Source organism: Amycolatopsis sp. CA-126428 (genome assembly GCF_002904335.1).
Lineage (GTDB): Bacteria > Actinomycetota > Actinomycetes > Mycobacteriales > Pseudonocardiaceae > Amycolatopsis.
The window spans coordinates 1-52,711 of record NZ_PPHF01000064.1 but is presented as its reverse complement, the minus strand read 5'-3'; the positions used below and the strand labels follow the sequence as shown (position 1 = coordinate 52,711).

Annotated in this window: 35 protein-coding genes and 1 pseudogene; 12 read left to right on the top strand and 24 right to left on the bottom strand. The window is 67.8% G+C overall.

Going from position 1 to position 52,711, the window contains the following annotated elements:
• Positions 1-222: 222 nt before the first annotated feature.
• Positions 223-963 carry a GAF and ANTAR domain-containing protein gene (locus C2L58_RS16770; protein ID WP_103338511.1) on the top strand — a complete coding sequence of 247 codons (741 nt, stop codon included), beginning with the start codon at positions 223-225 and terminating at the stop codon, positions 961-963.
• 163 nt (positions 964-1,126) lie between these two features.
• Positions 1,127-1,456, top strand: coding sequence for an STAS domain-containing protein (locus C2L58_RS16765; protein WP_103338518.1), 330 nt, complete (start codon positions 1,127-1,129; stop codon positions 1,454-1,456).
• A gap of 243 nt (positions 1,457-1,699) precedes the next feature.
• Here C2L58_RS16765 and C2L58_RS16760 read toward each other — a convergent pair whose 3' ends face one another.
• The gene (locus C2L58_RS16760) at positions 1,700-4,504 is read right to left on the bottom strand and encodes a glycoside hydrolase family 2 TIM barrel-domain containing protein (protein WP_233225765.1); all 2,805 of its coding nucleotides are present in this window, start codon (positions 4,502-4,504) and stop codon (positions 1,700-1,702) included.
• Between the two features lie 295 nt (positions 4,505-4,799).
• Here C2L58_RS16760 and C2L58_RS16755 point away from each other — a divergent pair, with 295 nt between their 5' ends.
• Together C2L58_RS16755 and C2L58_RS16750 are read left to right on the top strand one after the other, a co-directional pair.
• Entirely contained in the window at positions 4,800-5,855 is a 1,056-nt protein-coding gene (locus tag C2L58_RS16755; RefSeq protein ID WP_103338510.1) for a glycoside hydrolase family 5 protein, read from the top strand.
• A gap of 118 nt (positions 5,856-5,973) precedes the next feature.
• Positions 5,974-6,993 carry a LacI family DNA-binding transcriptional regulator gene (locus C2L58_RS16750; protein WP_103338509.1) on the top strand — a complete coding sequence of 340 codons (1,020 nt, stop codon included), beginning with the start codon at positions 5,974-5,976 and terminating at the stop codon, positions 6,991-6,993.
• A gap of 37 nt (positions 6,994-7,030) precedes the next feature.
• On the opposite strand, the gene C2L58_RS16745 is transcribed toward C2L58_RS16750, so the two are convergent.
• From C2L58_RS16745 to C2L58_RS16730, 4 genes are all read right to left on the bottom strand, one after another.
• Positions 7,031-8,266, bottom strand: coding sequence for an SGNH/GDSL hydrolase family protein (locus C2L58_RS16745; RefSeq protein WP_103338516.1), 1,236 nt, complete (start codon positions 8,264-8,266; stop codon positions 7,031-7,033).
• A gap of 163 nt (positions 8,267-8,429) precedes the next feature.
• Positions 8,430-10,838 carry a glycosyl hydrolase family 95 catalytic domain-containing protein gene (locus tag C2L58_RS16740; protein WP_103338508.1) on the bottom strand — a complete coding sequence of 803 codons (2,409 nt, stop codon included), beginning with the start codon at positions 10,836-10,838 and terminating at the stop codon, positions 8,430-8,432.
• Entirely contained in the window at positions 10,828-13,635 is a 2,808-nt protein-coding gene (locus C2L58_RS16735) for a hypothetical protein (RefSeq protein WP_103338507.1), read from the bottom strand. Before C2L58_RS16735 ends, C2L58_RS16740 begins: the two co-directional genes overlap by 11 nt.
• A 232-nt stretch (positions 13,636-13,867) precedes the next feature.
• Positions 13,868-15,475, bottom strand: coding sequence for a GH39 family glycosyl hydrolase (locus tag C2L58_RS16730; RefSeq protein ID WP_103338506.1), 1,608 nt, complete (start codon positions 15,473-15,475; stop codon positions 13,868-13,870).
• 173 nt (positions 15,476-15,648) lie between these two features.
• Between C2L58_RS16730 and C2L58_RS16725 the strand changes: the two genes are divergently transcribed.
• The 3 genes from C2L58_RS16725 (at position 15,649) to C2L58_RS16715 (ending at position 18,678) form a co-directional block, all read left to right on the top strand.
• Positions 15,649-16,803: a Gfo/Idh/MocA family protein gene (locus tag C2L58_RS16725; protein ID WP_103338505.1), complete on the top strand. Its 1,155-nt coding sequence runs from the start codon at positions 15,649-15,651 to the stop codon at positions 16,801-16,803.
• A gap of 127 nt (positions 16,804-16,930) precedes the next feature.
• Positions 16,931-17,938 carry a hydroxyacid dehydrogenase gene (locus tag C2L58_RS16720; protein ID WP_103338504.1) on the top strand — a complete coding sequence of 336 codons (1,008 nt, stop codon included), beginning with the start codon at positions 16,931-16,933 and terminating at the stop codon, positions 17,936-17,938.
• Positions 17,939-17,982: 44 nt separating this feature from the next.
• Positions 17,983-18,678: a ThuA domain-containing protein gene (locus tag C2L58_RS16715; protein WP_103338503.1), complete on the top strand. Its 696-nt coding sequence runs from the start codon at positions 17,983-17,985 to the stop codon at positions 18,676-18,678.
• On the opposite strand, the gene C2L58_RS16710 is transcribed toward C2L58_RS16715, so the two are convergent.
• The 4 genes from C2L58_RS16710 to C2L58_RS16695 all read right to left on the bottom strand — a co-directional run bounded on the left by C2L58_RS16710 (position 18,661) and on the right by C2L58_RS16695 (position 23,474).
• Positions 18,661-19,740, bottom strand: coding sequence for a LacI family DNA-binding transcriptional regulator (locus C2L58_RS16710; RefSeq protein ID WP_103338502.1), 1,080 nt, complete (start codon positions 19,738-19,740; stop codon positions 18,661-18,663). The two genes, C2L58_RS16715 and C2L58_RS16710, sit on opposite strands and share 18 nt — an antisense overlap.
• A gap of 118 nt (positions 19,741-19,858) precedes the next feature.
• Complete coding sequence (locus C2L58_RS16705) at positions 19,859-21,496, bottom strand: glycoside hydrolase family 43 protein (protein WP_158264132.1); 1,638 nt, start codon at positions 21,494-21,496, stop codon at positions 19,859-19,861.
• Positions 21,493-22,434 (bottom strand): carbohydrate ABC transporter permease, encoded by a 942-nt coding sequence (locus tag C2L58_RS16700; protein WP_199191301.1) that lies wholly within the window; start codon positions 22,432-22,434, stop codon positions 21,493-21,495. The genes C2L58_RS16705 and C2L58_RS16700 overlap by 4 nt, the downstream gene beginning before the upstream one ends.
• A complete protein-coding gene (locus C2L58_RS16695; protein WP_199191300.1) occupies positions 22,434-23,474 on the bottom strand; it encodes a carbohydrate ABC transporter permease in 1,041 nt (346 codons plus the stop codon). The genes C2L58_RS16700 and C2L58_RS16695 overlap by 1 nt, the downstream gene beginning before the upstream one ends.
• A 206-nt stretch (positions 23,475-23,680) precedes the next feature.
• Here C2L58_RS16695 and C2L58_RS16690 point away from each other — a divergent pair, with 206 nt between their 5' ends.
• Entirely contained in the window at positions 23,681-25,003 is a 1,323-nt protein-coding gene (locus C2L58_RS16690) for an ABC transporter substrate-binding protein (protein WP_103338501.1), read from the top strand.
• 93 nt (positions 25,004-25,096) lie between these two features.
• Here C2L58_RS16690 and C2L58_RS16685 read toward each other — a convergent pair whose 3' ends face one another.
• The 9 genes from C2L58_RS16685 to C2L58_RS16645 all read right to left on the bottom strand — a co-directional run bounded on the left by C2L58_RS16685 (position 25,097) and on the right by C2L58_RS16645 (position 36,048).
• Positions 25,097-25,951 carry a fumarylacetoacetate hydrolase family protein gene (locus C2L58_RS16685; protein ID WP_103338500.1) on the bottom strand — a complete coding sequence of 285 codons (855 nt, stop codon included), beginning with the start codon at positions 25,949-25,951 and terminating at the stop codon, positions 25,097-25,099.
• A gap of 1 nt (position 25,952) precedes the next feature.
• Positions 25,953-26,891 carry a VOC family protein gene (locus tag C2L58_RS16680; RefSeq protein ID WP_103338499.1) on the bottom strand — a complete coding sequence of 313 codons (939 nt, stop codon included), beginning with the start codon at positions 26,889-26,891 and terminating at the stop codon, positions 25,953-25,955.
• A gap of 41 nt (positions 26,892-26,932) precedes the next feature.
• Positions 26,933-28,528, bottom strand: a complete 1,596-nt coding sequence (locus tag C2L58_RS16675) for a bifunctional 3-(3-hydroxy-phenyl)propionate/3-hydroxycinnamic acid hydroxylase (RefSeq protein WP_103338498.1) — start codon at positions 28,526-28,528, stop codon at positions 26,933-26,935.
• 53 nt (positions 28,529-28,581) lie between these two features.
• A complete protein-coding gene (locus C2L58_RS16670; RefSeq protein WP_103338497.1) occupies positions 28,582-29,016 on the bottom strand; it encodes a DUF6069 family protein in 435 nt (144 codons plus the stop codon).
• A gap of 44 nt (positions 29,017-29,060) precedes the next feature.
• On the bottom strand, positions 29,061-30,494 hold the full coding sequence (locus C2L58_RS16665; protein ID WP_103338496.1) for an aldehyde dehydrogenase family protein: 1,434 nt from the start codon (positions 30,492-30,494) through the stop codon (positions 29,061-29,063).
• Positions 30,495-30,496: 2 nt separating this feature from the next.
• Positions 30,497-32,077 carry an MFS transporter gene (locus tag C2L58_RS16660; protein ID WP_199191299.1) on the bottom strand — a complete coding sequence of 527 codons (1,581 nt, stop codon included), beginning with the start codon at positions 32,075-32,077 and terminating at the stop codon, positions 30,497-30,499.
• Between the two features lie 37 nt (positions 32,078-32,114).
• Positions 32,115-33,710, bottom strand: a complete 1,596-nt coding sequence (locus C2L58_RS16655; RefSeq protein ID WP_103338495.1) for a carotenoid oxygenase family protein — start codon at positions 33,708-33,710, stop codon at positions 32,115-32,117.
• Between the two features lie 169 nt (positions 33,711-33,879).
• Complete coding sequence (locus C2L58_RS16650; protein WP_103338494.1) at positions 33,880-35,184, bottom strand: PucR family transcriptional regulator; 1,305 nt, start codon at positions 35,182-35,184, stop codon at positions 33,880-33,882.
• A gap of 114 nt (positions 35,185-35,298) precedes the next feature.
• Entirely contained in the window at positions 35,299-36,048 is a 750-nt protein-coding gene (locus C2L58_RS16645; protein WP_199191298.1) for an IclR family transcriptional regulator, read from the bottom strand.
• 124 nt (positions 36,049-36,172) lie between these two features.
• Here C2L58_RS16645 and C2L58_RS16640 point away from each other — a divergent pair, with 124 nt between their 5' ends.
• From C2L58_RS16640 to C2L58_RS16630, 3 genes are all read left to right on the top strand, one after another.
• A complete protein-coding gene (locus C2L58_RS16640; RefSeq protein ID WP_103338492.1) occupies positions 36,173-37,294 on the top strand; it encodes a cupin domain-containing protein in 1,122 nt (373 codons plus the stop codon).
• A gap of 97 nt (positions 37,295-37,391) precedes the next feature.
• Positions 37,392-38,066 carry a maleylpyruvate isomerase family mycothiol-dependent enzyme gene (locus C2L58_RS16635; protein ID WP_103338491.1) on the top strand — a complete coding sequence of 225 codons (675 nt, stop codon included), beginning with the start codon at positions 37,392-37,394 and terminating at the stop codon, positions 38,064-38,066.
• Positions 38,067-39,457: 1,391 nt separating this feature from the next.
• Positions 39,458-40,432 (top strand): acetylxylan esterase, encoded by a 975-nt coding sequence (locus C2L58_RS16630; RefSeq protein ID WP_103338490.1) that lies wholly within the window; start codon positions 39,458-39,460, stop codon positions 40,430-40,432.
• A 26-nt stretch (positions 40,433-40,458) separates the two neighbouring features.
• Here the strand turns inward: C2L58_RS16630 and C2L58_RS16625 are convergent, their stop codons facing one another.
• The 5 genes from C2L58_RS16625 to C2L58_RS16605 form a co-directional block, all read right to left on the bottom strand.
• Positions 40,459-42,018 (bottom strand): glycoside hydrolase family 43 protein, encoded by a 1,560-nt coding sequence (locus tag C2L58_RS16625; protein ID WP_199191297.1) that lies wholly within the window; start codon positions 42,016-42,018, stop codon positions 40,459-40,461.
• Positions 42,019-42,464: 446 nt separating this feature from the next.
• On the bottom strand, positions 42,465-44,096 hold the full coding sequence (locus C2L58_RS16620; protein ID WP_158264131.1) for an RICIN domain-containing protein: 1,632 nt from the start codon (positions 44,094-44,096) through the stop codon (positions 42,465-42,467).
• Between the two features lie 130 nt (positions 44,097-44,226).
• Positions 44,227-44,988 carry a heparin lyase I family protein gene (locus C2L58_RS16615; protein WP_158264130.1) on the bottom strand — a complete coding sequence of 254 codons (762 nt, stop codon included), beginning with the start codon at positions 44,986-44,988 and terminating at the stop codon, positions 44,227-44,229.
• A gap of 245 nt (positions 44,989-45,233) precedes the next feature.
• A complete protein-coding gene (locus tag C2L58_RS16610; RefSeq protein WP_146073609.1) occupies positions 45,234-47,435 on the bottom strand; it encodes an immunoglobulin-like domain-containing protein in 2,202 nt (733 codons plus the stop codon).
• A 148-nt stretch (positions 47,436-47,583) separates the two neighbouring features.
• On the bottom strand, positions 47,584-48,624 hold the full coding sequence (locus C2L58_RS16605) for a LacI family DNA-binding transcriptional regulator (protein ID WP_233225764.1): 1,041 nt from the start codon (positions 48,622-48,624) through the stop codon (positions 47,584-47,586).
• 438 nt (positions 48,625-49,062) lie between these two features.
• Here C2L58_RS16605 and C2L58_RS16600 point away from each other — a divergent pair, with 438 nt between their 5' ends.
• On the top strand, positions 49,063-51,516 hold the full coding sequence (locus tag C2L58_RS16600; protein WP_103338484.1) for a glycosyl hydrolase family 95 catalytic domain-containing protein: 2,454 nt from the start codon (positions 49,063-49,065) through the stop codon (positions 51,514-51,516).
• Here C2L58_RS16600 and C2L58_RS16595 read toward each other — a convergent pair.
• Positions 51,484-52,314 (bottom strand): annotated as a pseudogene (locus tag C2L58_RS16595) (IS5 family transposase). The gene C2L58_RS16600 and the pseudogene C2L58_RS16595 overlap by 33 nt on opposite strands.
• Between the last annotated feature and the right edge of the window lie 397 nt (positions 52,315-52,711).

Sequence of the window (52,711 nt, the reverse complement as noted above, 5' to 3'; positions counted from 1 at the left end):
CTATCTACACGACCGCGTCAGCGGCCTGAGAAACCGTCAGCCCCGGTGTCAACCGAAGTCTGGGCAGACCCTCCCGCCAAGCTCTGGGGGCGTCTGGCTGGCCCTGCACAACCCCCACGACAGTCCTGAGCCTGTCTGGCGAGCCGGCCTCCCTCGCGACACCTCAGCCTGCCGTGCTGGGTAGTGTTCGTGGGGCAGTCGCTGAGGTGGAAGAGGGCGCAGATGGGCGAGCAGCTGCTGGATGAGCAAGACGCCGTGCAGCGGGTCGACGAGGTCACCAGCGCCCTCGAACAGCTCACCGGCACCATGGAGCAAGCAGAAGAACTGGCCGTCCTCTTGCAGCGGGTGTGCCGGCAGGCCATCCACGCCATCCCGGAGGCCGGCATGGCCAGCGTCACGCTCCTGCGCGACGACACTCCCTACACCGCGACCTCCACCGCGGACGCTGCCCGGGGCATCGACCAAGCCCAGTACGACGCCGGTGAGGGCCCGGGTCTCGAAGCCGCCCGGAGCGGGCACGTCCAGCGGGTCAACGTGACCGAAGTCGCCCAGCGGTGGCCCGAGTTCACCGCGGCGGCCGACGCAGTCACCGTGGGCAGCTGCCTGTCCGCACCCCTGTTCATCGACCAGCGCTACCAAGGGTCGCTGAACCTCTACGGCACCGGCAACGAAGGGTTCGGCACCCTCGACGCCGCCCTGCTCGAGCTTTACACCACCGCCGCTGAAGCCGGTCTACGCAGCGCACACCGCTTCCAGGCGGCGCAGGCGACTATCGACCAGCTGAAGACCGCCCTGGACTCGCGCGCGGTGATCGACCAGGCCAAAGGCATCCTCATGGCCCTGCACCGAATCAGCGCCGACAAGGCGTTCGACCTGCTGGTTGAACGGTCGCAGCAGCAGAACGTCAAACTGCGCAACGTCGCCGAACGGTTCGTCACCAACCTCGTCGACAACGAAAGCTGACAACTTCATACCCAGTTGAGCTGGTTGATCTCGCCGGTGCGGGTAGTCCGGGTGGTAACGCGCGGCGAATCCACAGCGAGGAATAGTCGAGCAGCGGATGTACCTGGGATGCCCGCGCGGCGGGATGTCTCCGATCGAGCCGCTCGGAGAGGGGAACGGGTCGATGAGCGCCACCACCGAACCACATGACAGCAGCACCGGACTCGAGCTCACCGCCGACGTGATCACGGTGAAAGCGTCCAGCGTCCTCGACGCCGGCAGCGTCGCCCAACTCAGCACGGCCGCCTCAATCGCGTCCCCCGGCGCTGCCCTCGTGGTCGACCTGACGGCTGTCAGCCAGCTGAGCCTCGAAGCCGCGGCCGCGCTGATGACCTTGACCCGTCGCTGCCAGGGCGACGGCCGCACCGTGCGGATCTTGACCTCCGCGGCCGCACGCCGGAGGTTTGCCCGGCTCGGCCTGGACGTCGTCCTCCCCCTCCATCCACCCGCTTGACCACGCTGTGGGGCAGCTGAGGTGGCGCAGACCACCCGACACCGCGACCAGCCGGGGTCTGCTCCGTGGAAGCCTCGCTCTCGACGGTGCCTCCCCTCGCCCATGAGGCCGACCAGTTGGTCTGCTGCTGTCACTCGGCACCTGCCCAGGCCGGAAGATCGGCTTCGGCGTCGCGAGGCCACGCCGCGCCACACCCGCGGTGCCCTTAGTCGCCGGTTTCCTCGATCACCACGCCGGATCCGCTCAATCGCTGAATCGGAAATACAGAGTGCGGCGATAGTCACCGACGGCAACAGCGGACTGACTCTCCGGGCCCAGCTGAGCAGCGGTGTGGAACTTGTTGCCGGAGGCCGGGATCGCGTCCAAGAAGGAAATACCGCCGGCGGGATACGGAACGGTGGCACTCATGGGGTTGACACCGACCGCGGGGGTGAAAAGACGCAGGAAAAGGCCCTCCTCCTCGGCGACCATGGTGATTGTCGCCTGGGTGGTCCTCAGCGCTGCCCAGTAGGTGTTGGCGTGGTACCCCTTGAACTCCGGGTACTGCCAGCCGCGAGCGCCGGTGGCCGTGTCGTTGTAAGCCTTGGTCCAGACGCCGGGGTTCACGCCGCGCATGCGGTTGCGGTAGACGCGGTAGGGACCGTCGCCCAGCCAGGTCAGACCACGGACGTTCGCCTCGGGGAAGTCGAAGTTCACCCCGACGAAGTCGTGCGGGCCGGTGCGGTGGTAGTGGTAGCCGAGCTGGAGCCAGCCACTCGCGTCCAGGCGCCAGCGCACCGACCTGAGGTCGCCGGTGTAGCTGGCCTCCACGACGTAGCCGGTGCCGTCGCGGAACCGGGTGAGCCCGACGAACGTGGCACTCCCCGCGGCAAGCGCAGGCCCGTTGCGCAACGGCACTGTCCGGCCGGCCAGCATCACACTGGATAGCAGGCCGCTGTTCTTGCTGATCGTGACCCGGGTGGAACCGGCGGTCATGGTGACGTCGGTGCCCGACTCGGTACTGGTGACCCGCCCGTAGCCCGGCACCACCAGCTTGCTCGCGTGGTCCGCGGCCTTCTTGATGGGCCAGGTCCGGTCGAGGATCTCGCGGCCGCTCGGATCTGTGGCGCTCAATCGCAGCGCGTCCGCCTCGGCCCAATCGCCGGGCAGTGCGAGCCGCAGGGTTCCGGTGGCGCCTGGAGCGGCGTCGGGGCCGGCCAGCGTGCCCGACGCGCGGACCTTCGAGGCCGGCGATGCGCTTCCCGGCGCAGCGAAGATCAGAAGTTGCCAGGTGAACCGACACCGGTTGAGACTGGTGAAGTCGTAACGGTTGACGACTTCGACCGTTCGGTCGAAGTCTGCCGGGAAGGTGGTGGCGTAGTACTCGGGTACGGCGAGCTGCACCGGTGACCAAATGTCCTTGATCGTGAAGAAGCTGGCTTCCTTTTCCCGAAATGGGCCGAGGATGCCGTCGGGCGCGGCGTTGCCCGCCGTATCGATGACTCCGCCTAGGTCATCCCGGACGACGCCCTCGTCGACGAACGCCCACAAGAACCCTCCCGCCGAACGCGGCGCTGTGCCCAGCAATTTCCAGTAGTCGTTCAGCCCGGCCCCCCCACCACCGTCGTAGAGACCGTGCAGGAACTCGGTCGGCATGAAGATGGCCGATCCCGCCAAGATCGATCGGGTGCTGTCATAGGTCTCGTAGTGATCGGTGTTGATGCCGCCGAAGTTCGCCCACGGGTGCAGCACTGTTCGGCGCTGCGGGTCGAACCGAGCGAAATCGTCGTCCAGCGCGGTGTTCCAGCCGCCTTCGTTGCCGTTGTCCCAGAACAGGATCGACGGGTGGTTCACGTCGCGGGTGACCATCGACGCCAGCAACGGCGCGCCGGGCACCTCGTCGTAGGCCTTTTGCCAGCCGGCGAGCTCGTCCAGGACGTAAAGGCCCAGCTCGTCGCAGAGGTCGAGGAAGAACGTGTCCGGCGGATAGTGCGACATCCGCACGGCGTTCATGTTCATCTCCTTCATCAGGAGGATGTCGGCCCGGGCGAGGCGCGGGCTCGACGCGCGGCCCGTGGTGGGCCAGATCGTGTGCCGATTCGCACCCTTCAGAATGATCTTCCGGCCGTTGAGGTAAACCCCGTCGCCGATGCGCACCTCGATGGTGCGAAACCCGAACCGTTCGGAGACTCCGTGCAACGCGCTACCGGAACCGTCGACGAGGCGAAAGACGACCCGGTAGAGGTTCGGGGTCTCCGCGGTCCACAGGTGCGGCTCGGGCACGGCGGTGCGCAAGGTGACGACGGAGGCACCCGCCGCGGCCGAGACCGAAAATTCCGGGCTCGCCTGCGTGCCGTCGAGCTTTTCGAGTCGGCCGACGACACGTCCGGCGGCGGTGATCCCGGCGAGGTGGACATCGGCGGTGAAGGAACCGTCCGCCCGGGCATCGACGGCGATCCGCTCGATGTGGGCCGCGGGCAACGCTTGCAGGAAGACCGGCCGGAAGATGCCGCTGAAGTTCCAGAAGTCCCCTCGCCGCTCGGCGTTGTTGATCGATTCGTCGGCCGACTCCCGGCTGACGGTCGCCTCGAGCAGGTTGGCCCGGCCGAACAGCAGCAGCGACGTGACGTCGTACCGGAAGCGGTAGAAGCCGCCTTGGTGCCGCGAGCCCACCGAGCTGCCGTTGATCCGCACTTCGGTGTCGGTCATGGCACCTTCGAAGACCAGAAAGACCTGCCGGCCGCGCCACTCCGCCGGCGGCGTGAAGCGGTAACGGTAGAGCCCGCGCTCCTCCGGCTCCAGGTTCCAGCCGTAGTTGTAGGTGCCGTATCCTTGACATTCCCAGTTCGACGGGGTCGGGATGGTGCCCCAGACACCGCTGCGGCGCCCGCGCGTGCACTGGAACTCCCAGTCGACCGTGTGATCGGCGTCTATGCCGGTCAGGTACATGGTCTCCGTCGCCGGGGTGAGCCGTGCCGCGGCCGCCGGCGGCCCGCTGATTCCGCCCATCGCCGAAAGGCCCGCCAAGCCGACGCCCGCGCTCAGGAACTCGCGACGATTAGTCCTCATAATTCCTCCACAATGGACGGATGGGACCGGTACGCCATGAGCCAGTGCGATCTTAGAGGCTGTCGACGTTGACTTAACTGGTTCAGTGTGTCTGACTGAACACCGAACGCAAGGTGCACAGCAACGCTAAGCCGAGCCAGTGGCGCCGTCAAGGTGTTGTTACGAAGGACCTTCTGTCGCTTCAAGTAGGGACGCGCGCGTCACGCGGCAACCTGTCGCGCGCACATGCTCGGCTGTACTCGCCTACGTTCACTTATCCGGTTAAGTACATCGGACCGACAAGGAGGTCGGGTCCATGAGCAAGGTCAAAACAAGAGTCGGCGCGATCGTGGTCACCCTGCTCACGCTGTTGTCCGCGGTCGCCGGGACGGCCGGAGGACAGACGGGTTCGACCGAGGCGCTGAGCCGCCTGCGAGGCGTCAACCGGTCCGGCACCGAGTTCATGTGCGTGCAGAACCGCGGGATCTTCGACGGGCCGTCCGATGCGGCTTCGGTGACTGCCATCCAGAGCTGGCACACGAACGTGGTGAGGGTGCCGCTCAACGAGGACTGCTGGCTCGGCCTCAACGGAGTCAACAGCGCCTACAGCGGCGAGAACTACCGCTCGGCGATCGCAAACTACGTCTCCTTGCTGCGCAGCAAGGGGCAAAGCGTGATACTCGAGCTCCACTGGAGCGACGGCGTCTACACCGGGGGCGGATCCAGCTGTTCGACCTACGCGGCGAACTGCCAGAAGCCGATGCCGAACAGCACGCACACGCCCGATTTCTGGAGGTCGGTCGCCGCCCGGTTCAAGTCGGCTTCGGGCGTAATCTTCGACTTGTTCAACGAGCCGTTCCCCAACTCGGTCGTCAGTGACTACACCCAGGCGTGGAAGTGCTGGCGTGACGGCGGTTCGGCCTGCCCCGGCTTCTCGTACCCGGTGGCCGGCATGGCCTCGTTGGTCCAGGCCGTCCGCTCGACCGGGGCCGGTAACTTCGTCATGGTCGGGGGCCTCAGCTACGCGAACGATCTCTCCCAGTGGCTCACCTACCGGCCGGCCGACTCGATGGGCAACCTCGGCGCCTCCTGGCATTCCTACAACTTCAACTACTGCGTGACGGCCGCCTGCTGGAACGCCCAAATCGCGCCCGTCGCGGCCAAGGTGCCGCTGGTGGTCGGCGAACTCGGGGAAAACGACTGCGGTCACGGCTACATCGACACCCTCATCAACTGGCTCGACAGCCGGTCCATCAGCTACCTGGCGTGGACCTGGAACACTTGGGACTGCCGGTCGGGCCCCGCCCTGATCACCAGCTACAACGGCACACCCACCGCCTACGGTGCCGGCTTCCGCGCCCATCTCGGCTGAGCGCAGCCGGCTCGGCGCACGGCGTCCGGTCTCCGTACCGGCCGCCGTGCGCCGAGGTCGTGAACGATGGAGCGTTAGCTACGATGACTGCCGAACCGGTTCAGCGCGCGGAGGTGCGATGAAGCGCCCGACGATCACCGACATCGCCAAGGAAGCCGGCGTGTCCAAGGGCGCCGTGTCTTACGCGCTCAATGGGCGGCCGGGGGTCTCCCACGCGACCAGGATGCGGATACTCGCCATCGCCGAACAACTGGGCTGGGGGCCCAGCAGGGCGGCGCGGGCCTTGTCCGACGGCAAGGCGGGCGCCATCGGCATGGTGATCGACCGGCCGGCGGACGTCCTCGGCGTCGAACCGTTCTTCATGCGCCTCATCGCGGGCATCCAGAACGAGCTCGGCCCCGGACCGACTTCACTGCTGCTCCACGTCGCTCCGGACCACGACACCGAATCGGGGATGTACCGGCGCTGGCACGCGGAACACCGTGTCGACGGAGTGCTGCTCGTCGACCTGCGGGTCGACGACGAACGGCTCGACGTCATCACCGGCATCGGAATGCCGGCGGTGGTCCTCGGTGGCCCTCTCGGCCGCACCGGCCTGCCTTCCGCTTGGACCGACGACGCCGGAGCGGTCAACGACGTCCTCGACTACCTGGCGGCGCTGGGGCACCGCCGCGTGGTGCGCGTCGCCGGTCCCCCGGAATTCCTCCACACCCGGGTCCGGAGCGAGGCATTCGCCGCGGCGGGGCGGCGCCTCGGACTCGTCGACGCGCGCACTGTCCACACCGACTACACCGACGTAAGCGGGGCCAACGCCGCACGTCGTGTCCTAGTGTCCGCCCAGCCTCCCACCGCGTTGATCTTTGACAACGACGTCATGGCGGTTGCCGCGCTCGGCGTCGCCCAGGAACTCGGCCTCTCGGTCCCCGGCGACGTGTCTCTCGTCGCGTGGGACGACTCGGTGCTGTGCCGGCTGGTGCGGCCGGCCTTGACGGCCGTGCGCCGCCCGGTCGGGGACTACGGGGTGCTGGCGGTGTCCATGCTGCAGCGGCTGATCGCCGGCGAAGAGGTGAAGGACGCCAGCACAACGGCGCCGATCCTCGTCACCCGGGCCAGCACCGGAGCCGTCGGCAGGCTTTGAGGCCTGCCTGGGTGCCGGAAGACGGCGGCTGCGCCGCTCAGCGCCGGACGGGGGCGAGCAGCATCTTCAGATCGACGGCGTCGGCCATCGCCCGGGTGCCGGCGTCGTTGGGGTGGAGGTGGTCACCGCTGTCGTAAGCCGGATTCAGCGTGCCGGAGTCGACTTTGGACGCCGTCGCCGCGGCGAAGTCCAGCACGCCGTCGAACGCTCCACCGGTCCGGATCCACGCGTTGACGTCCAGCCACGTTTGCCGCTGCTCCGGCGTGTCCATGAAGGAACCGCCCATCGGCGTCAGCGTCGCGCCGTAGATCCGCACCCCGTGCGCGTGCGCGGAGCGGACCACCTGCCGATAACCGGCGATGATGTCCGGTGCGACGGCGTTGTAGCCGATGTCGTTGATCCCTTCGAGCAGGATCATGCCGCGCACGCCGGTTTGCTCGAAGACGTCCCGGTCCAGCCTGTTCACCCCGGCGACACCGTAGTAAGGCTGCCCAGGGCGGTCGGCGAGAAGCCGGTTGCCGCCCAGCCCCGCGTTGACCACCGACAGCGTCGGGCCGCGCACGGCGTCGAGCCGCCGGCTGAGGAAGTCCGGCCATCGGTGGTTGGCGTTGCCGGTCGTGTTCGCGGTGTCCGTGATCGAGTCGCCGAAGGCGACTACGCTGCCCTCGACTCGCCGCGACGCAGTGACGTCAACGCCGTCGACGAGCATCCAGCACGGCGTATCCGCAAAGCCGGCACCGGAGGCGAGTGACGCGCGGTCCCCGGCGGCAAGGTAGTTGCCTTGCGCCGTGAACGGGTGGTTGGTCACCGGACCGGTCGGCCCCGGCACGTGAACGGTCACGAGCAGGGTGGACAACGGAGCCACATTCAGCGGCACCGGGTCACTGAGTTCCCGCGCCCCCGGCGCCAGGATGACCGACCGGCGGCCGCCGAAGGTGAGTTCACGCACGGTGCCGGGAACGGCGGCGGCCCCGTCGCCCTGGCGGGCGACCGTCACGTGGCCGATCCGCAGCGATCGCGCGCCGAAGCTGTTGGTCACCCGAACCCGGACGTGATCCCCACCGGTACTGACGAAGAGAACGTTGCGCACCGTCTGATCGGTGAGGCCGTCACCCGCGGGGCAGGTGGAGCCGGGCACGGCGGAACCGGCAACCTGAGCGGTTGCCCAGGCAGCCACCCAGCCTCGGTTCGGCCGGCTCTGCTGCGTCACCGCGGTCGCGGCGCTCGGAGCGAGCAGCAGGGCTGCGGAAACCGGCAGCACCACCATCGCCATCGTCCACAGTCGCTGGAATCCGGTCACCTGGAAACTGGTCACAGCGATGACGGTGGCACTTAACCAGTTAAGATTCAATCCCCCGCGGTACAAGCAGATCCTGACGGAGGCGAAGTACTTCTACTCAACCGGTTGAGTACCTGTCGTCTGAAGTCGGTCTTCACTACCCATCGGGCATTGGTTCGTCGTAGCGTTCCGGACAGAACCGCACGTGGGCCGTAGCTCCGTCCTCGAGGTGCAGCCACCATGTCCGGCCGTCACCTTCGAGCGGGGATCCCGGCTCCGGCCGAGCCGGCCAGGGCAGGTCCAGCCGGACCGGGCTGCCGCGGCGTGCGGCCCGTGCCCTGAGCGGCGCGTGAACGATGATCTCGACTTCGTGGGGCGTCCAGCGCAGCTCGGGCACGGTAAGGCCGCCTCGGCACGAGAGACCTCGAATCGACCCCCGTCGCCACGCGCCGGGCAGCGCCGGGAGCACCCGGAGACAACCTGGGGACGATTGCAACAGCATCGCGCTGACCAGTGCGGGAAGGCCCCCACAGGCGTCCACGTTGAAGAGCTCGCCGGCGTCGTGAGTGGAAACCATGTTCGGCGCCCAGTAGTCACGGGAAAGCCGCCGCGCGTAGTGCAGCGCCGTATCCGCGTCGCCGAGAGCGGCCGCGGCGAGACCCAGCTGGACCAGGCCGAAGGCCATCTCCCGGTTCCCCGGCGCCGACTCGGCCGGGGCTGCGCGCCACTCCGTCCGCCGGGCAATGGAGACCGCGGCCGCGGTGCGCAACCGGGGATCGGCGATGAAGTCCGGATCCGTTTCGTAGAAAAGGGGGTAAAGGTGAGAGGCGTGCCGATGGGCGTGCTCTTCCGGAAAGGCGGGGTCGATCCATTCCGCGAGGGCGCCGTCGTCACTCACCCGGTAGCGGGGCAGCGTGGCCGCGAGCGCGCGCCATTCGGCTACCCGTTCCGTCGGTACGTCGAGTAGTTCCCCGATCCGAACTGCGATTCGCAACGCGTCCTTCGCGATGGCGACTTCGGCAGTCGAATCCGCGGCTATCGGAGTGGCGGCACCGGCCGGGGTGTTCTCCGGGGAGTACGACGGGATGAAGTGTCGCGTCCCGTCCTCGCCTTGGTCGAGTGCCGTGGCGTAGAAGCGGGCGATTTGTTCCGCGAACGGCAGGGCCCACTCCCGGAGGAAGGTCAGGTCGCCGGTGTGGGAGAAGTAGTCGAAAGCGAGCCGTAGCAGCCAGCCGCCGGTACCGGTCCAGAACAGGTGCGGGTAGGCGCCGCTGAAATGGTTGGCCAGGCCGTGCGTCGTGCAGCGCGCCGGAAGCAGGTAACCCTCCGCGCCGAAGATCCGGCGCGCGTTGACCTCGTAGTCCTGTTTGAATGCCCCGATCAGGCTGAACAGCGGCCGCAGCAGTTCCGGCGTGGTGGCCGCGAGTGCAGCGACCGCACCGTTCTGGACGTTGCCGTTGAGCGTGTAGTCACTGGACCAAGCAGGCGCCCAGGTGCCCTGCCAGACTCCTTGCAGCGTGGGCGGGAGGTCGCCGGAGGAGCAGATGATCGCATACCGCCCGGCATCGAAGGTGCGCTTGATCAGGGCATTGTCCGGCCCGCTGGCCAGCAGATCCTCGCTCGTGTGGCTTTGATCGTCTTCCCGCAGGGTGAGGCCGACCCGGTCGTAGAGTTCTTGGTGCACGGTCCGATGGCGTTCGAGGAGTTTCGCGGTGTCCCACGACAACTCGCTCAAGGCTTCGCGGGCCGCGGCAGTGGCGGATGGCCGTGCGCTGTAGGGGTGTATGCGGACAAGCGCGACGACGTGGCGGGCCTCGGTGATCCGCACTTGGACGGAGTCGCTCGCCATCGCCGGTGCAGGGACGACGACGCCGTCGTGGCTCTGCAGTGCAACCAGCGTCAGCACTCCGTTCACCAGACCCGGCCGTGGCCGCTCCGCGTCGAGCCGTAGTGCCAGCACCTCATCGGTCGCTTCGCCGGAGACCCGGACCGAACTTCGGTGGTCACGGGCACGGGCGGTGGACGCATCTCGGCCGGCGCCCAGTGACAGCGTTCCGTCGAGTGTGCCCCCGTCCGACGAGAGGTCGAAGACCACGACATCGTCCGCCCGGGACGCGAATACTTTGATCCGGTAGCGGATTCCGGCCTCGGTGATCCACGACACCGAGGCGACGCCGGTGCAGAAGTCGACATCGCGCCGGTAGTCGCCGCCGGTCGGCGAGTCAGGCTGCCAGCCGAGAACACCCGCCGGGACCAGCGGGTCGGTCCAGATCATCTTGTCGGGATAGCCTTCGAGCCGGGCTGCGCCGGTGACGTCTTCGCCGACGAATTTGGGGTTCCCCTTGCGAATGGCGGCGCGGTAGCCGGCCAGGCGGCCGGCGACATCCGGTGGTGGGAGTGGCTCGTCGACCGGGAGGAAGAACCGTTCGTGCGTGAGAGAGATTCTGTGGAGCACCGGCGTTCCGTGCAGGATGGCGCCGTGCGTGCCGTTTCCGGTGACCAGACCCCCGTCCCACGCCTCCGACATGATCCGGCTGACGAAACCGGATCGGTTCTCAACGGTCATGACGCCCCACGACACGAACCTCGATGGCGTATCCGGCCGGTACAGTCGCGCTGACCGTGGACGTGGGGCGGTCGACGACGCTCGGCAGGGAAAACCACCTCGTGCCGTTCTTGTACTCGATCCGGATGTCCTGCCCGTGTAGCGACCTAGGCCGCGGGAGGGTGAGCGTGATCGGGGCCGACGCGGAGTACGTCACCGTCTCGCCGGTTCGGTCGAGCCCGGCCGACACCGCCGCACCCGCGCTGATCCGGTAGTCCCCGAGCCGCAAATCGCGGCCGCTGCCCAGGTAGAGCGACCGAAAGCCACGGCAAGTCCAGGTCGCTACCCCGAACAAGCCGGTGAAGTCGATCAGTGGACTCGGCGCGTGCGGGACGTCGTCGGTGGCCGACAGGACGTGATCGACGCGGCCGGTGAGGTCCGCCGACGCGCCTTCGCTCGACACTACGATGCCGGCGAAGGTTCCCGAGGAGCCCAGGTCCCGAATCGACCGGATCGAGCGGTTGCCTCCCGTCGTCGGCTCGAACACCGACACGAAAGGTGCGCTCGCCGCGTTCGCCCCGGTCTGCCGCACGATCAGTGTCGGGGTCGGCTGGGGCGACATGTTGACTCCGTGAGGCACCACTGACGGCAGTACGGTGGTCGGCAGACCGTCGGCCTGGTAGATGGTGCGGCCCGGCTGGCCGAGCATCCACATTTCCATGCCGATCTCGGGACTGCCGTCGGTGGCATCGATCTTCCAGCGGGCGCTGATGTCACCGGTGTAAGGCACACTGCGCACGTTGCTGAAGAACTTGTACGCGGCGTCAGCGGTACCCAGGTCGGTGGCAGCAGCGAGCGGTAGGGCGCCTCCGGCCGAGTCGGACAGCGTCAAGCTGTTGCCGAGGTTGTGGTGGATGTAGTCGTTGGACGCCTGGTCGGAACGGAACACATCCACGTAGTAGCCGGTCGTGGCCGACGTGCGCACGATCGCGACCTGGCGACGCTTCTCCGCCGCGGTCATGTCGGCGAACTGGTGATTCGCGGAGATCTCGGCGGCATTGGTGAACGCATCCGGCGCGGTCGGCGGTTCGACCGCGTTCACCTGGATCGGGCCGGACGTGTACCCGGGGACGATGGTGTTCGCTCCGGCCGGGCCCTTGCTGTAGGGGTAGTCGGCGCTCCAGTAGGACTCGTAGGACTTCGTGTTCGGCGACAGGGCCCAGCCCTGACCGTAGAGCTGCAGCGCCAGCCCGTTGGGGTTGAGGTGATCGGTCGAAGCGACACCACCGTAGAGCGTGGCCATCAGGCCGGTCGCGACGTCGTTGCGGTTCTTCAGGGTGAGGTGGCGGTGGTGCGCGGAGTACGCCGTCCGGACGTTGCTCGTCGTGGTCGTGCCCGAGGGCAGATCCACGGCGTCGATGAGGTCTACGAACGACAGGGTGTTGCGCGTGTATTGCCCGGCCGCGATGGCATTGCGCAGTACCTCGACCGCGTTTGCCAGCCCTTCCGTGTCGCCCACCTGTGTGTAGTAAGCCGCCAGACGCTCGAACGCGACGTATCCGGGTGAACCGCCACGCCCGTCGCCGAAGACGACCATGTTGCCGCGGGGATCGAGCCACGGGCCGATGGCCAGTGCGGCCCGCCGCATGATGTCGTTGCCGCCGATGGTGTCCACCCCGGCCCGCCTGACCGGGAGGGCGAGGTCCACGAGCACGCTGATCGTGCCGAACGAGTACATGGGCGACTCGTGCCACAAGCCCGTGACCGGGTCGTACTCCTTGAGGAGATCGGGCAGCGCTTGGTGGTACTGGGTGCTCGTGGTCGTGTAACCCTGCAGGTAGTACTCCGAGCCCTTGCCGTCGGGCTGAGCGGCGTTCGGCTCCAGTGCGAGGATGGCCGTCAGGATGCAGCTCCAGCCGTTGACGTTCCAGTTGCCCGTGGCGCCGCCACGAACCAGCCCGATCTCGATGAACCGCTTGAAGACAACGGTCGACAACTCGATGACGGACTTGCCGATTGACACCGCGTGCGGGTCGGGGTGCGCGACCAGGTAGTCGAAAAGGAAGTCGTAGACCACGGCGGCTTGGCCACCCATCGGGTCGTGGATGACCTCGTAGTCGTAGTAGCCCCCGATCCCGCCCGGCGCGTAGCCACCCGGTCCCCCGAGCGAGCTAGCGGGGTCGAGCATCGGATTCATGTAGTAGGTGCCCAGCAGCCACTGCCAGTAGATGTCGGCGCCCAGCTTCGCGTACTTCTCGTCGCCCGTGACCCAGTGGAGAAAGCCTGCCTGCTGCGCGAGCGACAAGATCTCCTGGTTGTTCAAACGGTGCATGTGCCCGGTCTGCGCGTAAGGAACCACCTGCCCCTGGTTGTTCCGCTGAGAACCGTCGGCGCTGTAGGGCAGCCGGGTCTCGAGCGGACCGAGGACGTTGCTGTTCCAGCCCCGTGTGGCGTCCGGTCGCACGGTCGGGACCGGTGCGTTCCCGGTGCCGCGATCGAAGTTTTGCTTGGCCACGTAGATCTGGGTGTAACGGGCACCGTCGGTCCAGAACATGGACATGCGCGACAAGATCCAAGCGGGGTCGGCGGTGTGCCTGTCGGCCAAGGGGTCGATCCGGGCCTTGATCGCCGCGAGCGAGGCCTTGGCCCAGTCGGATCCGCCGAGCTTCGCCAGCAGCGCGTCCTTGTCTGCGGCGTCGATGTACAGGCGGGGGTGCACCGGCGTGGGTGAGGAGGCCAGGGCCGAGGTGGGCAACAGGCCGAGCAATGCCCCGGCCGCGGTCGCTCCGAGGAAGCCCCTGCGGGTCAGCGAACTCATAGGTCTCTCTCCGTTGAGGGACACGGCGACCGATAGCAAGCGCTTTCTGTCGCGGACGTGAAGGGCTGGACTTGGGCATGGTCGAAGGTTTGCCCGAGAGTGTCACCTGCCACAACTTGCCAAGTCAAGCCCTTCGGCGGGGCTCAACCCCGCCGAGCGATGCTTCACGGCAGGATAGCAAGCGTTTTCTGTTGAACAGCTGACCGAGACTGCGAACTTGAGCCGTTCGAGCTCACGAGGAACCCGAGCTGCGGGCCGGTCCGGTCGTGACCAGCACAACGCTCCAAGGACGGAGTTCACGACGCACCAGTGCAGTCCCAGCGGCGTCGGCACGCACGAACTCGATCTTCGTCGCCCGGGCGGCGGCACGCAGGACCCGCACCTGCTCCCGCGTCGGTTCCGCAGGACAATCGACCGCTCGCCACGCGGAGAGCGCGTCGCCGGCTTGATCGTCCAATATTTCCACCCGCACCTCGTCCGCTGGAACGAGCCCGGTCAAGGTGAGCTCCAGCACGCGAGGCAGCCCGATCGCCGCCGTCCGATCCGCTACCTCGCGGGAGGAGAACGACGCCGGCACCGAGCGGGTCACCTCCGGCGGGTAGACGTAGGCAATCGCCGCCAGCGCACCCGTGCGGCTGTTGCGGGTCACACAAAGCCCTTCCGACCGGTGGAGGAGGCGGTCACCCAGCGCATGCAGCATGCGGAAGGCGTGGAAGGTCGGCTTGACGATCCCCGGGAGGGTGACCATTCCGAAGCCGCCGTGGAAGAGCGTCTCGCCTGCACCGACCTCTTCGAACACGTCCGTGAAAGTCCAGTAGGCCAGCGAGTCGACCACGCCGAGCGAGGAGGTCATCGCGCGAACCACGAAGGTGGCCGCAGGCAGGGTGTCGTGGGTGAAGTCGCGCGAGGACGAGGACGAACTCCACTCGGTCAGATGGATCTCTGCCTCCGGGAAACGACTTGCCTCCACCAGTTTCCTCACCAGGGCGAGATCGCAAGGAGTCGCTTCGACATCGCGCGTGAGCTTGGCTCCCTGGCCGTGTTCGTCGAGCGCCCAATCCGTCGGGTAGGGGTGGCAAGACACGAAGTCGACCGGGACGCCCTCGTCATGGCACCGTCGCAAGAACCACTCCACCCAGACCGGCTGCCAGTCCAGCGCATCCAGGACATCCGGCCCCGCGATCGTGTGACACGAGAGGTCTTCGGTCTCGCCGTCGAACCGAGCGTCCGGGACGAAGTTCGAGGTCGACGGTCCGCCGACCCGCAGTCTCGGGTCGAGCGCTTTCAAGGTACGGGCGGTCGCCGCGTAGAGGGCGAAGTATTCGCTGCGGGAACCCGCAAAGAACGGCTTGAGGTTCGGCTCGTTCCAGACCTCGAAGTACCAGCTCGCCACCTCGTCGATCCCGTAACGGGTGATCCAGTGGCACACCGTGCGCTCGACGAGCTCGCACCACCGGCCCAAATCCTTCGGAGGGCTGCCGTGGGCACCCCACCAGAACACGGTGGCTTTCTCCCGCGCCAAGTCGCCGGGACAGAAGCCGAACTCCACGAACGGGCGGACCCCCAGCTCCAGCAGCCGGTCGAACAGTGCGTCGACGTACTGGAAGTTGTAGTGCGCTGTGCCGTCGGCATCCACCCGGCACACGAACATGTCGTCGTGGAAGAGTCCGTGGAAGCGCACGTACTCGAAGCCGCATTCGGCGGCCACCAGCGCGAGGTGCTCCTGCCAATCCGCCCGGAGTCCCTCATTGGCCCTTCCCGCGCCGACGACCTTGCTCCAGTGGTGCCGCACGGGCACCCCGCGACCGGCCGCGTCGACGACAGCGATCAGTTCGTCCATCCTCGCTCCTTCGCGGCACGAGCGGCCGTCGACTCGGAACAACACATAGAAAGCGATTGCTAAGCTAGTGAGACTTGGTGGCGACGGTCAACACCGCGGTCATCCATGAGCAGCAGTTGTCTTCCCGCACCGCAGCGGTTAGTTTATAGAAAGCGTTTACGACGGAGGATACAATGGTTACGCGGAGTCTCGGTGTGATCCTCAACGGTGTCACCGGCCGGATGGGCTACCGGCAGCACCTGGTGCGATCAGTGCTGGCCATCAGGGACCAGGGCGGCGTGCTGCTGACGGATGGCTCACGGGTTCAACTCGAACCGCTGCTGGTCGGGCGCAACGCCGAGAAACTGGGCGAAATCGCGGATCGGCATGGGCTGCCCCACTGGACCACCGACCTCGGCGCCACGCTGGGCGACGCCGGCTACCCGCTGTATTTCGACGCGCAGCTCACCGCCGTGCGAGAGAAGTCGATCTTGCAAGCCATCGACGCCGGCAAGCACGTCTACACCGAGAAGCCGGTCGCCGAATCAACGGAAGCGGCAGTCGCTCTCGCGCGTCACGCACAGCGAGCCAGAGTCAAGAACGGCGTGGTGCACGACAAGCTCTACCTTCCCGGACTACTCAAACTCAAACGGCTGGTGGACGGCGGTTTCTTCGGCCGGATCCTCTCTGTGCGCGGGGAGTTCGGCTACTGGGTGTTCGAGGGTGACTGGCAGGCCGCCCAGCGGCCGAGCTGGAACTACCGTGCCGAAGACGGCGGCGGGATCGTCGTCGACATGTTCTGCCACTGGAACTACGTCCTGGAGAATCTGTTCGGCGCCGTTCGTTCGGTCACCGCAAAGGCGGTCACCCACATCCCCTCACGCGTCGACGAGCAGGGCAGGACCTACGAAGCGACTGCGGATGACGCCGCCTACGCGATCTTCGAGCTGGACGGAGGAGTCATCGCGCAGCTCAACTCTTCGTGGTGCGTGCGGGTTCACCGCGACGAACTGGTCGAATTCCAGGTGGACGGCACCCACGGCAGCGCCGTGGCCGGACTTCACCGCTGCGTCATCCAGCCGCGTGCAGCGACCCCACGCCCGGTGTGGAACCCGGACCTCGTCGAGACCCGGCCGTACCGAGCCGAATGGCACGAGGTACCCGACAACGAGAACTTCGGCAACGGCTTCAAGGCCCAGTGGGAGCAGTTCACCCGGCACGTGGTCGAGGACGCTCCGCACCCCTATGACTTCATGGCAGGCGTCCGCGGCATCCGGCTCGCCGAAGCCGGGCTCCGATCGTCCCGCACCGGCCACCGGGTCGGCCTGGACAACGGCATGGGCGGATGAACCTCGCCGCGGCGCCGCCGTGCCCGGCCATGACGTACGAGTCGCCTTGCGCCTCGAACGCTCACCCCTCTACACTGATAGTAAGCGCTTACTATCACACTCGATGGCGGCCGGCAGGAGATGGTGAATGACACGCCCGCGAGTCTGGCTCGCCATGGACGTGACCCTTCCACTGCAGTTGTTCTCCGGTGAGAGCTGGGCCGCGCTGGCCAGAGTCGCGGACGTGGCTCCCGGCCCTCCCCTCGGTGAATTCGGCACCGACCGGGCCGCGGCGGCTCTGGCGGAGACCGAAGTTCTGCTCACCGGCTGGGGCTGCCCCCGGATCGACGAGGACATCCTCGACGCGGCCCCCAGGCTGCGAGCGATCGTCCACGCCGCGGGCTCGGTGAAGGGCCACGTCGCCGCGGCAGCCTGGGACCGGGGCATCCAGGTGTCCAGCGCGGCGGCGGCGAACGCGCTGCCCGTCGCCGAGTACACCGTGGCGATGATCCTGCTGGCCGGCAAGAGAGCGCACCGGATCGTCCGGGAGTACCGGCGCCGGCGTGGTGCCATCGATCTGCTCGCGGAGTACCCGCACCTGGGAAACTACCAGCGCACCGTCGGCGTGATCGGGGCGTCGAAGATCGGCAGGCGGGTGATCGAGCTGCTGCGCCCGTTCGACTTCACCGTCCTGCTGGCCGATCCTTTCGCGGACGAGACCGTCGCCACCGCGCTGGGCGCCCGCCTCGTGGACTTGGACACGCTTCTGGCCGGCAGTGACGTGGTGAGCCTGCACGCTCCGGACCTGCCCAGCACCCAACGGCTGCTCGACCGCAGCCGGCTGGCGCGAATCCCGGACGGCGCCACGCTCATCAACACCGCGCGCGGCGCCCTGGTCGACCACGATGCCCTCATCGACGAACTGGCCACCGGAAGGTTCGAGGCCGTGCTCGACGTCACCGACCCGGAGGTCCTGCCCGTCACGTCGCCCCTTTATGCTCTCGACAACGTCGTCCTGACCGCGCATCTGGCCGGTGCGCAAGGCAACGAACTGCGCCGGCTCGCCGACACCGCCATCGCCGAGATCGGCCGGTTCGCCGCCGGTGAGCCGCTGCACCACGCCGTGTCCGCCGACCAGCTGACCATCATGGCCTGATCCGGCCTCTTCCTTCCCCGACCTCTCGGAAGAAGAATAGTGCGATGAAGGGAACGAAACGGCCGGCACGTGCGCTGGTGGTCCGAGGTGGCTGGGAAGGCCACCAACCCACCGAGACCACGGACCTGTTCGTCCCGTTCCTCGAGGCGAACGGCTTCGACGTCGAACTCCACGACACGCTCGAGGTGTACACCGACCAGGCACTGCTGGCGAACACCGCCCTGATCGTCCAGTGCTGGTCGACGGGCGAACTCAGCCGTCCCCAACTCGAGGGCCTGCTCACGGCCGTCGCCGCCGGCACCGGGTTCGCCGGCTGGCACGGTGGGGTGGTCGGTACCTTCCGCGGCAGCCTGGACTACCTCCGCCTCGTCGGCGGTCAGTTCGTGGCCCACCCGGGCGACTTCGTCGAGCACGAGGTGGTGGTACGCCCGGAACGTCGTGACCATCCCGTCGTCGAAGGCCTCGACCACCTGGCCCTGAACACGGAGCAGTACTGGGTGCTCTCCGATTCGGCCAGCGATGTCCTGGCGACGACGACCATCGCAGCCGGCCCGTCGACTCCGTGGCCTGCCCCCGTGACCGTGCCGGCCGTGTGGACCCGGCGCTGGGGCGCCGGCCGGATCTTCGTCTCGACCATCGGGCACCACCTGCCGGACCTGCTGGTACCCGAGGTCCGGTTGCTCACCGGACGCGGCCTGCTCTGGGCCGGCGCCGGCACGGCTTCAGAGACGCGCGACTGATTCGCGCAGTACGACGTGCGTTCCGAGGACCACGTGCTGGTCGATACTTCCCGAGACGCCCTCGTGCCAGTCCAAGGCGAGCCTGACCGCGGTGGAGCCGAGTTCCTCGTACGGCACGTGCACGGTGGTCAGGCGAGGGCGGAGATCACTCGCCGCCTCGATGTCGTCGTAGCCGACGATCGAAACGTCGTCCGGCACGCTGAGACCCGCATCGATCAACGCTCGCATGGCTCCGGCGGCGATGACGTCCGACTCCGCGAAGATGGCAGTGAAGTCCCTGCCCTGCGCCAGTCGCTTCTGCACCGCCCGGTGCGCGGAAGCGCGGGTGAAGTCGGCTTCGACGACCAAGTCGGAGTCGAGTTCGAGGTCGAAGGCCGCCAATGCTCGCCGGTACCCGGCAAGCCGGCCCCGGGTGGTGGTGCTGGATTCGACGTGTCCGACGAAGAGGATCCGGCGATGCCCGTTCGTCAGCAAGTGGCTCGCCACGGCATAAGCGCCTCCCTCGTTGTCGTACTCCACGACCGTCACTGGGACGTCGTCCCCGAGCGGCGGCCGGCCGCACAGCACCAGCCGCGAACCCACCGCCGCGAGCGAATGCGCCAATTCCGTCATCCGAGTTCGGTACGCGGTGTCATCGACCACGCCGCCGATCAGGATCACCGCTGCCGCCCCCTGCTCTCGCATCAGCTGCACCACCGCGGTTTCCCGCCGCAAGTCGCCCTGCGTGGTGCACACCAGGCAGATGCGGCCCCGCCGGGCTGCCTCCAGCTCCACCCCTTGAGCCGCGTAAGCGAAAGACTGGCCGCGGACGTCGTTGACGACGAAGGCGACGCTCTGCGTGCTCACCCCCGCCAGCGCCCGGGCGTGGGTGTTCACCACGTAGTCCGTCTTGGCGATGGCCCGTTCGACTCGGCGGCGTGTCTCCTTGGCAACCGGGTAGTTGCCGGCCAGAACGCGCGAAACGGTCGCGACCGAGACCTGGGCCAGCTCCGCGACGTCACTGAGCGTGGCCCGTTTGGCCGGCTTCCGCTCTGCGGACAGTTCCTCTTCGGTGCGCGACATGGCTAGACTCTATCCCGAACCGACCATCGAAGCCCGCAGCACGGCGTCATTCCGCAGGTGAGACGCACAGAAACCGCTGTCTACCGACCTCGTCATCGGCGGGTCTCCGGTCAGCAGATCAGTGGCTCCACAGTATGAAGTAGGCGAAGTCCGCCGGCATTGTCCCTGCCACCGGGTCGTGCGCGGCCAGTCCGACGAACGTCCCGGTGAACCGCTGCGAATCGCCACAATCGTCGGAGAGCACGCTGGCGTCAAGGTCGAGACCGGTGTCACTCCAGCCCGCACCGTACTCGGAATACGCGAATCGAACTCGACCACGGTCTACTGTGGCCTGCAGATGGACAAGCGCATCTTCGCCGCAACAGACGTCGACTCCGTGCTCCGCGTACTGACCTTCAACCGACGTGGACACCACGAGCGCTGGACCCCGCTCCCCCGCGGTGAGGCCGAAAAAGATGTGCGTTCCGGTGTCGTACCAGAGAACCAGGCCCGCCTGCTGTCCGGGGTGCTTCGGACGGGCCTGCACCGCCGTCGACACCACCGCGCGGTCGCTCGTCAACCTCTGGGCGATCAAGCTCTGGACTCCCCCCGAATGCAGCCCCTGCCGTCCGCGCAGCCGAAGCCACGCCGGCCGCTCAGTGAGGCTGAGCCAGGAGTCGCTGATCGGTCGGCGCAGCGAGTTCCATTCACCGGCCAGCGAACGGGGACCGAACTGGTCGATGCCGGTGGTCGGCCGAGGCGTCCGATCAGTGGCCGGTACGGGCACGGACACTTCCGGCCAGTGTCCACCGTGGGCAAGGCGAGGCCACCCCCCGGCGTCCCACTCGACCCGCTGCAGGCACGTTTCGCGGCCGAGCATGCAACGCCGCCGTCCGGCCACCGTGATGGGGCGGCTCGCGATGTGCACCAGGTACCACTCCCCCGATCCCGTGCGAACCAGCTCGCCGTGGCCGGCCTTCTGCAGGGCGAGGCCCTGGTTGTCGCGCGAGGTCAGCAAGGGCCCGTTCGGGTCGGGGTAGTACGGACCCGCGATGTCGCGCGACCTGACCACGGTGATGCCGTGGTTCCAGGGGGGATCACCTTCGGTGAAAATCAGGTAGTACCAGCCGTCGCGGCGATACAGGTTCGGTCCCTCGATCAGCTCGCCGTGCCGGTGGATCACCTGGCGGGGCCCGAGGGGACGCCGATGTGCGAAATCCAGTTCCTGGAGGACGACGCCGGCGAAACTCGGCCGGCCGGGTGGGTGGGTCCAGCATATCCTGACCAGCCAGTGTCGGCCGTCGGCGTGGAAGACCGACGGGTCGAACCCACCCGAGCCGAGGTATCGCGGTTCCGACCAGGGCCCACCGATGGCCGGGGCGATGACGAGGAAGAGGTCCAAGTCCTCGAAAGGGCTCCGATCGCTGTACGCGACGGCATAGACGAGCCAGAAGTGTCCATCGTCGTAGCTCAGCGACGGCGCCCGGACCCCGCCGGAGTCAGGCACCCCGCGCAGGTCGAGCTGGGCAGGATCGGTGAGGGCGTAACCGGCAGGTTCCCAGTTGACCAGGTCGCTCGAGTGGTGAAGCCGAATGCCGGGGAACCACTCGAACGTACTGTTGGCGATGTAGTAGTCCGAGCCGACGCGCACGATCGAAGGATCCGGGTGGAACCCCGGCAGGATCGGATTGCGCACCGTGATCGGGGTCGCGGCGTGGGTGGCGTCGGCCGCGATGACCGGGATTTTCGCTCGCCGACGCCGGGCGCGCGGGGTCACGACTTCAGCGCGCCGAGCGTCACACCGGAACGCCAGAAGCGCTGCATGGCGACCAGGACCGCGGCCAGGGGAAGCACGGACAGCAGGGCTCCGGTGATGACCAAGGAGGTGAAGTCGAGCGGACCGGCCGCGTTGGTGTAGCTCTGCACGACCCAGTTGTAGAGGCCGAGCGTCATCGTCCAGTTCTCGGCGCCCCTGAGCATCGTCAGCGGCAGGAAGAACCCATTCCACGACTGAACGAACGACAGCAGGAACACGGTGGCCCCGCAGGTACCGAGCATCCGTAAGACGATTTGGAAAAAGATGCGTACTTCACCGGCGCCGTCGATTCTGGCGGCCTCCAGCAGTTCCGGCGGAACGGCACCTTCGGTGTACACCTTGGCCAGGTAGACGCTGAAGGGCGAGATGAAGGTCGGAATGAGCACAGCCCACGGGGTGTCGACGAACCCGAGTTCGACGAACAGCAGGTAAAGGGGCAGGGTCAGCATCGCGTAAGGGATCAGGAACGACCCGATGACCATGGCCACCGCGAGCTTCTTCCCCCGGAAGTCGAAGCGGGCGAGCCCGTAACCGGCGGCCAGCGACAGGAGCATCCCCACGAACGAGCCGACTCCGGCATAGAGCAGCGAATTCGCCGTCCACCTGAGGAAGATGCCATTCTGGTAGGTGAAGATCTTTCCCAGGTTGTCGAACAGGTTGAAGTGCGCGAACCACAGTCCGTTGGTCGTGATCAGGTCGCGTTCGTCCTTGGTCGCCGACACGATGAGCCACCAGACCGGGGCCACGGAATAGAGCAAGAAGAGCACCAGGCCCAGCCGGATAAGCAGCCGCGAGCGCGGCGACACCTGACCACCGACGGGTAGCTCGTCGATCTCCGGCCGACCTTTCCTTCGCTTGCGGCCCATCGCGGAGCGGGCTGGACTGTGGTTGACGGTCATCACTGCGCCTTGCTCGTGAGTCGGTAGAAGAGAGTGGAAGCAGCGCCGACGATGATCGCGAGAACGACGGAGAGTGCTGCGGCGTAGTTGTAGTTGCCCGTGACGAACGCCTGGTTGTAGATCATCATGATCGGGGTGAAGGCCGATGTCACCGTCTCCGGTGAGCTGACCTGGAAGACCAGCGGCTCGTTGAAGATCTGCAGCATTCCGATGATCGACAACATGCCCGTCAACACGAGCGTTCCGCGTACGTACGGCACCTTGACCGACCAGGCCACGCGCAGCTCGGACGCCCCGTCGATCCGGGCCGCCTCGAACAGTTCCCTGGGGACCGATCGCAAGGCGCTGTACAGGATGAGCATGTTGAAGCCCAGGTGACACCACGTGAGCAAGTTGCCGATGGACAACCAGAGCATCCCCGAAGAGAAGAAGTCGACGTCGACGCCGAAGGCATGCCCCAGGTCGGTCAGCGGCCCCAGCCGCGGTGAGTACAGGTAGAGCCAGACGAGCGTGCCCACCATCAGCGGAATCATGTAGGGAATCAAGAAGCCGAGCCGGAACACCTTCGCCGTCCGGCCGTGGACCGCGTCCAAGAGCAGGGCCATCAGCAGCGCCAGGCCCAACGTGATCGGGATCTGGACGACCGCGAACACGGACACCCGGAAAATCCCTTGCCAGAAGACCGAATCGGTCAACCCGCGAACGAAGTTGGCCAGCCCCGCGAACTCGGTCCGAGTCCCGCCGAAACCCGTCCCGGACTTTCGCTCCACGAACAGGCTCTGGTACAGCGCGTAGCCGAACGGGATGGCGAACACCAGGAGGAACCCCACGAAGAAGGGTGCGGCGAAGAGGAAGCCGGCCAGACTGGAACGCCCTCGCCGCGCGCGTGGCGGACGCGACGACCGACCCGCCGCAGGCAAGCTCGGCGTCGAGTTCCGGACGATCGACCCAATCCGGGACGACACTTCGACACTTGGCGCGAGTGACACCTCCGCGCCTCGCGGCGGTGTCATCGACCCGTCCAAGCCTGCCTGCCGCATAACCGCTCCTTCGCGGGTGCAACCAGTGCGTCCACACCGGACCTTCGTTGGTAAGCGCTTACCAAGCTACCTCCTCGACGGATCGGGGTCAACGGCGCCCCGACCCACCCCAGACCCCCGCTGAAGAGGCAAGAGTCGACTTGCACAGGTAAGCCGGCGATGATAGAAAACGCTTTCTACTAGTGGCGGTATCACCGGGAGTGAAAATGCGTGACGCAAAGAGGCGCTGGGCATCGGTCATCGCGGCAGCGCTGGCGCTATCGTCGACCGCGTGCGGCGGGAACACGGACGAGCAGCCCGTCACCGCCGGCAAGTACGACGGAGCACCCGTCACGATCGAGTTCTGGGGCAGCAAGCCCAACCTCAAGGTACTGGCCGAGGAGTTCACCAAGCAGGGCACACCGATCACGGTCAAGTTCGTCGAACAGGCCGGCGCCGTCGAACTGACCAAGAACCTGCGCAACGCCTTCACCTCCGGCGGCGGCCCGTGCGTGTTCGACACCGCCACCGAAGACCTCAACTCACTGGCCTCGGACGGGATCGCCGCCGATCTGACGGGCGCCCTCAAGCCCAGTCAGACCGATTACTCGCCGGCGGCCTGGAACGCGGTGCAGTCCGGCGGGAAGATGTACGGGGTGCCCGCGTCGAGCATCCCAAACTTCATGCTCTACAACGCGCCCGCCTTCCAGCGAGCCGGCCTGCCCTACCCCAAGACCTGGGAGGAGTTCATCGAGGCCGGCAAGAAGCTGAAGAGCCAGGGCGTGAAGATCTACAACCTGGCCGGTGAGGACTACACCACCTACCTGTACCTCGCGTGGCAGGCCGGCGCGCAGTGGTGGCAGCTGAAGGGTGACGGCTGGAAGGTCGCCGTCGACAGCGCGCCGACGGCGAAATCGGCCGAGGTCCTGCAGCAGCTCATCGACAACGACCTGGTCGAGAAGATCTCCTACAACGAGTTCGCCGCGATGATGCAGGACTACAACGGCGGTAAGATCGCCTCCCGCCAGCTGTCCACGTGGCAGACCCAGAGCATGCAGAACAAGCTGACCACCGGACTCGGTCAGTGGGAGCCCGCCCCCAACCCCACCTTCGCCGGCGAGGCCCCGGCCAACGTTTCGTTCACCCGGGTGTACGCGGTGAACAGCAAGTGCGCGAACAAGGACGCCGCCGCCTACTTCGCACACTGGATCAGCACCAACCCCTCGGCCGTCGGCCTGGCCGCCGACGGGTCGAAGGGCGTGGCGTGGTTCCCCGCGGTGGCCAATCCGAAGCCGTACATCAAAGCCACTCAGCCGACCGCACTGCTGGGCCGGTACGCCGACGCTTGGCAATCCGTGGTGGAGAACGCGGTGACCACCCAGAAGGGCGACTGGACCTACGGGCCCGACGCCGCGTCGGCGTTCAAGGTCCTCGCCGATCTCTGGGGCAAGGCCGTGGCCCGGCAAATTCGGGTGGCGGACATCGCACCGCAGCTGCAGCAGTGGATCGTGAGCGACCTCAAGCAGTCCGGCATCACCGTCGTCCCGTGACCGAACCGGTGCTCCGGATCGCTCGAAGGCCGATTGACCGAGCCGGAGAGCGATCCGGAGCACGCTCGCCAGAGTTCCCAGCCAATTGATCCTTCATGCGCTCCAGGCGGGGCTCGTGACGAGCGCCGGCGCCTCGGCCCGGACCCGGTTGGCGAGGCGGCCGATCCCTCCGACCTCGACCACGACCTCGTCGCCGTCGAGCAGGAAGACCTGCGGATCGCGGCGGTGGCCCACCCCTCCGGGGGTACCGGTGAGGATCAGGTCGCCGGGCAGGATCTCGGTGAACTCGGAGACGGTCGCCACCAGTGTCGGGATGTCGAAGATCAGCTTCGAGGTGTCCGACGACTGCAGCGTCTCGCCGTTCAGCACGGTGCGTACCGTCGCCGCGGCCACGTCCGCCTCGTCCGGGGTGACCAGCTCCGGCCCCAGCGGGGTGGAGCGGTCCCAAGCCTTGCCCTGCAGCCACTGGTGGGTCTTGTACTGGAAGTCGCGCATCGTCACGTCGTTGGCGACCGTGTAGCCGAGGACGTGGTCCAGGGCGGCATCGCGGGCGATCCGGCGGCCCGCCTTCCCGATGACGACGACCAGCTCGGCCTCGTAGTCCACCTGCCGTGATTCCGGCGGGAGCACGATGTCGTCAGCCGGGCCGATCAGGCTTCCGGTGAACTTGGTGAACAGCACCGGATAGGCCGGTAGCTCCCGGCCTGTCTCCTCGACATGCGCGTGGTAGTTCAAGCCGACGCAGAAGATCTTGTCCGGCCGGGGAACCACCGGCAGCAGCCGCACACTCGCGCGAGCCACGGGCGCACCCATCGGGACGAGCGTGGCCAGCACGTCGGCCGGGGTGTCCCGCCCGAGTTCGGCGGGTCCCTCCAGCGGCTGGACGAGGTCACCCTCGATCCGGCCGATCCGGCGTTCGCCGGCAAGCTCGTACGTCACGTATCGCATGTCAGTTTCCCTTCGATGTCTTACGCCAGGACGGGACCTGCCCACCCCAGAGATTCACGCTGGCCGAGACCGGCTCCCAGCGGCGCGGCGTGTAGGCGACGCGGTCGTCGTGGAACTTCTCCATCTCCGCCGACAGCTCGATGTGGTGGCCCGCCGGGTCGTCGAAGAAGACGAACAGGTTGTTGCCCGGGCCGTGCCGCCCAGGACCCCATACGACGTCGACCGCCTCTTCGGTCAGCCGGTCGCACCAGGTCTTGAAGTCCTCCCACTCCGACAGGTCGTAGGAATAGTGGTCCAGCCCGGTGTCCGAGCCGGAGGCGACGATCGCCAGGGTGTGGTGATCGCGATCGCTGCGCAGCCACGCGAACCGCCCATCGGCGAGCTGGTCGGAGAGGCGGAATCCACAGACGTCGGTGTAGAACGCGACCTTGCCCACCACGTCTTCGCTCGCGAGGGTGACGTGCTGGTACTTGACCGGCCGGCGGCCGGTGTCGGCGCCGTGCTCGCCGGCACGGCGGACCGGCCCGTGGAAGTGCACCCGCACACCGTCGGGGTCAGTGGCGGCGAACCCACTCGTGCCCGGCCGGGCGTCGTCCAGCAGGTCCTCGTCCAAAGCCGTGACCGGTACTCCAGCCTCGTGCAGGCGCTTCTCGAGGGCGTCGAGCCCGCCCTCGTCGCGGACTTCGAAAGCGATGTGGTCGACGGCCGGGGCTCCGGGCCGCAGGTCGAGCACGTGGTGCCCGAGCCCCCAGCCCAGCCGGAGACCGCCGTCGGCGAGCGCGCCGGCCGGGCACAGCCCGAGGATGCGGCTGTAGAACTCGGCGGCCGCGGCTACATCGGGCACGCGCAGCCCGAGGTGTGACGTCGAGGTCCGCCGCAACGTGCCCGCGGCGCCCCCCTCCACGAGGACGGTCTCGCCGAGCGCGGTATCAGTGGTCATCTTCTTCCCTTCTCTTCTCGTCGGTGCGGGATGCCGTGCCGTCAGCCGGCGACGGTCAGCGGCGGCCTGACCGGGGTGCCGGTGAGGTGCAGTGCCGACAGGTCGGCGGCCAGGCCGGCCGCGACCGCCACGGCCGTCCACGCGGCAGCGACAAAGCGGTCTGGCCGCAGCAGCACGACCCGGCCGCGATACGGAGTGATCTCGCGCTCGAGACCGCTGTCGAGATCGACCAGCATCCGCAGCTCGGTAGCCGCGCGCGGGAGCCGGTCATCACCGGGAACGAGCGCGACCACCGGCTCCAGGCCCGCAACCTGCTCCGCCGCGTCGAGCAGTGTCGCCACCGGCACGTCCATCCCGAGCAGCGCCCAGCCGCGGCCGAGTACGTCGTCGAGCATGCGAGCGCCGGCCGTCGCGGTGTCGTGGACCCGCGGCTGGCCGAACGGGACACCGGTGCCTTCTCCGGCCACGACCATCCCGTCGGCGTAGTGCGCGACCGGCCGGTAGCGCATCTCCTCCAGGTGGGACCGGCCCAGCGGGTCCTGCACGATTCGCTCGACCATCCGGTCGCGGCGCTCGGCGAGCCGCGGATCGGTCGTCATCACGACCCGGCCGAGCCGGACCGAGAACCGCACGGTGGCCTCCGCGTGCGGCCGCCGCTCCGCGTCGTAACTGTTCAGCGCCGCTGGATCCAGCCGGCCGCCCAGCACATCCGCGATCTTCCAGGTCAGGTTGGCCGCATCCCGGATCCCCGAGTTGAGGCCCTGACCGGCGAACGGCGGCATCATGTGCGCCGCGTCGCCGAGCAGGAAAACACGGCCGATCGCGAAGCCCTCGGCGACCAGGGCGTGGAACCGGTATGCGACCAGACGCTCCACCTGCTCCGGACCGATCCGCCGATGGGGCCGCAGCAGCCGCTCGAGCAGCGCGAAGGGCGGCGAAGTGCCGGCTTCGCCCTCGGCGGGGCGCAGCAGGAACTCGTAGCGACAGCGACCATCGCGGCCGGGGACGATCACCGTCGGCCGCCCGGGGTCCCCGTAGTGCATGCCGTAGCGCTCGTCGTGCGCATCGCCGAGCACGTCCGCGACCAGCCAGACGTCGTCGAAGCTGTGGCCCGCCATCGGCACACCCAGTTGCTCGCGCACGGTCGATCGGCCGCCGTCACAGCCCAGCAGGTAACGAGCGCGCACGACCTCTCCCGCCGTGGTGGTGAGGCTGACACCGTCGGCGTCCTGCGCGATCCCGGCGACCTCGGTGGACATCCGCAGGGTGGCTGTCGGGCAGTCGCGCAGGTGATCGGCCAGCACACGTTCGAGTTCGGGCTGAGCGAACGGGTTCTTCGACGGGTGCCCGAGCCGGTACGGCCGGGCGGGCCTGGCGTGGAAGAGGGCCCGGCCGGCCGCGTCGTAGTAGCGGGTGCCGGTGCCCGGAACGATGATCCGATCAAGGCTCGCCGCGAGGCCCGCCGCCTGGAACGTGCGCAGAGCCTCGTCGTCGATGCTGATCGCCTTGGGCTCGTCACTCGTCGCCGGGTTGCGCTCCAGTACCAGGACCGAAACTCCTTGCCCTGCTAGCAGCGCCGCGGCCGTCATGCCGACGGGCCCTGCTCCGACGACCACTACCTCGGTCCGCGTCACCATCGGCCAGCTCCGTCCTGTTCCGCTGCCGCGGACAGCACGGCAGCACTTTTGTCCTATTGGTTCGAACTGCGGCGGAAACCCACGATCGTGACCGTGCCGGCCGCGATGTGCATCAGCGCCAGTGCGGTCGCGGCGCTCATGCTGGTTGCGCCGCTGAACGGTCCACCGAGGGACAGCACGGTCACGAGCACCGCGATGACGGTCCAGATGGTCTTCGGACGGCGAGTGAACCGCTCGAGGACAGCCAGCACTGCCCATCCGAAGAGGGCGGCGACCACGGTGGCCACGATGACCGTGACGACACCGATCGACTGCGTGACGCCGCCCTGAATCACCTGGAGATCGACGCCGACCAGCACGGCAGCGACGAACCAGACCACGACCGCGGTGACCACCGCGCCCAGGACGGTGACCGCCCGGAGCCCGCGGCGGGCCGCGCGCTCGGTGCTGGTTTCGGAATTGTCGATGTTGTCGATCGCCTGGGGCACGGCGCCACTTCCTCCTGTTTGGACCGGTTCCACGGCTGTTCGCCTCATCCCGCGACGTGGGCGTATGTCTTGTACTCCTGGAATTCCTCGAGTCCGCGCAGGCCGTTGAGCCGGCCGACACCGCTCTGCTTGAAACCGCCTTCCTCGAACTGGTCGACCACCAGCGCCCAGGTGTTGGTCCACACCGTCCCGGCCTTCAGCCGCCGTCCCACCCGCCGCGGCCGATCGACGTCGCGTGACCACACCGAGGCGGCCAGTCCGTACGAAGTGATGTTGGCCAGTCGGACGGCGTCGGCTTCGGTGTCGAACACCTCGAACGTCGCGACCGGTCCGAAGACCTCTTCCTGGACGATGGGGGTCATCGGGTCGTCGACCTCAACCAACGAAGGGCTATAGAACGCGCTGCCGCCTTCCGACAGCCCGCCACGGACGATGATCTCGGCATACCGCTCGGCCGCGGCGACGATGCGGTCGACGCGTTCCGCGTTCGCCGCGTCGATCATCGGACCCACTTCGCTGGCCGGGTCGTCGCCCGGCCCCAGCCGTACATCCGTCAACGCCTTCGCCAACCGCTCGCGCAGCTCTCCGGCGATGCCCCGCTGGGCCAGCACCCGGCTGCCCGCCATGCAAAACTGGCCGGCAAACGTGGTCACGGCCCTGGCCAGGACGGGCACGACGGCGTCGAGGTCGGCGTCGTCGAACACGATCATCGGATTCTTACCACCGAGCTCCAGCGAGAGCCGCTTGAGGGTGGTGGCCGCCTCCGACATGATCATCCGGCCGACCCGGGTGCTGCCGGTGTAGCTCAGGACGTCGACGTCCGGGGACGCTACGAGCAGCGGCGCGACCTCGTTGCCGGACTCGGACAGGGAGTTCAGCACGCCGGCGGGCAATTCGGGGGTATCGGCGAGAACTTCGTGCAGGATGCCGTTGACCAGTCCCGTCTGCCCCGGCATCTTCACCACCGCGGTGCATCCGGCCGCGAGCGCCGGCGCGAACGAGCGCACCGACAGCACGACAGGGGCGTTCCACGGCACGATGACACCGGCGACGCCGGTGGGCTCGGGCACCGAACTCACGACCGTGCCCGGAGAGACCTCGGCGGCGCGGCCTCCCTCGGACAGCGCGAGCGCGGCGTAGTAACGCAGCTTCGGTGCCGTCAGGCTGAGCTCGAACCGGGCCTCGCCGAGGACCTTCCCGTTCTCCCGGGCGAGCATGGTGATCAGCTCCTCGGTCCGGCGGTCGATCCCGTCGGCCAGCGCGTTGAGCACGCGGTGGCGCAGCCGCCGGTCGCGTGACCAGTCCGACTCCTCGAAAGCCTTACGAGCGGCTGCCACCGCCCGGGCGCCCTGTGCGGTGTCGGCGTCGGCATAGTGGCCCAGCACAGTGCCGTCGGCCGGGCCGATCGAGGTGCTCGTGCGTGCGGACGTCTCCAGCTCACCGTTGACGAACTGCTGGGCGGTTCTGGTCGTGACCATGGTCATCCCTGGGTGTGTGCGACGGTGGGTGGAGCCGGGGAAGCGAGCCTGCGGGGGCGCAGCGCGATCGCGGCGACGAGCGCGCCGAGGACGGAGGCCAACGCAGCGACGTACATGCCGAGGTCGAGGCCCTGTTCGAGGGCGGCGCGGGCGAGCGGGGCGGCCGTGGCGGAAAGCGGCCCGAGGTCCGCGTCGGCAACGGCGATCGGGCCGCCTTCGGCCATGACGGTGCGGACGACGCCGACGGCTTCTGGCGGCAGTCCGGAGTCCACGACCCGCCGAGCGAGCACAGTGCCCGCGGTGCCGAACGCCACGGCCCCCAAAATCGCCGGGCCGAGGCTCTGGCCGGTCTCCCGGACCAGGCTGGTGACTGCGCTGGCCGTGCCGGCGTCGGCGATGTCGACCGCACCCACGGCAACCGCGGTCAGCGAGGAGAACATCGTGATGAAGCCGACGCCGAGCAGCAGGATCGGGCCGGCCATCGTGGCCAGGTCGACGACCTCGCCGGGCAGCCTGGCCAGCCAGACCTGACCGGCGGCCAGCGAAAGCAGGCCGGTGACCAGCAGCGTGCGTGGACGAACCCGCTGCAGCAGCCCGGGGAGGAACGGAGTGGCCAGCAGCGGCACCGCCTGGACCAGCGCGAACGGCAGTGCGGCTTGCAGGGGGCTGACGTGCAGCACCGTCTCGAGCTTGATGCTGAGCGAGTAGGCGGTGCCGATGAACCCGAACAGGGCGAGCAGGCCGACGACGGCGGCCGCGGAGAACTCGCGGACGCGGAACAGCTCCAGTCGCAGCATCGGCGCTCTGGCTCGGCTCTCGGTGACGACGAAGCCGGCGAACCCGACGACCGCGACGGCGAACGCGATCACGATGTGCGGACTGGACCAGCCGTCCGTCGCACCTTGGATCACCGCGTACAGCAGTGCCAGCAGGGCCACGGCGATCGTCAGCTGGCCCGGCCAGTCCAGCCTGCGGCCTGCCGGGTGCCGGGAGTCGAGCACAAAGCGGCCGCCGATCGCGGCCGTGACCAGGCCGAGGACGGCCGGCGGCACGAACGCCCAGCCCCATGCCGTGTGCTCCGCGGTGAACCCGCTGACGAGCGGGGCGACCATGGAACCGAACGCCAGACTCACCGCCCAGGACGACAGGGCACGTGCCCGCGTGGCCGCCTCCGGCGTCGCGGCGACGATCACGGCCAGCGACGACGGGAAGATCGCCGCGGCGCCGAGCCCGGCGACGGCCTGGCCGGTGACGAGCTGTATCAGCGACCCGGAGGTGGCCGAGATGATGTCGCCGGCTGCGACGAGCAGGCCACCGGCGACCAGCAGGCGCTTGCGTCCGAACAGGTCGCCGAGCACGCCGAAACTCAGCTCGAGGATGGCCGTCGGCAGGATGAACGCCGCCGAGATCCAGGCGAGGGCGGCGACCGGGGTGCCGAGGTCGCGCTGGATAACCCCGAGCAGCGGAGCTCCGAGCGCGACCCCGATCTGGGCGGCGCAGATCGACAGGCAGGCGGCGAGCAACGTGCCTCGCGTCAGGTGTGGTGGGCGGTCTGTCGCCGCACGGGAACCGGTGGTGATCACGATGACTCCTTCGTCGGTGATCGGTAGTGATTCGCGCTCAGGGTTGGAAGCGCCGCTTCGCGGACGCCGACGTGGGACTCGGTGAGGTCGACACCAGCTGGCCGTTCGCCGAGCGCGGGATCCAGTTGCCGTGGAAGCCGGGCGGGATGCGGTGATCGAGAAGGATCCGCGCGATGGGCTCGCCGCCGATGTCCCGCGCCTCCAAGATCACCAGCTCGCTGGCGTTGCGGACCGGGTCGTACCAGACAGCCAAAATCCAGCCGTCGTCCTCCGACGTGGCGTCCTCCCGGGGAACGAAGATCGGTTCGCCGGGCCTGAGCTCGTGTCCGTCGGAGAGGTGCTGGAACACGGTGGTGCCGGTTTCGTAGTCGTGCTTGGCAAGGCTGTTGAAGCCCTGGGTGTCTTTGCCCGGGGCGTCGATCGCGGCCATGTAGCCGTACCGGTGGCGCTCGCCGGCGATCATCTCGTTGGGCTTGACGAACTCGGCCGCGATACCGCCGATCCGCTCGTGGGCGACGCGGCCCGCGGCCAGGTCGATGGAGATCCGCCACAGCTGCGGGCCCGAGAACGGCGAGGGGCCGATGCCGTGCGGGAACGGGAAGAAGTCCGACGCGATGACGCTTGACGCGGTGTCCAGCGTGACCGTCACGGAGCAGTCCACGACGAGCGTCTGGCCGTCCTCGTAGGCGTTGAGGTAGTGGCCGACCGTGAACGACGAGGTTTCGAACCAGGTGGGCGTACCTGTGATGCGGTGGACGACCAGAACCCGCCCCGGGCTGTGCGGCTCCAGGCGGATCGAGCTGTTGCCGGCCTGGACGGTGTCGGCGGCGAGGGGGCGCCAGCGCAGCGGCCCGAACACGAAGATGTAGTAGTTCTCGGTGAACGCGAAGTCGTGCACGAACGGCGCGATCGGCGTGTCCACCCGGTGCCGCGAGGTGATCTCCCCGGTGATCGTCACCGACAGGCACTCCAGGTACCGCCGCTCGTTGTCCAACCCGTACAAAAGCAGCTCGTCCGTGCGGTGGTCGAAGTGCGGGTGCGCGGTGAGCATGCTGGTGAACCGACCGTCGAAGTCGAACTTGCCGAGCGTCTCGAGGGTCTCGGGGTCGAGGTCCCAGTAGAACGGGTCGGTCTCGTGAGCCGTGAGGACCCGTCCGGCCAGCGCGAAGACGTTGATGCCGGCGACGGTCTTGATGACGGGAGCACCGGGAGGCAGGACCTGCGGCCGTCCGGACCGGCCGTAGATGCCGTTGTAGAGGGTGCGCCCGGTCGTCCGCTCGAGCTTCAGCCCATCGGTCTCGACCCACTTGTTGAGGTAGCTGGCCCTGCCATCGCGCAACCGGAAGGCGTGCACCATGCCGTCACCGTCGAACCAGTGGAAGTGGTCGGGATCGAACGGCTTGTAGTACTGGTTGGTACCCGTGCGGTAGAGCGTGCCGTCGAGCTCCGGCGGGATCCGGCCGATCACGCGCAGTTCCCGCGCCTGGACTTCGGTGGTGAGCGGCTCGTAGGCGGCCTGCAGGAAGGGATTGGTCTTCGTCCACGTGCTAGGTGCCGAAGTCGGTTCCCCGCCCGACGGGCCACTGGCTCCCTGACGGACGGGGTCCGGTCGTTGACTGTCGAGAATGGACATCAATGCTCCCTGACCTGCCGGTGTTCCCGAACTGCGCCGCGATGGCCCGGAGGGCGCGGCTTCCACTTCCAGGTTCGCAAGGCGGCCGCACGCGGGCACTGGTTTCGGCGTACGGGGTCAGGGCAACCCGTTGGTCGCCGGGTACAGGTCATTGCCCGGAGCGATGCGGTCAGTCGCCCTCGGTCAGTACACCGGCACCGAACCGCTCAACGAGGAGGAGGGCACAACGGACCTCGAGCGACCTCTCGGTGACCGGATGCCCGAGGATCTGCTCGACGCGCCGCAGCCGGTACACCACCGTGTTGCGGTGCACGTGCAACGGCGCGGCGGCGGCAACCAGGCTCATGTTGGCCCGGTAGTAGTGGGTGAGGGTCTTGCGCAGCTCTTCCATGTCCGCGACGGCGTCGGCCAGCCCGCCAAGGTGGTCCCGCACGAACCACCGCGCCCGCTCGAGGTCGGCGCCGAGGAGAGCGGAGAGATCGACGTCGCGGTACCGCACGACGGCGGACCCGCCGTCGTGCGGCAACGGCATGCGGTCGGCGGCCAGCGCGTCGCGATGGCTGTGGCGCAAGCCAGCGGCTCCGGCCCGCGGCGAGCCCGCCGCCAGCCGCTGGCCCAGCCTGCGGACGGCCGCCTCCTGGCCGGTGAGCTCATCGGCGGACAGAACGCGCGGATGGGACGCCCAGAGCCACACGGTATCCGGGGATGGCTGGTGCAGCAGGGACGTCGCCGCGCCTACGGCGCGTGCCGCCCGGTCGGCGGTCCGCAGGAGTTCTGTCCCCATTGCCGTGCTGTGCACCGCCGAGACATCGCGGATGATCATCGCCAGGTGCTGGTGCTCCAGTTCCACACCCAGATGGATGCGGCATTCCGCGGAGTCCACGGGGTGCCCGGCCAGCAGCGCGTCCACCAGGTCGCCACGCCGCGCGGCGGCGCTGGTCAGCAAGCGTTCGCGCTCGCTCAGATAAGCCCGGACGGAGGCGTTGACGACAGCGTCGACTTGCCGGGTTACTGCCTTGACGACCGCCGGTGCGATCTCCCAGTGGCCGGTTCTGCCCACCTCGGCGAGCAGGAGATCAGCCCAGTAGGACTGCGCGAGCCGGAGCCCCGCCACCATGCGCTCGAACGGGATGTCCCGGGCCGCCGAGTACCGCGCCATCTCATCTTGCGCGACGCTCAGCCGGATGTCGGTAGCCCCTCCCGAGAGCTCCTCCATAATCCGCAGCAGCATGTCTTCAGCGGCGCGCCGTATCTGCGCCAGTGGTAGATCGGGAAGGTCGGCGTCCGCGTCGGCGGTCATGGCGGCCGTGGCCTCGGCGACCTCGGCCGCCCAGGCACGGACGGCGGAACCCTCCGTTTCTTCGTCCGGCGGCGCGGAGATGTCCCCCGTCGGACGGAGGCCGCCCACGAGCGACGTCAAGGCCGCCGTGGCGGGGCCCGATCGGCTGCTCTGCTTCCCTTTCAGCCCGCTCACCACCTTCCGTTGTGCCGCGCGCTGCGACAGTAGCCATCCGAGTTGCGTACTGTCAGCAGGCTCACGCGTAAGCGATGACACGATGGGATGACTGCCCGAAGCGCGAATGCCGTGTCAACTAGCCCGGGACATGAGTTCCTGTTCGATCCGGCCCGCTGTCGTCGCGAGATTCTCCACCCAGCCCCTGAGCTTGTCGTGCCGGTATCGCGCAGTGGGCATGGCGAGCGACACAGCCGCCGGCGGGGCCCCCATCGGGACGCGCACCGCCTTGCCGATCGCGGTCACGCCGGGTTCCGTGCGCTGGTCGTTGACCGCGAAGTCCTGCCGGCGGATCCGTCGCAGTTCGCGCAACAGTGTCGCGACGTCGGCAACGGGCGAGTCGGGCGTCGAGTAGAGGCTGGTGACCTCTTCGACGGATCGGGTGGCGAGTACCGCACGGCCCCCGGAGGTGAGGTGGGCGGGAAGCATCCGGCCCTCACGGTTCCCGACCCGCAGCACCTGCGAGCACTCGACGGAGGCGACGAACCGGGCCTGATCGTCGAGCACCAGCATCAAGTTGACGGTTTCGCCGGTGCGTTCCGACAGCGCTTGCAGGTGCGGCAGGGCGAGCCGGCGCAGGTCGGCTGCGGGCTCGGGGGCGGCAGATCTGCGCAGCACCGGCCCGGCGGTGTAGCGGCGGTCGGCATCCTGCTCGGCGAAGTCGCGGTAGACGAGCATCGCGAGCAGCCGGTGCGCCGTCGACCGAGCCACTCCGAGCCGTTGGGCGCAGTCGGTGACCCGCATCGAACCTTCCTCCTGCAGCAGCGTCGCCAGCTGCAAGGCGTGATCGACGGATTCAATGCCGTAAGCCGGTTTGTTCTTCACAACAGAATTATTGCTTCTCCTCTCCAGAACGTCGATACCGTCGACGTCATGGGGTGAAGTTCTCGGCGGCTGCTGGGTCTCGCGGCCACGCTGGGCACCCCACAACCTAGAAGGGACCGCTGTCATGACCTACGTGGACTCGCCAGTTTCGCTGACCGCGACGGACGGCCCCGGCCAGCCGACACCTACGCCGGAGCTGGACGAGCTCTACCGCGATTTCGAGGAGGAGTTGCTCGTCCCGCTGTGGACCGAGATCGGCGATCTCATGCCGAGCAGCCCGCGGCCGACCGCACACGGACATGCGTGGCGATGGCAGAACCTGCTGCGACTGGCTCGCCGGTCGGGCGAGCTGGTGCCGCTCGGCCGCGGTGGCGAGCGCAGGGCGATCGCCCTGGCCAATCCCGGACTGGGTGGCGCCCCCTACGCGACCCCCACGCTGTGGGCCGCAATCCAGTACCTCAACCCACGCGAGGACGCTCCGGTCCACCGCCACACCCAGCACGCGTTCCGATTCGTCATCGAGGGCACAGGAGTGTGGACCGTCGTCGACGGCGACCCGGTCGCCATGCGCCGCGGCGACTTCCTGCTCACCCCCGGCTGGCACTTCCACGGCCACCACAACGAGAGCGACGAGCCGATGGCCTGGCTCGACGGCCTCGACATCCCCTTCGTGCACACCACCGGCTCCGCCTTCTTCGAATTCGGGCCCGACAGCATCTCCGACCGGTCGACGCCCGCCCGCTCCCGCGGAGAGCAGCTCTGGGCGCATCCAGGACTGCGGCCTGTCTCTCAGCCTGGCCCGGCCGGCAGCTCGCCGCTGGCGGCCTACCGGTGGGAACACACCGACGCGGCGCTGGCCGATCAGCTCGCGCTCGAGGCCGCGGGCCATCCCGGCGTGGTGGAGGCCGGCCACGCCGCGGTCCGCTTCTCCAACCCCACGACGGGGGGCGACGTCCTGCCCACGATCCGCGCCGAAATGCACCGGCTCCTGCCCGGCAGCACCACCGCCACCCGCCGCGAGGTCGGCTCGGCCGTATGGCAGGTCTTCGACGGCACCGGCGTCGTCCGGATCGGGGAGCAGAAGTTCCGGGTCGAACGCGGTGACCTCGTGAGTGTCCCGTCGTGGGCCCCGCTCACGATTACGGCCACCAACGGCCTGGATCTGTTCCGGTTCAGTGACACACCCATCTTCGAGCGCCTCCACGCAGACCGTGTCCAGGTGGAAGGAGCGCCAACATGCGGGTGACCACTCGACGCACCAGAATCAGAAACCGCGGGAACAGGTTCGAGTACCGACCGACCTGGCGACGAAGCGTCGCTCGCGCGCTGACCGGGGTGCTCCGGTGACGGCGATCGCATCCTGGGTCGACGAAGGTACCGCCGACCTTCTGAGCGCGGTCAATCAGCTCACTGATCGGCAGCTCGCGGCCCCGAGCCGGCTGCCGGGATGGACGCGGCGGCACCTGGTGGCACACGTGGCATCGAACGCAGAGGCGCTCGGTCGCCTTCTACACTGGGCTCGCAGTGGACAGCCAGCACCGATGTACGCATCGACGGAACAACGCGAGGCGGAGATCGAGGCCGGCGCCCGGCTTCCCGCCGAGCAGTTGCGGGCGCGACTGGTCGGAACCGCCGGCGCCCTCGCCGAGCAGTGTGCCGAGCTCCCTGAGGGTGCGTGGTCCGCCCAGGTCGTCACCGCCCAGGGACGTACGATCGCTGCCCGCGAGGTGCTCTGGCTGCGTGCTCGCGAGGTGCAGGTGCACGCCGTTGATCTGGACGCCGGAATGACCGTGGACGACCTGCCCGACGCGTTCTGCATCGCACTGCTCGACGACGTCGTGGCCTGGCGAGCGGCCCGGCCGGGACCGGCGGTGCGGCTCGTCACCCCGGACGCGGTGCGGGAACTTCCCGGCGACGGGCCGCCCCGACGGGTGGAGCTGTCGCTTGCCGCCGCCACCGCCTGGCTGACCGGCCGGAACGCGCCGCCCGATCTGCCGGCCTTACCAGCCTGGTTGTGACGGGTGGGTGGCCATGCGACTCAAACCGGAGAACCTCGAAATCGGTGCGTACCGGCACATCGATCAAGCCGTACCACCTCTTCTCATGCACCGCCGAACAGCTACACGTCTCGGGCGCCCCGATCCATTCCGCAACGATTAACTCTTCACCGAAACTCAGATATTCGAGAAGTAACACCGATATCACGATCTGCTTATCACCCCCAGCCGCCGACCCTCTTGACCAACCGATCTCGGTCATGCAACGTGTGGGTACCAGGGTTCGGGCAGCAGGAGGGGATGTCATGACGCGGACCGGACGCAAGCGCCGAGATCGAGTCACGGTCGAGCAGCTGCTGAAGGAAACCGGAGCACAAGCAAGAACCATCGGCCTGCGCGGGTCCACAGTGGACCAAATCGCCATGACCGGCCGACCCGGAATTCGACTGGCCCGCGAAGTCACGGCCGGCCGTAGCCGAGTCGAGCGGCGCACCGACGAGAAAGCCGGGTCCGGTCCGGCTGGCTCCCGGACCCGTCGCAAAGCCCTGATTTCCGGCGCACTCACAGTGCTAGCCGCCGCGGTGTTACTGGCGGCAGGGTTGAACAACTCCGACGACAGTCGCCCCCTACCGCCGTTCGCCCCACTGGAACCCGCCACCTTCTCTGCCACTTCAGCTCCCCCCTCCGACGCGCCTCTCCCGCCCACGACCGAGGCGACTGCGTCCAGGGCGGTCATGCCGGCAACGCAGCCCGTGCCGGCAGCGTCCACTACGGACGAGCCCGTGGTGACGGCCACAATCCCGCCTTCGCAGGATCCGTCCTCAGAGCCGGCGGACACCCCGCCACCAACCACTGTCACGTTGGGTTACCAGATCGGAGGCAACGGCGGCGGACGCGGTGGGCGCCACCGCTGAGGCCGCACCGGAGCGGTCTCAGGTGACCCAGCGGGCATTCGACAGCACCGTGAGCCGAGCCGAATTTCGGCCTCGCCGGAACCCCGCCACGTCGCACCGCCGAAGAACCAAGCTCTCACGACGGGGACATCTTGGTACTGCAGCAAAAATCCGAGGCCCGATCCGGTGGTTCCCGACGCGGATATCATCAGCGAAACGCCGGCAAAAATGCGCACGTAAGTCGTCTTGGTCACGTCGGAAAGTGGCGGCCTCGCGCAGACATCGCCCAGCTCGGCAGCCAGCCCGCCGACGGCGACGGGGCGCGTGCACACTGTCCTTTGCAGTGTTTAGAAAGCGCTTTCTCCGAGCTGAGAGTAGAACGTTCACCGATCGGCGGCAAGGCCTTTGCCGCCCGGCCTGAGGCTGACATCACGCTCGCCCGCGCGGATCGAATGCGTTGTCGATCACCTCGGGCGTTGATAGTCTGCGACGGATACCTGCGAAACCCCGGGAGGCGTAGTGCCCCAGTACGACCTGTCTCCGGCCGACTTGGCGGCTTACCGGGTCACCACTCCCGAACCGCCCGAACTGGACACCTGGTGGGCGACCCAGCTGGCCGAGTCGCGCGCGATGGCGAAACCGATCCGCATCACCCGGCACGAACCTGAGATCTACGGTCCCCTGCCCGCCTTCGACCTCGAGTTCTCCGGGGCGGACGGTGATCGCATCCGCGGTTGGTACCTTCGCCCGCCCGCCTCGGCCGATGTCGAGCTGCCCACGGTCGTCACCTTCGTCGGGTACGGCGGCGGTCGCGGTCTGCCGATCGATCACACCGCCCTGCCCTCCGCAGGGTTCGCGGTCCTCGTGATGGACGTGCGTGGCCAGGGTGGGCGCTGGACGATCGGCGCCACCGGAGATCCCGGCGGGAACTCCGGTGGCCCGGAAGCCCCGGGGGTGATGACCCGCGGCATCGCCGATCCGCGGACGTACTACGTCACCAGGCTGATCACGGACGCCGTGCGCGCGGTCGAGGTAGCGGGAGAGCTCGACGGCGTGGATGGCAACCGGATCGCGGTACGGGGCGGGAGCCAAGGCGGCGGGCTGGCCCTCGCGGCAGCCGCCTTGAGCGGCGACGCCGTCAAGGTCTGCCAAGCCGACGTACCGTTCCTCTGCGACTTTCAGCGCGCGATCACGTTGGCCGGCCAGCCTCCCTACACCGAGATCGCCGGTTTCTTGGCCCAGCACGTGGATCTGGTGCCGGCCGCGCTCGACACCTTGAGGTACGTCGACTGTGCGCTACTGGCGCGCAGGATCACCGCGCGATGTCTGCTCAGCGTGGGTCTGATGGACGAAGTCTGCCCACCTTCGACCGTGTACGCCGCGTTCCACGAGATCAACGCGCCCAAGGAACTGCTCATCTCGCCGTTCGGCGGACACGACGTCGCGAGGTCACACCTCGAGCGTCAACTGGGCCACCTGCGCACCTTCCTGTAATCCGATACATCGCCACGTTTTCGGGATCAGGTGCACTTCAACTCGAAGTAGGCGAAGTCGGCCGGCAGGCAGCCGCTCACCGGGTCGTGCGCCGCGAGCCCGGCGAAGGCACCGGTGAATCGCAGAGCCGTCCCGTGGTCGTCGGACAGGATCCCGGCATCGAACTCCGGCCCGACGGGCTTCCAGCCAGCTCCGCTTTCGGACACGGCGAACCGGAGCCGTCCGCGGTCGATCGTGGCCCGGAGGTGGATCAGCGTGCCGGCCGGAACGCGGAACCCGGGATCGTACTCGGTGTACTCGCCCAGGTCCGTTGTGGACAGGATGATCACCGGTCCATCGTCTCCCGCGGTCACGCCCAGGAAGAAGTGCGAACCGGTGTCGTACCAGCACACCAAACCCGCCTGTTGACCAGGGTGTTCGGGGGAAAACTGGACTGCCGTCGTGGCCTCGACGCGCTCACCGGTCAACCGTTGCGCGACCAGGGTCTGCGCCGACCGCGAATGCAGGCTGTGCCGGCCCCGCAGCCGCAGCCGGCCCGGTCGCTCGGCGAGGCTCAGCCACCGTTCACTAACCGGCTGGCGCAAAGAATTCCATTCGCCGTCCAGGACTCCGGTGGTGAAGTCGTCCCGCTCGCGACGGTGCCACCGCGGCCCGGCGCGGCCCGGCACCACGACCGTCTCCGCCGGCCAATGACCACCACCGGTCAGACGCAGCCAGCCGTCTCCGGTCCACTCAACCCGTTGCAGGCAGGTTTCGCGACCGAGCATGCACCGCCGTTCCCCGGACACCGTGAGCGGACGGCTGGCCAGGTGCACCAGATACCACTCCCCCGACTCGGTCTCGACCAGCTCACCGTGGCCGGCCTTCTGCCAGCGCAGGTGCGCATTGTCCCTCGAGGTCAGCAACGGCCCCCGCGGGTCCGGCTCGTACGGGCCGTCGAGCCGGCGCGACCTCACCATGGTGATGCCGTGGTTCCAGCCGGTGCCGCCTACGGCGAGCATCAAGTAGTACCAGCCGTCCCGGCGGTAGAGGTTCGGTCCTTCGATCAGCTCGTCGGAGGTGTGGATCGTCCGGCGCGGCCCGACCAGACCGCCGTTGTCCGGGTCCAGCTCCTGGAGCACGATCCCGGCGAACGCCGGCCGGCCGGCGCGGTGGTCCCAGCTCATGTTGAGCAGCCAATGCCGTCCGTCCTCGTCGTGGAAGACCGAAGGGTCGAACCCGCCCGAACCGAGCTCGAGCGGCGCCGACCAGGGACCGTCGACGGAGGTCGCCGTGACCAGGTGGACGTCCAGATCCTTGAACGGTCCCCGCTCGCTGTGCACGACGGCGTAGACGAGCCAGAACAGCCCGCCGTGGTAGCTCAGCGACGGCGCCCAGACCCCGCCGGAGTCCGGCACCCCGCGCAGGTCGAGTGCGGCCCGGTCGGCCAGGGCGTAGCCGACGGGCCTCCACCTGGCGAGATCCGCCGAGTGGTGCAGCCGGATGCCCGGGAACCATTCGAAGGTGCTGGTGGCGATGTAGTAGTCCGGGCCGACCCGCAGGATCGACGGGTCGGGGTGGAACCCCGGCAGAATCGGATTGCGCACCACGGTTCCGGCAGACGTCATCTTTGGGCCCTTCTCAGCCAGGTTCGGCGCTGACCAGCGCGATACCTACGGCTTGGATTCACGGCACACCCGAACGGTCCCGGTTTCGTCGGCGGGCACGCAGTGCGGCCGCGCGGGCCCGGGTCGGCTCGCGCGGGGAGTCGAGCTTTCGCCAGGCGGAAAGCGAACCTCGTCTCCGGGTGGGAGCCCGGTCAGGGGCAGCTCCAGCACGGAGTGCGACCCGGTCGCAGCCCCCGCACGACAATCAACCGCCGCCGGCTCGCACCGGCACGCCGTCTTCATGCCTCACTCCTCCGCATTGTAAGCATGATCTTCAAGGACACGGTGGCCACCCGGAAAGCCGGCTGCCCAACGTCGCAGGTCACTGGTCCGGCATCGGCACGCTTCACACCGAGCGGTTGCAGGGGACGGACGAGCGGAAAGGACTAGGAACGCAGCTGGCTCAGGTCGATCGCGTTGGCGATGGCTTCCATCCCCACGTCGTTGGGATGCAGGCCGTCGCCGCTGTCGTAGGCGGGCAACAGGTGGGTGGGGGTGGCCGGGTCCCGCAGCACCAGGTCGAGATCGACCGTGGCGTCGAACGCCCCGCTGGTGAGAATCCAGTCGTTGACCGCAACCCTGATGGCGTTGATCGCGGCGGTGTGGGCATTGCGCGGCGGGATGGTGGCGCCGATCACGCGGACCCCCTTCGCGTGCGCCTGGTCGATCAGTGACTGGAAAGCGGTGAAGAACATGTCGGCGGTGAGCGCCGCGCCGCCTGTTCCTTTGCCGCTGGTCAGATCATTGATTCCTTCGTAGATGATCACGTCCTTCACGCCCGGCTCACCGAGTACGTCGTGGGCGAAGCGCGCGAGCAGGCTCTGCCCCTGACCGACGCCGGCGTTGCTGAGCACCTTGTTGCCACCGATGCCGGCGTTGGCGACGGCGAGGCGCTGGCCGCCGGGCTCGGCCTGCAGGCGCCGCGCCAGGAAATCGGGCCAGCGCTTGTTCTGGCCGTCGCTGGCTCTGGATCCGTCGGTGATCGAGTCGCCGACCGCGACGACGGTGGAGTCGGCTTGGGGCGCCACCACGTCGAGGCCCGCGAGGTAGAACCACGACTGCGCGGTGGTCGTGTAGTTGGTCAGGGCGTCATCAGTGGTGAAGTCGCCCGCGGTGGAGATGTAGGTCGTCTCGTGCGCGTTTGCGTGGTAGGTCGACGCGCCGGTGGTACCGGGCAAGTAGACACTGATCACCAGGTCCTGGCCCGCGGTGACGGCCAGCGGGATGACGTCGCTCTCCAGTTCTGCCCCCGCGGCGAGAGTGGGGGTGGTGGAACGGTTGAACGTGACCGTGCGATGCGAGCCCGCCACCGTGGTGCCTCCGGTGTCGCGCAGGGCCACATCGACCTTGCCGACGTCGAGTGCCACTGCGCTCCGGAGGTTGGACAACCGGATCCGCAGCCCGGCACCGGCGACGCCGGTGTGGGCGATCATGCGGACGGTCTGGTCGGTGAAGGCGCGCCCCGCCGCGACCTGAGCCGGACCCCACGCCGGGACGCGATTGCGCTCGGGCAGCTTCCACTGCTGGCTGCCGGCGGTACCACAGGTCGCCTGCACGAGCCGCTGCTGGGTGGCCCTGTCGAGATCGAGGCACAGGCCGCTGCGCACCGAGGTGATCCGGCGGGCTCCGGCAGCGTCGGGGGCGCCGAGCGTCCAGGCCTGGTTGGTGCCGCCGTGGCAGGTGTACTGGATCAGCTTGGCGCCCGGCGCGCTGGATCCGCGGGACACGTCGAGGCATTTTCCGCTGTTCAGAGCAACGAACGTGACGGTGCCGTTGCCCGCATCCACCGTTTGCCAGAGCTGGTTGGGGTTGCCGTTCGGCACCCTGGCTACCACCGCGGCGCCGTCGGCGAGTGAGTCGAACCGGACATCGGCATTCTTGCCGGTGGAGACGGACTGGAGTGCGTACACGTGGTCGCTCTCGGGGACGGCCGCCGATGCCGGGCACGTGAGCGCACCCAGCGCGACGACCGTGAGTACCGCTGGTACGGCTGGACGCCAGGGAGTGGGAATCACCATTTGCTGTCCTCTTTGACGTGGTTCCGGGAAGGCGGACGCGGTTCGTTTCAGGACGGATACACCGGGAGGCGGAGACCGCGTCTCGGCAACGGCGCCCGACGGGGCGTACGCCGTTGCCGAGGTCCGGCGATCAGTTGGGGTTGACCAAATCGAAGGCATTGGACGGGTTGCCCGCCAGCTGGGCGATGTTGTCGTAGTACAGCACGCGGGTCTCACCCGCGGTGTAGTTCGCGTAGTCGGCGCAGTACATGCCGAATTTGAGGCCGATCTGGTTGTCGGCCACCTTGGCCAGTTCGTCGCTCGAGGTGTACTGACCCCACGACGCGAAATTGATGCCGGTGGCCCGATAGGTCGGTGTCGCCTTCGGGGCTCCGCGGTACCAGACTTCGATCCGGCCCGCGTTCGCCTTCGAGATCACGTAGTGGATCCGGATCGGCAGCCACGTGTCGCGCGGGATGTCGGAGTCGAGGCGCGTGCGGGTGGTCGACGTGACGCAGGCCCCGCGGTGTTCGAGCCACAACTCGTTGTTCTGCACGATCAGGATGCCCGCCCAGGAGCTGCACCCGCCACTGTCGAAGATTTGACCGACGATGGTTGTCTTATCGCGGGGATAGCCCGACGAGGGCAGCAGGAGCTTGAGGCCGTACCACCCTTCCTTGTAGACCTTCAAGTCGCTGCACGCTTCGGCTCCGCGATCCATTCGCGTCCCGTCGTAGCCCGACTGCGTCCAGAAGAACTTCGTCGCCTTGGTTCCGAACGCCGTTTCCACACGGGCGTAGTTGGGGCTCTGCGTCGTGCACACGGAGAACGGCGACATCAGCCCGTCCTCGAAGGACGTCGCCTTCATGGTGGCGGTGTCGGTCTTCGTCACGGCCTCGGCGACCCCGCCCACACCTGACACCATCACCATCGTGGCAGCGAGAACGACTGGCGCACTGATCGACCACGGCCGCCGCCGCTGATTCGACCTGCACTGAAGGACGGTTTCATTGTTTTTCACGAGCTCTTCCCCTCACATCGTCGGGACGGAAAGACATACTTGCTGGGTCACGCGGCCACTTTCAGCCGCCGAAGCGAACTCGCCGGCCCCCTGATCCGGCGATCTGGTACTCCGCACCCCTTTCCCGGCCAGGTCAGCTAGTACAAGGGCAGGTCGTTCGGATCGGTGTGATAGGTGGGTGCAATGGAGAAGCCGGTCCGAACGAAGACGGGCTGCGTGTTCAGCAGCATCAGATCGCTCTGCCGGTTGGCGAACACGGTGTCGACGACATAGACGTCGGTCAGCGCTTTCCACACCCCGCCGCGCAAGTTGCCGGTGATGTGTGACTTCGCCAGAATCACGTGTTTCGGCGCGTTGGCCGGGTCGTAGGTCGGCGGAGTCGGGTGTTTGAAGTCCTCGGAAATGAACCAGAGCGCCGTCTTGCCCGCACCGGCCACGGTGTAGTCGTAGAAGAGGATCTTGGTGTCCTCCGGGCCGTCGGCCTGGATCCCGTTGCCGATCGCGTCCCGGATCTTCGCCCGCTGGACCAGGACATTGCTGGTTGAGGTGTACTTGGCTCCCTTGCCGAGAACCGGCCGGGAAAGATCCGTGTCCGACTGCAGCACATTGTTGTCGTACAAGAGGTAGAGGTTGTGGAACAGGCCGTTCGCTTCACCGTTGTACAGCGACGCCACGCGGTCGAGGATGATGTTCGCGGTCCGTTTCATGTGGATGCCCATGCTGCCGAAATTCTTGACCGTGACGTTCTGCAGCATGATGCGCGAGTGTCGCGCGCTCTGCGGGTCACTTCCGGCCAGCAGCACCCCGTTGCTGACCGAAGCCGCGCCACGGATGCCCTGGAGGGTGAAGTCCTTGAGGACCACATCGGTGAGCTGGCGCAGGGTCGTGCCGATCGTGTCTCCGCTGCCGTCCTGCTGCACCACGGTCAGACCGGGGCCGTCACCGACGAGGCTGACTCCGCTGCGCAGATCGATCCGGCCCTGGACCCGGTGCAGGCCTCCGACGAGGTGCACGACCCCGCCACCGCGGGCACCCATCGCGTCCACCGCCGGCTGGATCCGTTCCCCCGGCCGCACGTCGACCACCGCGTCAAGATGCTGCACGGGGGACTGGACGTGCTCGAAAACCCCACCCCATTGCCGGTCGATCAGCGCCGTCGCACCACTCTCCAGCGCAACGTGCTGGACGGCGTAGGCAGGAGTCACCGGAGCCGCCACCTGATCGCTGTGCGGGACCGACACCCGGAACCGGTCGACGAGAGTCACCGCGCCCTGCGTCACAGTGAGATCCAGAAGCACGGAACCGTCCGGCAAGGACGCGGACGGCCGGGTGACGTGCCCGCTGTCGGTGACGAGCTGCTCATCGGAAGATCGCCACCGGAGCCGGGATCCCAGCGGAGCCTCCTCACGCAGTCTCAGCTCGGCACCTGGACGACGGAGCATCGCGTCGACCTGATGCCGGGTAACCGACAGGTCCGAGGCCGCAGCCGCGTGCGCCCTCGCTGTTGCCGCGTCCACCGCGGTGGTGACGACCAGGCTCGGCAGTTCGGGGCCGTCACCCGCGTCCTGCGAGGGGAACGCCAACGTCGCGGGGCCGGCCGCGGGCGCGTAGACCTTGAGCGACAAGGCGCCGTCCCCGGCCCGGTCCTGCCGCGCAGCATCACCGACCCCGGCCGAGTAGACGAACCGATCACCACGTCGAACCAGCGGACCTGTCGTGTCCGCGATGTCCGTGGCCGCCGCGGTGTTGGGCACGGTCCAGTCGTCGGTCTCCACCCGTGCCGCGGCGAGCTGGACGGCACCTGGATCGGGTGCGCCCGCCTGGAGCGTCAGTTCCAGCCGGGCGTCCACCACTGTGCCCGGCAAAGCGGCCTGCGAGACGTCGAACCGCAGGAATGCCGACCGGGTCACGGGGGCTTCCGCGGCTTCCCTATGGGAAACCAACAAGGTCGGCAGCCAGTGCAGGGCCGTTGTGCTCGTGCCTTCCAGGTAGGTGTCGAACGTCGGGTGCAGAACTGTCGTCACCCGCACCGGGCCAGACTGCCCGGCTTCGGCGGCAGGATGTGGCGCCAGCGCGCAAGCCGCGGCGAGAAGCGCGGCCATGGACGGGGACGCACGTCTGAACGAGGCAGAACCTGTCATCGTTGACTCCTGGTACTCGGTCCGGGGACAGCCGGCCGGGATTCGGATTCCCGCTCGGCCGCCGACGGCCTCAGCATCGTCGAGAGGGACGAACGTCGTGGAAAAGCTTCCCTGTGCTCCGGCCGGCGAGGATCTCGCGACAGGGATTCGGTGGGAGCCGTGCCAAGAAGTGTTCATCCCGTCGACGCCGCCCGTCAAGGCTTGAAAATTTCAGACGTCGACGCCTCTCGCGGAAATAAGCCTCTCAACCGGCTCATGACGTGGCGAAGGTGGGTCGGCCGGCCACAGCGGCGAGCGCGCATTTTCTCTCGACGTTCATTTTGCGGAATTTCGACTATTCGATTTTTCAGCTACGAGGCCTGCCGGTGCTGTGGCGCACGATCAGGGTGGTGGGCAGTTCAAGCCGCGCCGCTCTCGGGCGCTCGCCCGCGATCAGGCCCGCGAGCATATCGAACCCCGCCGCCCCCATCTCGACGATGGGCTGGCGGACGCTCGTCAACGCGGGCCGGAGCCATGAACATTCCGGCGTGTCATCGAATCCGACGACACTCATACCGTCCGGCACCGAAATGCCGCGTTCACGCAACAACTCACAAGCACCGAGCGCCATAGTGTCGCTGCAGCAGAAGACGGCAGTGGGCGGGTCCTCGAGGGCGAGCAACTGGCACATCCCCGAATATCCGCCGGCCTGATTGGGTTCTCCGTGCCTGACGTACGCCGAGGTGAGCCGTCCGCCGGTGGCCTCGATCGCCGCACGGGCCCCTTCGATCCTGGCGGTGGCGTACAGCCTGGCCGACGGCCCGGCGATCACTCCGATCCGCCGGTGTCCCTGCTCGATCAGGTGTTCGGCCGCGGAGAATCCGCCGGCGCGATTCGTGGACCCGACTGACGGCAGTGCTCGAACGAGTGGCCGGACCGGGTCGATCACGACCACCGCAACCTCGTGGTCCGCCAGCCAGTTACTCTGGAGGCGGGTGGGTTCGTCGAACACGAGCAGCACGCCCGCGCTTCCGCGGCGAGCGAGTTTGTCGAGCCAACCGCGGCTCGGAGGCTCGCGCTCTTCGCAGCCCTCCATCGCGGACACCACGATGTCGAGACCGGCCGCGTGCGCGCGTTGCTCGATCCCGCTCAGCAGTTCGGACGCGTAGCTGTTCCGCAACCCGCGCAGGATGACGTCCACCAGCGGGCTTTCCCGCGGATTGTGCTTCGTGTCGCTGCGCCGCCGGACATAACCGCGCCGAAGCAACACCTCGGTGACTTTTTGCCGCGTACCGGCCGCCACTTCCTCACGGCCGTTGACCACCCGCGACACCGTAGGTACCGAAACCCCCGCCTCCCGAGCGATCACAGCCAGCGTCGGCATGGTCTTCGTCGAGTGATCGGCCACCGAATCCTCCATTGGATGTCGGGCAGGTCTCCTGCTTCAGGAGGCGAACTTGGCTCCTCCACACAGTCCACAGTAACTGCGCCAAGAAAGCGTTTACTACGCTAACCCGTTCAATCGGCCCAGGTCAAGGCGGTCTCATCCCCCTAGTACGACCCTGAGCAGCGTTGCCCTGAGACAGGGACACGGACCCAGCTCTAGAAAACGGTTACCATGCCGACATCATGGCGGTGTCCTCACATCAGCCCGCCTAACTCTTCGTGAGCCCATCGCTGACTCGGCGTCACCACCGATACATCGGATCAGTTCCGGAACATACCCCGAGGGACTGAAAATTTTCACCCTTGAGTTGCAGAAAAGGTCCGATGTATAACCTACGGACGCAAGCCCCGCCGCCACAGTCACATCGACGTGACTGACTTGCGCCCGAGGAGCAACGCCATGGCCGGACGTCGTCTGTCGCTACTGTTCGCCGCTCTGTGCCTGCTGGCGCCGACGTTGCTCGCCACCGACACGGTCGCGATGGCTGCCGGAGGAGTCACGACCGCGTGGCACGACGGCACCTTCGCCCTCGACAAGGCGTCCGTGGTGCGCAGGTCGAACATCGTGCTGGGCCGGCCGAACACCGAGGCGAGCCAGTTCGCGCCACTGGGAAACGGCACGCTGGGCGCCGCCGCGTGGGCAGCGTCCGGGTTCACCGCCCAGCTCAACCGCACCGACACCTTTCCTGACCGCAAGTCCCCTGGTTGGGTGACAATCCCCGGGCTGGCGAAGCTGACCGGTGCACCTGACTTCTCGGGCAGCGTCGACCTCTACGACGGCACACTGCGCGAATCCGGAGGCGGGATGTCACTGACCGCCTTCGTGCGCGCGGACAAGGACGAACTCGTCATCGAAGTGACGGGCGCCGACCCCGCCGGTATCCAGACCGCCGCAGTAAGCCTGTGGCCCGGTCGCACCCCGACCCTCACGGCGAACGGCAAGATCGCCACGCTTGCGGAATCCTGGATCGACGACAAGGCCACGACGGGCTCCGGCCAAGCCTTCGGCACACTTGCCGCCATCACCGCCGGAGGTCGCAACGTGGCCGCCACCGCCGCCGGTTCTTCCGCGGAAGTCGGGTTCCAACCCCATGCCGACGGCTCGTTCCGAGTCGTCGTCGCCGCGCCGCACTGGACCGGCGGCGATGCACAGGCCACCGCCGCCGTCCTTTTCGGCGGCGACGGCGCGGCCGGGCGGCCGGCGCTGAGGGGTGCACACCTGAAGTGGTGGCACGACTTCTGGGGCCGCACCGGCGTGTTCAAGATGACCTCGGCGGACGGGACCGCCGACTACCTCGAGAATCTCCGCACGCTGTTCCTGTACTCCAACGCGGCGGAAAGCCGTGGCCGACTGCCGGGATCTCACGCCGGAGTGGGCGACCTGTTCAACTTCAGCCAGGACTACCAGCAGTGGTACCCGTCCGGATTCTGGTTCTGGAACCTCCGGATGCAGACCGCGGCCAACCTCAGCTCAGGCAACTCGGATCTCAATGCGCCGCTGTACAACCTCTACCTGGGCAACCTCGACGCGATCCAAGCCTGGACGAAAGCCCAGATGGGTGGACTCGAGGGCATCTGCGTCCCGGAGACCATGCGGTACAACGGCAACGGCTACCAGAGGGACACCACGCCGAAAACCGCTTCGTCCTGCAACTTGGCCGCTGGAGCGACCTGGAACGGCCGGACGGTGACCACCGGCGCCGAGATCGGCCTGTGGATCTGGCAGCAGTACCAGCACACCGACGACCTGGACTTCCTGCGCGAGCACTACCCGCTGATCCGGGAGGCAGCGAAGTTCCTGCTGGTCTACCACCCGGTGGGCGCCGACGGCTACCGCCACGCGATCGCCAACGCGCATGAGACCCAGTGGAACGTCCAAGATCCGACCACCGACATCGTCGCCATGCGAGCGTTCTTCCCCGTGGCGGCGCAGGCCGCCCGGCTACTGGGCAGCGACCTCGACCTCGCGGCCCAGCTCGACACCGCCCGCACCCAGATCCTGCCGTTGCCACGGACCGACGCCGCGACGCACTCGCAGCAGCTGACCGAGGCCGGCGACGCCTCGGGCACCACGGTGATCGCCGACTCCTACCAGCAGAACGTGGCCAAGCACAACGTCGAGAACATCGGACTGGAAGCGGTCTGGCCGTACAACGTCGTCACCGACTCCTCGGGCGCGCTGTTCGACCTCGCGACTCGCACGTACCAAAACCGGCAATACCGGAATTCGCCGGACTGGAGCTACGACTCGGTCCAGGCCGCACGCCTGGGCCTCGCTTCCGAAGTCCGAGACGGTCTGGTCACGATGGTGAAGAAGTACCAGGGTTTCGTCTCCGGTATGGCTTCCTGGCAGGGCGGCAGCGGAAAGCAGCCCTACATCGAACAGTCCGGCGTCCTCACCGCCGCGCTCAACGAGGCACTCGTGCAGGACTACGACGGAGTGCTGCGGGTCGCCCCCGCGTGGCCCGCCGAATGGGCGGTCGCCGGCACTGTCTCGGTACAGCACAACACCCGGGTTTCGGTCCAGGCAGCGAACGGCAAGCCGACAACGGTCGCGATCCAGGCCGGCTCGACGCACGACATGCAGGTCCGCAACCCCTGGCCGGGCGCCTCGGTTCACGTCGTCGACGGGAAAACCCGCGCGGTAGTGGTGGCGCCGACCACAGCGGCTCAATTCGGCCTCACCGTGGCTGCCGATCACGCCTACCTCGTCGAACCTACGGGAACGCCCACGACGGCGATGCCGTTCGCCCCGGTCACCGGCGTCCGGGCGACTGCGGCCAAGCACCTTGGCAGCGTGCAGATCGGCTTAGACCACATCTCATTTGGGGTTGTTGTGCGCGAGAAGATCTAGTTTGACAGCCCGGCGGGAGCAGATGATTGCGCAGGCCAGCTGGGTGAAGCCCAGGAAGTGGGCGGCCTTGCGTTCGTAGCGGCGTAAAAGCCGACGGAACCGGGAAACCCACTCGAGGGTCCGGTCGATGACGTACCGGTAACGTCCCAGCCGCTTGCCGACTCGATACCCCGGCGGGCGATCCGGGCAATGATGCCCCGCCTACGCAGGACCTTCCAGCAGGACGGGTAGTCGTAGCCCTTGTCCGCGTGCAGCTTGCGCGGCCGGCGCCGCGGCCGTCCAACCGGCCCGGCGACCGGCGCGACCGCATCGACCACCGCCTCGAAACTCAGGTGGTCGTTACGGTTGGCCGCGGAGATGACCACCGCCAACGGGAGGCCACCACGCTCGCTCATCGCGTGGATCTTCGAGCCCGGCTTGCCCCGGTCAACCGGGCTGGGGCCGGTCAGATCCCCCTTTTACCGCCCTGATCTGCATCGCGTCCACCGACGCTCGTGACCAGTCGATCGCTCCGGCAGAACCAAGCAAGTCCAGCACTTGCTGGTGCAGCCGGGCGAACACCTCCGCCTCGACCCACTCGGTGAACCGGCGATGCGCGGTCGCAGCACTGACCCCGAACTAGACCGGCAGCGCTGACCAGGCACAACCGGTCTGCAACACGTACAGAATCGCAGCCAGCACCGGACGATCATCCAGCCGGCGCCGACCTCCACCTTGATGGCGTTGCGGCGCATCAGGCAACAGCGGGTACGCAAGCAGCCACAACGGCTCCGGACACCACTTCTCCACATCGGTCATCGCCGACCAACGATATCGCCCATGCGACAACACAACCAAATGAGATGCGGTCTTAGGGCGGCGACGACCCGGCGGGCGTCTTCGGCTTCAGCCGGGAGAGCGAAGCGGCGGGCGGGGCTGCGCAGTTGCGGGTCGGCCTCCTGAATAATGCCGAGACCGGCCATGGTCTCGCTCGGCTTCGGCATTGGGCTGTCAGGGTCCGTTGTCATCGCCTCCGCAGAACTTGGGACTGTGAGTGTGCGCAAGCGCACCGTGGGTCATGACTCAGCCTAGCGGCACGCTCACCGCCGCGGTGTCCTCCCACCGAAACGACCCGTCTGAGGGAGGCTGGGTCTGCCCAGACTTCGGTTGACACCGGGGCTGACGGTTTCTCAGGCCGCTGACGCGGTCGTGTAGA

Excerpts from the sequence above, each read along its gene's own strand:
- C2L58_RS16770 (WP_103338511.1), top strand. The coding sequence starts at position 223 with ATGGGCGAGCAGCTGCTGGATGAGCAAGACGCCGTGCAGCGGGTCGAC.
- C2L58_RS16765 (WP_103338518.1), top strand. The coding sequence starts at position 1,127 with ATGAGCGCCACCACCGAACCACATGACAGCAGCACCGGACTCGAGCTC.
- C2L58_RS16760 (WP_233225765.1), bottom strand. The coding sequence starts at position 4,504 with ATGAGGACTAATCGTCGCGAGTTCCTGAGCGCGGGCGTCGGCTTGGCG.
- C2L58_RS16755 (WP_103338510.1), top strand. The coding sequence starts at position 4,800 with ATGAGCAAGGTCAAAACAAGAGTCGGCGCGATCGTGGTCACCCTGCTC.
- C2L58_RS16750 (WP_103338509.1), top strand. The coding sequence starts at position 5,974 with ATGAAGCGCCCGACGATCACCGACATCGCCAAGGAAGCCGGCGTGTCC.
- C2L58_RS16745 (WP_103338516.1), bottom strand. The coding sequence starts at position 8,266 with ATGGCGATGGTGGTGCTGCCGGTTTCCGCAGCCCTGCTGCTCGCTCCG.
- C2L58_RS16740 (WP_103338508.1), bottom strand. The coding sequence starts at position 10,838 with ATGACCGTTGAGAACCGATCCGGTTTCGTCAGCCGGATCATGTCGGAG.
- C2L58_RS16735 (WP_103338507.1), bottom strand. The coding sequence starts at position 13,635 with ATGAGTTCGCTGACCCGCAGGGGCTTCCTCGGAGCGACCGCGGCCGGG.
- C2L58_RS16730 (WP_103338506.1), bottom strand. The coding sequence starts at position 15,475 with ATGGACGAACTGATCGCTGTCGTCGACGCGGCCGGTCGCGGGGTGCCC.
- C2L58_RS16725 (WP_103338505.1), top strand. The coding sequence starts at position 15,649 with ATGGTTACGCGGAGTCTCGGTGTGATCCTCAACGGTGTCACCGGCCGG.
- C2L58_RS16720 (WP_103338504.1), top strand. The coding sequence starts at position 16,931 with ATGACACGCCCGCGAGTCTGGCTCGCCATGGACGTGACCCTTCCACTG.
- C2L58_RS16715 (WP_103338503.1), top strand. The coding sequence starts at position 17,983 with ATGAAGGGAACGAAACGGCCGGCACGTGCGCTGGTGGTCCGAGGTGGC.
- C2L58_RS16710 (WP_103338502.1), bottom strand. The coding sequence starts at position 19,740 with ATGTCGCGCACCGAAGAGGAACTGTCCGCAGAGCGGAAGCCGGCCAAA.
- C2L58_RS16700 (WP_199191301.1), bottom strand. The coding sequence starts at position 22,434 with ATGACCGTCAACCACAGTCCAGCCCGCTCCGCGATGGGCCGCAAGCGA.
- C2L58_RS16695 (WP_199191300.1), bottom strand. The coding sequence starts at position 23,474 with ATGCGGCAGGCAGGCTTGGACGGGTCGATGACACCGCCGCGAGGCGCG.
- C2L58_RS16690 (WP_103338501.1), top strand. The coding sequence starts at position 23,681 with ATGCGTGACGCAAAGAGGCGCTGGGCATCGGTCATCGCGGCAGCGCTG.
- C2L58_RS16685 (WP_103338500.1), bottom strand. The coding sequence starts at position 25,951 with ATGCGATACGTGACGTACGAGCTTGCCGGCGAACGCCGGATCGGCCGG.
- C2L58_RS16680 (WP_103338499.1), bottom strand. The coding sequence starts at position 26,891 with ATGACCACTGATACCGCGCTCGGCGAGACCGTCCTCGTGGAGGGGGGC.
- C2L58_RS16675 (WP_103338498.1), bottom strand. The coding sequence starts at position 28,528 with ATGGTGACGCGGACCGAGGTAGTGGTCGTCGGAGCAGGGCCCGTCGGC.
- C2L58_RS16665 (WP_103338496.1), bottom strand. The coding sequence starts at position 30,494 with ATGGTCACGACCAGAACCGCCCAGCAGTTCGTCAACGGTGAGCTGGAG.
- C2L58_RS16655 (WP_103338495.1), bottom strand. The coding sequence starts at position 33,710 with ATGTCCATTCTCGACAGTCAACGACCGGACCCCGTCCGTCAGGGAGCC.
- C2L58_RS16640 (WP_103338492.1), top strand. The coding sequence starts at position 36,173 with ATGACCTACGTGGACTCGCCAGTTTCGCTGACCGCGACGGACGGCCCC.
- C2L58_RS16620 (WP_158264131.1), bottom strand. The coding sequence starts at position 44,096 with ATGGTGATTCCCACTCCCTGGCGTCCAGCCGTACCAGCGGTACTCACG.
- C2L58_RS16600 (WP_103338484.1), top strand. The coding sequence starts at position 49,063 with ATGGCCGGACGTCGTCTGTCGCTACTGTTCGCCGCTCTGTGCCTGCTG.